The organism is Aeromonas sp. 84A, from assembly GCF_051919345.1.
GTDB classification, from domain to species: Bacteria; Pseudomonadota; Gammaproteobacteria; order Enterobacterales; family Aeromonadaceae; genus Aeromonas; species Aeromonas veronii.
Window position 1 is genome coordinate 3,902,203 of record NZ_JBQBEW010000001.1, and the last position, 56,649, is coordinate 3,958,851.

Annotated in this window: 55 protein-coding genes and 1 pseudogene (2 of these 56 cut by a window edge); 27 read left to right on the plus strand and 29 right to left on the minus strand. The window is 57.3% G+C overall.

Annotated elements, in window-relative coordinates:
- The 9 genes from bamA to rpsB form a co-directional block, all read right to left on the minus strand.
- Positions 1-1,503: the 5' portion of an outer membrane protein assembly factor BamA gene (gene bamA, locus ACTG20_RS17550; protein ID WP_021229212.1), read on the minus strand. Its footprint begins 1,029 nt before the window's first position; 1,503 of the gene's 2,532 nt are visible here — the first part of the coding sequence; the start codon lies at positions 1,501-1,503; its stop codon lies beyond the left edge, outside the window.
- A gap of 34 nt (positions 1,504-1,537) precedes the next feature.
- Complete coding sequence (rseP, locus tag ACTG20_RS17555; protein ID WP_194496542.1) at positions 1,538-2,890, minus strand: sigma E protease regulator RseP; 1,353 nt, start codon at positions 2,888-2,890, stop codon at positions 1,538-1,540.
- Positions 2,890-4,086: a 1-deoxy-D-xylulose-5-phosphate reductoisomerase gene (gene ispC / locus ACTG20_RS17560; protein ID WP_042081107.1), complete on the minus strand. Its 1,197-nt coding sequence runs from the start codon at positions 4,084-4,086 to the stop codon at positions 2,890-2,892. The genes rseP and ispC overlap by 1 nt, the downstream gene beginning before the upstream one ends.
- Entirely contained in the window at positions 4,086-4,943 is an 858-nt protein-coding gene (locus ACTG20_RS17565) for a phosphatidate cytidylyltransferase (RefSeq protein WP_026034918.1), read from the minus strand. Before ACTG20_RS17565 ends, ispC begins: the two co-directional genes overlap by 1 nt.
- Before the next feature lie 27 nt (positions 4,944-4,970).
- Positions 4,971-5,747 carry a polyprenyl diphosphate synthase gene (gene uppS / locus ACTG20_RS17570; RefSeq protein ID WP_005338574.1) on the minus strand — a complete coding sequence of 259 codons (777 nt, stop codon included), beginning with the start codon at positions 5,745-5,747 and terminating at the stop codon, positions 4,971-4,973.
- A gap of 72 nt (positions 5,748-5,819) precedes the next feature.
- A complete protein-coding gene (frr, locus tag ACTG20_RS17575; RefSeq protein ID WP_005338576.1) occupies positions 5,820-6,377 on the minus strand; it encodes a ribosome recycling factor in 558 nt (185 codons plus the stop codon).
- A gap of 101 nt (positions 6,378-6,478) precedes the next feature.
- A complete protein-coding gene (pyrH, locus tag ACTG20_RS17580) occupies positions 6,479-7,213 on the minus strand; it encodes a UMP kinase (protein ID WP_005338577.1) in 735 nt (244 codons plus the stop codon).
- 71 nt (positions 7,214-7,284) lie between these two features.
- Complete coding sequence (gene tsf / locus ACTG20_RS17585; protein WP_005338578.1) at positions 7,285-8,166, minus strand: translation elongation factor Ts; 882 nt, start codon at positions 8,164-8,166, stop codon at positions 7,285-7,287.
- Positions 8,167-8,270: 104 nt separating this feature from the next.
- Positions 8,271-8,999, minus strand: a complete 729-nt coding sequence (gene rpsB, locus ACTG20_RS17590) for a 30S ribosomal protein S2 (protein WP_134320722.1) — start codon at positions 8,997-8,999, stop codon at positions 8,271-8,273.
- Positions 9,000-9,370: 371 nt separating this feature from the next.
- Between rpsB and map the strand changes: the two genes are divergently transcribed.
- From map to ACTG20_RS17610, 4 genes and pseudogenes are all read left to right on the plus strand, one after another.
- Positions 9,371-10,159 carry a type I methionyl aminopeptidase gene (gene map / locus ACTG20_RS17595; RefSeq protein ID WP_005338579.1) on the plus strand — a complete coding sequence of 263 codons (789 nt, stop codon included), beginning with the start codon at positions 9,371-9,373 and terminating at the stop codon, positions 10,157-10,159.
- Positions 10,160-10,244: 85 nt separating this feature from the next.
- Positions 10,245-12,881 carry a bifunctional uridylyltransferase/uridylyl-removing protein GlnD gene (glnD, locus tag ACTG20_RS17600; RefSeq protein ID WP_115521377.1) on the plus strand — a complete coding sequence of 879 codons (2,637 nt, stop codon included), beginning with the start codon at positions 10,245-10,247 and terminating at the stop codon, positions 12,879-12,881.
- 174 nt (positions 12,882-13,055) lie between these two features.
- Positions 13,056-13,881, plus strand: a pseudogene (gene dapD, locus ACTG20_RS17605) (2,3,4,5-tetrahydropyridine-2,6-dicarboxylate N-succinyltransferase).
- 127 nt (positions 13,882-14,008) lie between these two features.
- Positions 14,009-14,392, plus strand: coding sequence for a DUF3461 family protein (locus ACTG20_RS17610; RefSeq protein ID WP_005338583.1), 384 nt, complete (start codon positions 14,009-14,011; stop codon positions 14,390-14,392).
- Positions 14,393-14,662: 270 nt separating this feature from the next.
- Here ACTG20_RS17610 and ptsG read toward each other — a convergent pair whose 3' ends face one another.
- From ptsG to ACTG20_RS17640, 6 genes are all read right to left on the minus strand, one after another.
- A complete protein-coding gene (gene ptsG, locus ACTG20_RS17615) occupies positions 14,663-16,093 on the minus strand; it encodes a PTS glucose transporter subunit IIBC (RefSeq protein ID WP_005338586.1) in 1,431 nt (476 codons plus the stop codon).
- A gap of 423 nt (positions 16,094-16,516) precedes the next feature.
- Positions 16,517-17,488: a MalM family protein gene (locus tag ACTG20_RS17620; RefSeq protein ID WP_194496544.1), complete on the minus strand. Its 972-nt coding sequence runs from the start codon at positions 17,486-17,488 to the stop codon at positions 16,517-16,519.
- A gap of 91 nt (positions 17,489-17,579) precedes the next feature.
- Positions 17,580-18,893 carry a maltoporin gene (locus tag ACTG20_RS17625; RefSeq protein WP_005349751.1) on the minus strand — a complete coding sequence of 438 codons (1,314 nt, stop codon included), beginning with the start codon at positions 18,891-18,893 and terminating at the stop codon, positions 17,580-17,582.
- A 542-nt stretch (positions 18,894-19,435) separates the two neighbouring features.
- The gene (locus ACTG20_RS17630) at positions 19,436-19,876 is read right to left on the minus strand and encodes a flavodoxin (protein WP_194496545.1); all 441 of its coding nucleotides are present in this window, start codon (positions 19,874-19,876) and stop codon (positions 19,436-19,438) included.
- A 90-nt stretch (positions 19,877-19,966) separates the two neighbouring features.
- Complete coding sequence (truC, locus tag ACTG20_RS17635) at positions 19,967-20,740, minus strand: tRNA pseudouridine(65) synthase TruC (protein WP_194496546.1); 774 nt, start codon at positions 20,738-20,740, stop codon at positions 19,967-19,969.
- Complete coding sequence (locus ACTG20_RS17640) at positions 20,737-21,072, minus strand: YqcC family protein (RefSeq protein WP_005338596.1); 336 nt, start codon at positions 21,070-21,072, stop codon at positions 20,737-20,739. Before ACTG20_RS17640 ends, truC begins: the two co-directional genes overlap by 4 nt.
- A 276-nt stretch (positions 21,073-21,348) precedes the next feature.
- On the opposite strand from ACTG20_RS17640, the gene ACTG20_RS17645 reads away from it, so the two are divergent.
- The 5 genes from ACTG20_RS17645 (at position 21,349) to ACTG20_RS17665 (ending at position 24,281) form a co-directional block, all read left to right on the plus strand.
- Positions 21,349-22,389, plus strand: coding sequence for a DUF3549 family protein (locus ACTG20_RS17645; RefSeq protein WP_040067970.1), 1,041 nt, complete (start codon positions 21,349-21,351; stop codon positions 22,387-22,389).
- Between the two features lie 111 nt (positions 22,390-22,500).
- Positions 22,501-22,800, plus strand: coding sequence for a DUF3301 domain-containing protein (locus ACTG20_RS17650; RefSeq protein WP_005349738.1), 300 nt, complete (start codon positions 22,501-22,503; stop codon positions 22,798-22,800).
- Positions 22,801-22,874: 74 nt separating this feature from the next.
- Positions 22,875-23,111, plus strand: coding sequence for a DUF2789 family protein (locus tag ACTG20_RS17655; RefSeq protein ID WP_005338602.1), 237 nt, complete (start codon positions 22,875-22,877; stop codon positions 23,109-23,111).
- 84 nt (positions 23,112-23,195) lie between these two features.
- A complete protein-coding gene (locus ACTG20_RS17660; RefSeq protein ID WP_194496547.1) occupies positions 23,196-23,492 on the plus strand; it encodes a hypothetical protein in 297 nt (98 codons plus the stop codon).
- 3 nt (positions 23,493-23,495) lie between these two features.
- A complete protein-coding gene (locus tag ACTG20_RS17665; RefSeq protein ID WP_194496548.1) occupies positions 23,496-24,281 on the plus strand; it encodes a Zn-ribbon-containing protein in 786 nt (261 codons plus the stop codon).
- Between the two features lie 92 nt (positions 24,282-24,373).
- Here ACTG20_RS17665 and syd read toward each other — a convergent pair whose 3' ends face one another.
- Positions 24,374-24,922, minus strand: coding sequence for a SecY-interacting protein (gene syd, locus ACTG20_RS17670; protein ID WP_110303304.1), 549 nt, complete (start codon positions 24,920-24,922; stop codon positions 24,374-24,376).
- A 204-nt stretch (positions 24,923-25,126) separates the two neighbouring features.
- Between syd and queF the strand changes: the two genes are divergently transcribed.
- The 7 genes from queF (at position 25,127) to ACTG20_RS17705 (ending at position 34,363) form a co-directional block, all read left to right on the plus strand.
- The gene (gene queF / locus ACTG20_RS17675; RefSeq protein ID WP_368173696.1) at positions 25,127-25,975 is read left to right on the plus strand and encodes an NADPH-dependent 7-cyano-7-deazaguanine reductase QueF; all 849 of its coding nucleotides are present in this window, start codon (positions 25,127-25,129) and stop codon (positions 25,973-25,975) included.
- 210 nt (positions 25,976-26,185) lie between these two features.
- The gene (locus ACTG20_RS17680; RefSeq protein ID WP_439987854.1) at positions 26,186-28,468 is read left to right on the plus strand and encodes a tetratricopeptide repeat protein; all 2,283 of its coding nucleotides are present in this window, start codon (positions 26,186-26,188) and stop codon (positions 28,466-28,468) included.
- A gap of 83 nt (positions 28,469-28,551) precedes the next feature.
- Positions 28,552-30,168, plus strand: coding sequence for a GGDEF domain-containing protein (locus tag ACTG20_RS17685; protein WP_194496551.1), 1,617 nt, complete (start codon positions 28,552-28,554; stop codon positions 30,166-30,168).
- A gap of 148 nt (positions 30,169-30,316) precedes the next feature.
- Complete coding sequence (ppnN, locus tag ACTG20_RS17690; RefSeq protein WP_005338611.1) at positions 30,317-31,672, plus strand: nucleotide 5'-monophosphate nucleosidase PpnN; 1,356 nt, start codon at positions 30,317-30,319, stop codon at positions 31,670-31,672.
- A 135-nt stretch (positions 31,673-31,807) separates the two neighbouring features.
- A complete protein-coding gene (gene xni / locus ACTG20_RS17695; protein WP_194496552.1) occupies positions 31,808-32,620 on the plus strand; it encodes a flap endonuclease Xni in 813 nt (270 codons plus the stop codon).
- 159 nt (positions 32,621-32,779) lie between these two features.
- The gene (locus ACTG20_RS17700) at positions 32,780-33,787 is read left to right on the plus strand and encodes an isocitrate dehydrogenase (protein WP_005349723.1); all 1,008 of its coding nucleotides are present in this window, start codon (positions 32,780-32,782) and stop codon (positions 33,785-33,787) included.
- A 117-nt stretch (positions 33,788-33,904) separates the two neighbouring features.
- Positions 33,905-34,363, plus strand: coding sequence for a hypothetical protein (locus ACTG20_RS17705; protein WP_005349721.1), 459 nt, complete (start codon positions 33,905-33,907; stop codon positions 34,361-34,363).
- An 82-nt stretch (positions 34,364-34,445) separates the two neighbouring features.
- On the opposite strand, the gene rlmM is transcribed toward ACTG20_RS17705, so the two are convergent.
- From rlmM to dinB, 6 genes are all read right to left on the minus strand, one after another.
- Positions 34,446-35,540: a 23S rRNA (cytidine(2498)-2'-O)-methyltransferase RlmM gene (rlmM, locus tag ACTG20_RS17710; protein WP_005338617.1), complete on the minus strand. Its 1,095-nt coding sequence runs from the start codon at positions 35,538-35,540 to the stop codon at positions 34,446-34,448.
- Positions 35,533-35,919: a DUF423 domain-containing protein gene (locus ACTG20_RS17715; protein ID WP_194496553.1), complete on the minus strand. Its 387-nt coding sequence runs from the start codon at positions 35,917-35,919 to the stop codon at positions 35,533-35,535. The genes rlmM and ACTG20_RS17715 overlap by 8 nt, the downstream gene beginning before the upstream one ends.
- 51 nt (positions 35,920-35,970) lie before the next feature.
- Complete coding sequence (locus ACTG20_RS17720; protein ID WP_194496554.1) at positions 35,971-36,600, minus strand: alpha/beta family hydrolase; 630 nt, start codon at positions 36,598-36,600, stop codon at positions 35,971-35,973.
- Positions 36,593-37,513 (minus strand): transcriptional regulator GcvA, encoded by a 921-nt coding sequence (locus ACTG20_RS17725; RefSeq protein WP_005338622.1) that lies wholly within the window; start codon positions 37,511-37,513, stop codon positions 36,593-36,595. Before ACTG20_RS17725 ends, ACTG20_RS17720 begins: the two co-directional genes overlap by 8 nt.
- Before the next feature lie 284 nt (positions 37,514-37,797).
- Positions 37,798-39,939, minus strand: coding sequence for a methyl-accepting chemotaxis protein (locus ACTG20_RS17730; protein WP_194496555.1), 2,142 nt, complete (start codon positions 39,937-39,939; stop codon positions 37,798-37,800).
- A gap of 66 nt (positions 39,940-40,005) precedes the next feature.
- Positions 40,006-41,061 carry a DNA polymerase IV gene (gene dinB, locus ACTG20_RS17735; protein ID WP_194496766.1) on the minus strand — a complete coding sequence of 352 codons (1,056 nt, stop codon included), beginning with the start codon at positions 41,059-41,061 and terminating at the stop codon, positions 40,006-40,008.
- Between the two features lie 131 nt (positions 41,062-41,192).
- Here dinB and ACTG20_RS17740 point away from each other — a divergent pair, with 131 nt between their 5' ends.
- Positions 41,193-41,399: a hypothetical protein gene (locus ACTG20_RS17740; protein WP_019445898.1), complete on the plus strand. Its 207-nt coding sequence runs from the start codon at positions 41,193-41,195 to the stop codon at positions 41,397-41,399.
- 111 nt (positions 41,400-41,510) lie between these two features.
- On the opposite strand, the gene ACTG20_RS17745 is transcribed toward ACTG20_RS17740, so the two are convergent.
- Together ACTG20_RS17745 and ACTG20_RS17750 are read right to left on the minus strand one after the other, a co-directional pair.
- A complete protein-coding gene (locus ACTG20_RS17745) occupies positions 41,511-42,071 on the minus strand; it encodes a DJ-1 family glyoxalase III (protein ID WP_194496556.1) in 561 nt (186 codons plus the stop codon).
- A gap of 37 nt (positions 42,072-42,108) precedes the next feature.
- A complete protein-coding gene (locus ACTG20_RS17750) occupies positions 42,109-43,062 on the minus strand; it encodes a ketopantoate reductase family protein (protein ID WP_194496557.1) in 954 nt (317 codons plus the stop codon).
- A gap of 200 nt (positions 43,063-43,262) precedes the next feature.
- Here ACTG20_RS17750 and ACTG20_RS17755 point away from each other — a divergent pair, with 200 nt between their 5' ends.
- A complete protein-coding gene (locus tag ACTG20_RS17755; RefSeq protein WP_005338634.1) occupies positions 43,263-43,745 on the plus strand; it encodes a YajQ family cyclic di-GMP-binding protein in 483 nt (160 codons plus the stop codon).
- Positions 43,746-43,852: 107 nt separating this feature from the next.
- Here ACTG20_RS17755 and ACTG20_RS17760 read toward each other — a convergent pair whose 3' ends face one another.
- From ACTG20_RS17760 to ACTG20_RS17780, 5 genes are all read right to left on the minus strand, one after another.
- Positions 43,853-44,695, minus strand: coding sequence for a nucleoside-specific channel-forming Tsx family protein (locus ACTG20_RS17760; protein ID WP_069554294.1), 843 nt, complete (start codon positions 44,693-44,695; stop codon positions 43,853-43,855).
- Between the two features lie 156 nt (positions 44,696-44,851).
- Positions 44,852-46,231, minus strand: coding sequence for an AmpG family muropeptide MFS transporter (locus tag ACTG20_RS17765; protein ID WP_040068511.1), 1,380 nt, complete (start codon positions 46,229-46,231; stop codon positions 44,852-44,854).
- A 173-nt stretch (positions 46,232-46,404) separates the two neighbouring features.
- Positions 46,405-46,992 (minus strand): peptidylprolyl isomerase, encoded by a 588-nt coding sequence (locus tag ACTG20_RS17770; protein WP_069529625.1) that lies wholly within the window; start codon positions 46,990-46,992, stop codon positions 46,405-46,407.
- 2 nt (positions 46,993-46,994) lie between these two features.
- The gene (locus ACTG20_RS17775) at positions 46,995-47,579 is read right to left on the minus strand and encodes a YajG family lipoprotein (RefSeq protein WP_005349692.1); all 585 of its coding nucleotides are present in this window, start codon (positions 47,577-47,579) and stop codon (positions 46,995-46,997) included.
- A 17-nt stretch (positions 47,580-47,596) separates the two neighbouring features.
- Entirely contained in the window at positions 47,597-48,730 is a 1,134-nt protein-coding gene (locus tag ACTG20_RS17780) for a methyltransferase (protein WP_194496558.1), read from the minus strand.
- A 203-nt stretch (positions 48,731-48,933) separates the two neighbouring features.
- On the opposite strand from ACTG20_RS17780, the gene ACTG20_RS17785 reads away from it, so the two are divergent.
- The 9 genes from ACTG20_RS17785 to nqrM form a co-directional block, all read left to right on the plus strand.
- Positions 48,934-49,248 carry a BolA family protein gene (locus tag ACTG20_RS17785; protein ID WP_042053239.1) on the plus strand — a complete coding sequence of 105 codons (315 nt, stop codon included), beginning with the start codon at positions 48,934-48,936 and terminating at the stop codon, positions 49,246-49,248.
- Positions 49,249-49,682: 434 nt separating this feature from the next.
- Positions 49,683-51,026, plus strand: a complete 1,344-nt coding sequence (locus ACTG20_RS17790; protein WP_005349684.1) for a Na(+)-translocating NADH-quinone reductase subunit A — start codon at positions 49,683-49,685, stop codon at positions 51,024-51,026.
- 3 nt (positions 51,027-51,029) lie between these two features.
- The gene (locus ACTG20_RS17795) at positions 51,030-52,259 is read left to right on the plus strand and encodes an NADH:ubiquinone reductase (Na(+)-transporting) subunit B (RefSeq protein WP_005338642.1); all 1,230 of its coding nucleotides are present in this window, start codon (positions 51,030-51,032) and stop codon (positions 52,257-52,259) included.
- Positions 52,249-53,037, plus strand: a complete 789-nt coding sequence (locus ACTG20_RS17800) for a Na(+)-translocating NADH-quinone reductase subunit C (protein ID WP_005338643.1) — start codon at positions 52,249-52,251, stop codon at positions 53,035-53,037. Before ACTG20_RS17795 ends, ACTG20_RS17800 begins: the two co-directional genes overlap by 11 nt.
- On the plus strand, positions 53,030-53,662 hold the full coding sequence (locus tag ACTG20_RS17805; RefSeq protein ID WP_005338644.1) for an NADH:ubiquinone reductase (Na(+)-transporting) subunit D: 633 nt from the start codon (positions 53,030-53,032) through the stop codon (positions 53,660-53,662). Before ACTG20_RS17800 ends, ACTG20_RS17805 begins: the two co-directional genes overlap by 8 nt.
- Positions 53,663-53,665: 3 nt before the next feature.
- Complete coding sequence (gene nqrE / locus ACTG20_RS17810; RefSeq protein WP_005338645.1) at positions 53,666-54,262, plus strand: NADH:ubiquinone reductase (Na(+)-transporting) subunit E; 597 nt, start codon at positions 53,666-53,668, stop codon at positions 54,260-54,262.
- A 32-nt stretch (positions 54,263-54,294) separates the two neighbouring features.
- On the plus strand, positions 54,295-55,518 hold the full coding sequence (nqrF, locus tag ACTG20_RS17815; RefSeq protein ID WP_005338656.1) for an NADH:ubiquinone reductase (Na(+)-transporting) subunit F: 1,224 nt from the start codon (positions 54,295-54,297) through the stop codon (positions 55,516-55,518).
- 3 nt (positions 55,519-55,521) lie between these two features.
- Positions 55,522-56,559, plus strand: coding sequence for an FAD:protein FMN transferase (locus tag ACTG20_RS17820; protein WP_158110979.1), 1,038 nt, complete (start codon positions 55,522-55,524; stop codon positions 56,557-56,559).
- Between the two features lie 9 nt (positions 56,560-56,568).
- On the plus strand, positions 56,569-56,649 hold the 5' end (the start) of the coding sequence (gene nqrM / locus ACTG20_RS17825; RefSeq protein ID WP_005338668.1) for a (Na+)-NQR maturation NqrM. 144 nt of this gene lie beyond the right edge of the window; the window shows 81 of its 225 coding nt (coding positions 1-81); the start codon lies at positions 56,569-56,571; the stop codon falls past the right edge of the window.

Below are 56,649 nucleotides of genomic sequence, written 5' to 3' on the forward strand. Positions count from 1 at the left end.
GGCATCATCGGCGCGGAACTGGTTGTAGTAAACCCGACCACCCAGGCTGACACCATCCACGGTGAAGTAGGGATCGTTGTAGCTCAGGTCAACGTTCTTGGAGTAGTCGTTGGTGCTGGCGTTGATGGAGACCTTTTTACCGGTACCCATAAAGTTGTCCTGGGAGATCCCCGCCTGCAGGCTCAGACCCGATTCGGTACCGTAACCGATACCGGCGTTGATGGAGCCTGCTGGCTGCTCCTTGACCTTGAAGTCGAGGTCAACCAGGTCATCGTTGCCCGGCACCCGCTTGGTGTCCACTTCGACGCTCTCGAAGTAGCCAAGGCGGTTGAGACGGCTCTTGGACTGCTCGATGTTGTCGGAGGAGAGCCAGGTGCCCTCCATCTGGCGCATTTCGCGACGCAGTACCTGATCTTCGGTGGTGGCGTTACCGCTGAAGTTGATATTGCGCACATAGACACGGGGGCCCGGTTCAACGTTGACGATCAGCTCCACTTCCTTGGTCTTGTCATTGATCTGCGGGAAGGTGACTACTTTCGGATAGGCATAACCGTAACGACCGAGGAACTTGGAGAGCACCTCTTCGGTATGAGTCACCTGACTGGCAGAGTAGGTGCTGCCGGCAGCGATCGGGATCAACCCCTTCATCTCGCCACCGCGATCGATCAGGTCACCCTTGAGCTGGACACCGGAGACCTTGTACTGATCCCCTTCCTTGATGTTGAGGGTGACATAGACGCCCTTCTTGTCGGGGGTCATGGAGACCTGGGTAGACTCTTGCTGGAAGCGGATATAGCCGCGGTCCATGTAGTAAGAGCGCAGGGTCTCGATATCACCGGCCAGTTTCTGCTTCTGATAGCGCTGATCGGCGGTGAAGTTCCACCAGGGCACTTCGTCGCGCAGGGAGAGCTGGGCAATCAGCTTCTCTTCAGGGAAAACGCTGTTGCCGACGATGTTGATCTGCTGGATCTTGGCCGCTTCCCCTTCCACGAAGGTGAACTTGAGGTCGACCCGGTTGCGCGGCAACGGGGTGACGATGGCCTTGACCTTGGCGGAGTATTTACCCACGCCATAGTAGAAATCTTCCAGTCCCTTCTCGAGGGAAGTGAGTACGGTGCGATCCAGCGGATCGCCCACACGGATACCGGAGGACTCCAAACTCTGGGTCAGTTGCTCCTCTTTGATATCCTTGTTGCCGGCAAACTCGATGCTGGAGATGGTTGGACGCTCCTTGACCATCACCTGCAGCACCTGGCCATCACGGTAAACCTTCACATCCTCGAAGTTACCCGAGGCATAGAGCTTTTTGATGGCGCTGGCCAGAGCCACGGAGTCGACGGTATCACCGACCCGGATCGGCAGGTTCAACAGTGCGGCACCCAGGGTCACCCGTTGCAGACCTTCGACCTGGATATCTTGCACCACAAAAGAGGCAGGGGCCGCCTGGGCCAGGAAACTGGCACCCAGCAGGCAACTCAACACCAATGCTTTTTTAACAGCCATTTTGTTCTTATGTGTCCTTGTTGATGCTCTGGCCTCAGAGGCGAGCGAAATCGTTAAACAGCGCAATGCCCATCAATAACATCAGAATGGCGGCGCCGATCCTGAAACCCACTTCCTGTATTTTCTCTGATACCGGCTTGCCGGTGACCGCTTCGATCAGGAAATAGACCAGATGGCCACCATCGAGCACCGGCAGGGGGAACAGATTGATAATCCCCAGGTTGACGCTGATCAGCGCCAGAAAACTCAAGAAATAGACCAGACCATAGTCGGCACTGCTGCCGGCGCCCTTGGCAATGGAGATGGGGCCGCTCAGGTTGTCCAGCGACACGATGCCACCGATCAACTTGCCAATCATGTCAAAGGTGAGCGTGATCAGGCTCCAGGTCTTGTCCGCGCCATGCCACAGCGCCTGCAAAGGCCCATACTGTAACAGAATTCGATATTCATCCGGTAATGGAACCAGTTGCGGCGAGAGACCGACAAATCCTACCAGCTTGCCCTGCACCTTGCGGCTATCCGGGGTCAGGGTCACGTTGAGATCACTGTTGTTGCGCTCAACCACCATTTGCAGGGGCTCGCCCGGAGCCTGCTGCACCAGTTCGACAAACTGGGCCCACGCGGTAATAGGCTGATCGCCGACCTGTTTGATACGGTCACCGACCTGTAACCCCGCCTTTTCACTGGCACTCTTGGCCACCACGGCAGCCACGACTGGCAGCACTTTGCCACTCAGGGGGATAATTCCCAAGCTGCCGATGGGCGACTCTTTATCCGGATCGAAGGTCCAGCCGGTCAGCGACAAGGTTTTGTCGGTGGCATAGCTGGTATTGGGTGCCTGCACCTTGAGAGTCACAGCATCGTCACCCAGATGGCTGATAAGGGCGTAAGTGACGCTCTCCCAGTCACCGGTCTGCTCATCGCCGACCCCGACAATCTCCATCCCCGGCAGCACACCCGCCTCGGCTACGATGGATGCCGGACGCACTTCACCGATCACCGGCTTGACGCTCGGCACCCCGATGATAAACATCAGCCAGAGGGCAAACAGGGCAAACACGAAGTTGGCCATGGGACCTGCGGCAACAATCGCCATCCGCGCCCAGACACTCTTGTGGTTGAAGGCATACTGCTCGTCACCGGGCTTGAGTTCATCGACCCGGCCATCGAGCATCTTGACGTAACCACCGAGCGGGATCAGCGCCAGCACATATTCGGTGCCATCCTTACCCATCCGACGCCAGATCGCCTTGCCAAAACCGATGGAGAAGCGTTCGACCTTGACGCCACAGCGACGAGCCACCCAGAAGTGACCAAATTCATGAACCGCAACCAGCAACCCGAGGGCAACGATAAAGGCACCGATGTTCCACAACACACCGCCCATCAGCCAAGCTCCTCAATCAAAGTGTGTGCACGGGCTCTTGCCGCACCGTCCAGGGCAAACAGATCATCGAGCGAGCCGACGGCGCTGCTCTCCAGCGCCAGCATCACTGCCTCGTTGATCCGGGCAATATCCATAAAACCGATGCGCCCGGCCAGGAAGGCGGCAACCGCCTCCTCGTTGGCTGCATTCAGCGCAGTGGTCGCCGCTTGTCCCTTCTGGCAGGCATTGATGGCCAACGCCAGACAGGGGTAGCGATCATAATCAGGCCGGATAAAGCTGAACTCTCCGACACTGAAGAAATCCAAAGGTTCCACACTGGAGGGGATGCGATTGGGATAAGCCAGCGCATGGGCGATGGGGGTACACATATCCGGATTGCCCAGCTGAGCCAGCACGGAGCCATCCTTGTACTGCACCATGGAGTGGATCACCGACTGCGGGTGGATCACCACCTGGATCTGCTCTGGCGCCGCATTGAACAACCAGCGCGCCTCTATGTACTCCAGCCCCTTGTTGATCATGGTGGCGGAGTCGACCGAAATCTTGGCCCCCATCGACCAGTTGGGATGCGCGATGGCCTGCGACGGCGTCACCTTCGCCAGCTCGCTGATCTCGGTGTAACGGAACGGGCCGCCAGAACCGGTCAGCAAAATCTTGCTGATCCCCGCCGCCGCCAGATCGCAAAAACCGGGCTGGCGCTGCACGGCAGTCGGCAGACACTGGAAGATGGCATTGTGTTCACTGTCGATGGGCAGCAGCTCGGCGCCATGTTCGCGCACGGCTTCCATGAAGAAAGCACCGGACATCACCAGCGCCTCCTTGTTGGCCAGCAAAATACGCTTGCCGGCACGTACCGCGGCCATGGTCGGGGCCAGTCCGGCCGCACCGACAATGGCGGCCATCACACTATGGGTGTCGGGGTGAGCGGCAACCTCGCAAAGGGCGGCTGCACCAGACATAACCCGGGTCGCACTGCCGTGCGCTTTCAGACGGGCAGCCAGTTCACGGGCGGCATCCTCATCGACCATCACGGCAAAACGGGGGGAGAATTCGAGGCAGTCCCGCAACATGGCATCCACGTTGCGGGCGGCGGTCAACGCCAACACTTGCCAACTGCCCGGGTTATGGCGCAGCACTTTCAAGGTACTCTGACCAATGGAGCCGGAGGCTCCCAGAATAACCAGTGACTTGTGCATCAAAACTCCTGACTGAGTAGCAGATAACTGAGCAGAAACACCGGCAGAGCGGCGGTCAGGCTGTCAATCCGGTCGAGAATGCCGCCATGACCAGGCAGCAGGGTGCCGGAGTCCTTGATGCCTGCTTCGCGCTTGAACATGCTCTCGGTCAGATCACCGAGTACGGAAGCAAGCACCGCCAGCAGAGAGCAAAACAGCACGGTGATCATCTTGGCAGGAACAAATCCCATCGACCAGGTAACGCCGATGGCCAGCAGGCTGGCGGTAAAGAGGCCGCCACACATTCCTTCGATGGTTTTGCCCGGACTCACAGCAGGTGCCAGCTTGTGCTTACCGAACGCCTTGCCGAAAAAATACGCGCCAGAATCTGCCGCCCAGACCAGCCCCATCACGAACAACAGGATCCAGGCGCCCATCATGGGGTCATGGTAAAAGTTGTAACCACGGATGGCGACCAGCGACCAGAAGAAGGGAACCAGGGTCACCAGACCAAACAGCGACTTGAGCCAGATAGACTCTTTCCACAGCTTGGCGCTTTGGGGATAGCGCAGCACCAGCAGCAGACCCAGCAGCCACCAGCTTACCGCGGTCCAGAGCACGCCCATCACGAGGGGGTGCAGGTGGGGCGTCCAGAGTTGCTCCACCGGCAGCCAAAAGAGGCTGGCACCGAGCAACAGACAAAATACGATGGGCAGCCATTGCTGCGGAGCAGCAGAGACAAACCCACTCCATTCGCGACTGGCCAACAAAAACACCAGCGCAGCCAACAGGGCAAAAAATTTCAATGGCAGAAAGAAGAGCGCCCCCAACACCAGGGGGATCAACATCAAAGCAGTAATAATTCGTTGTTTTAGCAAAAGAAACCTCTCTCTTGGGAGCGGGGTTTAGCCGGTCTGCTGCTCGGCGATCAATTCCCGTATCTGTTCACCCGTGCAACCGAAGCGACGCTCGCGGGCAACGAAAGAGGCGACCGCCTCACTGAACTCGGCCTCGTTGAAATCGGGCCACAATACCGGGGTAAAATAGAGCTCGGCATAGGCGAGCTGCCATAACACAAAGTTGCTGATGCGATGATCGCCACCGGTGCGGATCAACAGGTCCACGGGTGGCAGATCGGCCATGCAAACCTCACGGGTCAACATGGATTCATCAATGTCGTCAGCGGCCAGTTCACCGGCCGCCACTGCTTTAGCCAGCTTGCGGGCCGCCTGGGCGATATCCCACTGACCGCCATAGTTGGCCGCAATGTTCAGGGTCAACCCCTTGTTATTGGCGGTCAAGGCCTCCGCCTTGGCGATTTTGGCCTGCAACCGCTCACTAAAGCGAGCAGTATCGCCAATCACCTTGAGCCGGATCCCGTTGTTGTGCAGTTTCTGCACCTCACGACCCAGCACTGTGATGAACAGTTCCATCAAGGCACTGACCTCCCCTTCCGGGCGGCGCCAGTTCTCGCTGGAGAATGCAAACAGGGTCAATGCCTCGATCTTGGCACGCGCAGCAAAGGTAACGGCCTCGCGCACTGACTTGACGCCCGCCTTGTGGCCATAAACCCGCATCTTGCCTCGGTTCTGGGCCCAGCGACCGTTACCATCCATGATGATGGCGACGTGACGGGGTAAAGACGAGTTGGCACAATCACCCAACGCAGCCAAAAGCGACATGTAATTCTCCCACAAAGACAAAAGCGCCGTGCAGGGGCACTACACGGCGCTCGTAATATACCTTTCAGACGGTTAGATTTCCATTAGCTCCTTCTCCTTTACGGCAAGGGCCTCATCGACCAGCTTGATGTAGGAGTCGGTCAGTTTCTGGATCTCTTCCTGGGCGCGACGGTCATCGTCTTCGGAGATCTCTTTGTCCTTCAGCAGCGCTTTCAGATCAGCGTTGGCGTCACGACGGATGTTGCGCACGGCAACACGAGCGTTTTCCGCTTCGGCACGGACGATCTTGGTCAGGTCGCGACGACGCTCTTCGGTCAGCGGCGGCAGCGGTACGCGCAGGGTCTGGCCATTGCTGGACGGGTTCAGGCCCAGATCGGAGGTCAGAATCGCCTTCTCTACCGCCTGGATCATGGAGCGGTCAAAAATGGAGATGGAGAGGGTGCGAGCATCTTCTGCCACGACGTTGGCCAACTGTTTCAGCGGAGTGGCAGCACCGTAATACTCAACCTGGATGCCGTCGAGCAGGCTCGGGTGAGCACGGCCGGTACGGATCTTGGACATTTGGGTCTTGAGCGCTTCTACGCTCTTGCCCATACGGTCCTTGGCGTCGTTTTTAATCTCGTTGATCACAGTGGTTTTCCTTTTGGCGAACGAGCCGCTACACGGCCCGTGTCTATCTTATTTACTGACGTGATGGATAGGATAAGAGCGCCAGGTGGCTCACTTTTATCTTATTTACCAACGTGGTGGATCAGAGTGCCTTCCGGTTCACCCATGACAACCCGGCGCAGGGCACCCGGTTTGTTCATGTTGAACACGCGGATCGGCAGATCATGGTCACGTGCCAGGGTAAAGGCAGCAAGATCCATCACCTTGAGCTCTTTTTCAAGAACTTCATCATAACTCAGTTCATGATACAGCACGGCATCCGGATTCTTGACCGGATCTTCGTTGTATACACCATCAACCTTGGTGGCTTTGAGCACCACGTCGGCTTCGATCTCGATCCCGCGCAGGCAAGCCGCAGAATCGGTAGTGAAGAAGGGGTTGCCGGTACCGGCAGAGAAGATAACGACTTTACCAGCACGCAGCTGGCTGATTGCCTCGGCCCAGCTGTAGGAGTCACAGACACCCTGCAGGGAGATGGCAGACATCAGACGGGCATTCACATAAGCACGATGCAAGGCATCACGCATGGCCAGACCGTTCATCACGGTTGCCAGCATACCCATGTGGTCGCCCACCACGCGGTTCATGCCCGCTTTGGCAAGACCGGCACCACGGAACAGGTTGCCGCCACCGATGACCAGACCGACCTGAACACCCAACTCAACCAGCTCCTTGATCTCTTGGGCCATACGCTCCAGCACCGCGGGATCAATGCCGAAACCCTCGGATCCTTGCAGGGCTTCACCACTCAACTTCAGAAGAACACGTCTGTATGCAGGTTTGGGATTGGTACTCATGTCACTGATTCCTGGTCATATAAAGACCGCGACATAAGTCGCGGTCTGGGGAAACGGAAAAACCGGTTCGATTAGGCCTTTTGAGCGGCCGCGATTTGGGCTGCAACTTCAGCAGCGAAATCGGTCTCTTGCTTCTCGATGCCTTCGCCCACTTCGAAACGGGTGAAGGAAACAACGTCAGCGCCTTCTTTCTTCAGCAGCTCGGCAACGGTCATGGAAGGATCTTTCACGAACGGTTGGCCAGTCAGGGAAACCTCACCGGTGAACTTCTTCATGCGGCCTTCAACCATCTTCTCGGCGATCTCTTTCGGCTTGCCGGAGTTGATGGCGATGTCGATCTGGATTTCGCGCTCTTTGGCAACGACTTCAGCAGACACGTCTTCAGGCTTGACGAATTGCGGGCTGTTGGCAGCAACGTGCATGGCCAGATCTTTGGCCAGCTCGGCAGAACCACCGGTCAGCTTGGTGATAACACCAATGCGGGAACCGTGAACGTAGGTACCCAGGTTGTCACCTTCAACCAGCATCACGCGACGCAGGTTCATGTTCTCACCGATCTTGGCGATCAGGTTGGTGATGGTCAGCTCGACGGATTCGCCGTTACCGAAGTCAGCGGCTTTCAGCGCGTCAACGTCAGCAATTTTCTGGGTCGCAGCGATGTCAGCGATCTTCTGGCCCATTGCCATGAAGCTGGCATCTTTGGCGACGAAGTCGGTTTCGCTGTTCAGCTCGATCATGACGGCAACGTTGCCTTCGGTGCGAGCAAAGATAACGCCTTCAGCGGCGATACGGCCAGCTTTCTTGGCGGCTTTGGCCTGACCGGATTTGCGCATGTTCTCAATTGCCAGCTCGATATCACCAGCAGCTTCTTCCAGTGCTTTTTTGCAATCCATCATGCCAGCGGCAGTGCGCTCGCGCAGTTCTTTTACCAGGGCGGCAGTAACGTTAGCCATGTCCAGTATCCTCGGTCTTGAATTGACAAGAAACAGGGGCCACAAGGGCCCCTGCTAACCAATTACATCAGCTTGGTTAATAAGGGCTTTACAGTCCTTATCAATTACTCAGCTTCAACGAAGCCATCTTGTTCGGCTTGAACAACGATGTCCTGAGCGCGAGCTTCCAGTACGGTGTCAGCAGCAGCATTCAGGTACAGCTGTACGGCACGGATAGCGTCGTCGTTACCCGGGATGACATAGTCAACGCCGTCCGGGTTGGAGTTGGTATCAACGATGGAAACTACCGGGATACCCAGGTTATTGGCTTCTTTGATAGCGATATGCTCGTGGTCGGCATCGACAACGAACAGAACGTCAGGCAGGCCGCCCATGTTCTTGATACCACCCAGGCTCTTCTCCAGCTTTTCCATTTCGCGAGTACGCATCAGCGCCTCTTTCTTGGTCAGCTTGTCGAAGGTACCGTCTTGGCTCTGGGTTTCCAGATCTTTCAGGCGCTTGATAGACTGACGAACGGTTTTCCAGTTGGTCAGCATACCGCCCAGCCAGCGGTGGTTTACATAGAACTGCTCGCAACGCTCAGCGGCTTCTTTTACGGCTTCAGACGCGGCACGCTTGGTACCAACGAACAGTACCTTGCCTTTCTTGGCAGCTACGGAGCTGATGAAGTTCATGGCATCGTCAAACATCGGAACGGTTTTTTCCAGGTTGATGATGTGAACTTTGCTGCGGGCACCGAAGATGTAGGATTTCATTTTCGGGTTCCAGTAACGAGTCTGGTGACCGAAGTGAACGCCGGCTTGCAGCATGTCGCGCATAGAAACTTTAGCCATTTTATACCTCTGTATTGGGGTTAGGCCTCCACACATCCCATATAACCGACCCGTTAAGGCACCCCGGCATATGTGTCGATGTGTGTGTGTTGTTTAAGTAAGGGTGATGAAATCGGGACGCAAGTTCCCCATTCCGGCGCGCTTTATACCATAACTTTGTTCAGGACACCACCGGCCGACACCCTAAACAGGTGTAAATATGGATCCCGCCAGAGGATGCTGCGACGCCGATTTGACGTTGTGATGACAATCACACTGGAAGTACGCGGGGGTTGCGGATAAAATTTTGCCCTGATTGCAAACGCATCTATTTTTCATTACCTGTCCTGTCTGCCCTCGCAGGCCTAGCGGCAGGCCGCAAGAGAGATCCCATGTCCATTAAAATCAAGACACCGGAAGAGATTGAAAAGATGCGCGTTGCCGGCCAATTGGCCGCCGATGTGCTGGTCATGATTGCGCCCCATGTCAAAGCTGGCGTCACCACTGACGAACTGAACACCCTCTGCCACGACTATATTGTCGACGTACAACAGGCGGTTCCAGCTCCGCTCAACTACCACGGCTTCCCCAAATCCATCTGCACCTCGGTGAACGATGTGATCTGCCACGGTATCCCGAATCACAAGAAGCTGCGCGATGGCGACATCATCAACCTGGATATCACCGTCATCAAGGATGGCTACCACGGTGATACCTCGGCCATGTTCATCGTGGGCGAGACCACCCCGCTGCGCCGCCAGCTCTGCAAGGTTGCGCAAGAGAGCCTCTACGCTGCCATCAAGAAGGTGCGCCCGGGTGCCTGCATCACCGAGATTGGGGCCGTCATCCAGCCCATCGTCGAGAAGGCCGGTTTCTCCGTGGTGCGTGACTACTGCGGTCACGGTATCGGTGCCGAGTTCCACGAAGAGCCGCAGATCCTCCACTACCGCAACAGTGGCAAGCTGGAGCTGAAAGCGGGCATGTGCTTCACCATCGAGCCGATGGTCAACAGCAAGAAGTATCACTGCAAGGTCAATCCGAAGGATGGCTGGACCGTAACCACAAAGGATGGCGGCGACTCCGCCCAGTGGGAACACACCCTGCTGGTGACCGAGGATGGCTGCGAGGTGCTCACCCTGCGCCCCGATGACACTATCGACCGCTTCATCAAACACAGCTAACATCGAACCCCGGCCCTGAACTTCCAAAGCGCCGGGGTTTTTACTTCTGTTTCAGCCATTTGCCTGCCACTGTGTGTGAGATGCCATGGACGCCAGCCTGCTTTCCCCCCATTTGTTACCCGATGATCAGCTCACTCGCGACAACTGCAAAGAGTACCTGAGCCGCTTTCTCGGCTGGCTGCACGCCCGTTTTGATGCCGGCGACAACATCATAGAGCTGGTCGCCACCCGCTCCGAGTACATGGATCAGTTGCTCTGCCGGTTGTGGCAGAAGTTCGGCTTTGACAAGAGCGATCTGACCCTGATCGCTGTGGGGGGGTATGGTCGCGGCGAGCTGCACCCACACTCCGATATCGACCTGCTGATCCTCTATGACGGCGACGAACTGGACGAGGTGTTGGGACTGCGCATCGGCGAGTTCATCACCTTGCTGTGGGACCTCAAGCTTGAGGTGGGTCAGGCGGTGCGCAACGTGGCGGAGTGCCTTGAGCAGGGGCGCGCCGATATCACTGTCGCCACCAACCTCATTGAGGCCCGCTACATCACAGGTCGCCAGGAGGGCTTCCGGCAACTGAAAGAGGCCACCGGCCCCCAGCACTTCTGGCCGAGCGAAGCCTTCTTTCGCGCCAAACGGCAAGAGCAGGCGGAGCGCCATCAGCAGTTTCTCGGTACCGCCTACAAGCTGGAGCCGGATCTCAAGAGCAATCCGGGTGGCCTGCGGGATATTCAAACTCTCGCCTGGGTCGCCCGCCGCCACTTTGGCGCCACCACCTTGTTCGAGATGACCAGCCACGGCTTTCTCAATCGCGCCGAGTACCGCGAGCTGCTCGACTGCCAGAATTTTCTCTGGAAGGTGCGCTTCGCCCTGCACATGGCCATAAACAAGGGAGATAACCGCCTGCTGTTCGATCGCCAGCGCACCGTGGCCCAGATGTTGGGGTTCGAGGGGGAAGGCAACACTCCGGTCGAGCAGATGATGAAACGCTTCTATCAGACGGTACGGCGGGTCTCCGAGCTCAACGAGATGCTGCTGCAGCTGTTTGACGAAGCCATCCTCGGCAACACAGCCATGGATGTGCGCCGCCTCTCCGACGAGTTCCAGCTCCGTGGCCGCCTCATCGATGCGGTGGATGCGGAGTTGTTTAGCCGTGAACCGGCCGCCATCCTGCGCCTCTTCTATCAGATGGCTCAGCATCCCGAGATTGCGGGCATCCACTCGGCCACCTTGCGCCAACTGCGCGAGGCGCGCCGCAAACTCAACTGCTGGTTGCAGGACTTGCCTGACTGCCGCCGCCTCTTTATGGCGCTGCTGCGCCACCCCAACGGCATCGGCCTGCCGCTCACCCTGATGCACAAATACGGCATCCTCGCCGCCTATCTGCCGCAATGGAACCTGATCGTCGGCCAGATGCAGTTCGACATGTTCCACGCCTACACGGTGGATGAGCACACCCATCGGCTGCTCAAGAACATTCACCAGTTCCCCAATCCGGCCAGTCGCCAGAGCCACCCGCTCTGCCACGAGGTCTTCACCCGGCTGCGCAAACCGGAGCTGCTCAGCATCGCCGCCCTGTTCCACGATATCGCCAAGGGGCGGCGCGGCGATCACTCGGAACTCGGCGCCGTCGATGCGCTGGAGTTCTGCCAGCTGCACGGTCTGGATCGCTACGAGAGCCGACTGGTCGCCTGGCTGGTGCGCCACCATCTACTGATGTCGGTCACCGCCCAGCGCCGCGATATCTACGATCCCGACGTGGTCACCGACTTTGCCCAGAAGGTGCGCGACGAGCAGCATCTCGACCTGCTCTACTGCCTTACCGTGGCCGATATCTGCGCCACCAATGACACCCTGTGGAACGACTGGAAGGGCACCCTGCTGCGGGAGCTCTACTTCGCCACCCAGAAGGCGCTGCGCCAGGGGTTGGAGAACCCGCCCGACATGCGGCTGCGCATTCGCGAAAACCAGCGTCAGGCCAAGCAACTGCTGGCGCAACGGGATGTATCGGAAGAGGCAATCAACCAGCTCTGGGGCGACTTCAAGGCCGATTACTTCCTGCGTCACAGCCCGGAACAGATCGCCTGGCACTGCCGCCACATCATCGAGCATGGCGACAATCCGGCTCCGCTGGTGATCATCGGCAAACACCCGACCCGCGGCGGCAGCGAGGTATTTATCTACTGCCGCGATACCCCGAATCTGTTTGCCACCGTCGCCTCGGCGCTGGATCAGAAGAACCTCAACATCCACGATGCCCAGATCATGAACTCGCGCAGCAACTATGTGCTCGATACCTTCGTGGTGCTGGAGCCGAGCGGCGAACCCATCAGCCCCAACCGCACCGCCACCATCAAGAAGGCGTTGGAGAAGGCGCTGCAGGAGCCTGGCAAGCTGGTGCTGCGCAATAAGCCGCTGTCGCGGCGCCACCGCCAGTTCAGCGTACCGACCCGGGTAGTCTTCCTGCCTCATAAAGGGGAGAGCCGTCACACCCTGATGGAGCTGACGGCCCTCGATACCCCCGGCCTGCTGGCGCGGATCGGTGCCGTTTTCCAGCAGTGCGGGCTGTCGCTGCACGCCGCCAAAATCGCCACTTTCGGTGAGAGGGTCGAGGATTTTTTCAGCCTGACCAGCCTCGATGGCGAACCATTGACCGCCGAGCAGCAAAAACAGCTGGAAGAGCGACTAGTACACCAGCTCAATCCCCAGCAGTCGGTACTGGATTAAGCGAAGAGTGATTCGAAAGAGGCTGATTGTCGGGCGTTTTTTGCCATACCAAACAACTGGTTGGCGCACATCGGATGAAGAAATGGTCGCTGGCCGGAAGAATTCCGGTCACCCCCTTAAAAACAGTCGGAAAAGTGTGATACAACAAACAGAATTTTTTAAAGGAAACCTGTCATGACCGAGTTGCAACAGATCATTGAAGCGGCCTTCGAGCGCCGCGACACCATTACTCCGGGCTCCGTGGATAGCGCCACCAAGTCCGCCATCCTGCAAGTCATCGAGCTGCTGGACTCTGGCAAGGCACGGGTTGCCGAAGATCGCCGGTGAGTGGGTTGTCCATCAGTGGTTGAAGAAAGCGGTACTGCTCTACTTCCGCATAAACGACAACGGCATCATCAAGGGCGACGATGCCCAGTACTACGACAAGGTTCCCCTCAAGTTCTCCAACTACACCGCCGAGCAGTTCAAGGAAGCGGGTGTGCGCGTGGTGCCGCCGGCAACAGCCCGCAAAGGCTCCTTTATCGCCCCCAATACCGTGCTGATGCCCTCCTATGTCAACATCGGCGCCTTCGTTGACGAAGGTACCATGGTCGATACCTGGGCCACTGTCGGCTCTTGCGCCCAGATCGGTAAGAACGTTCACCTCTCCGGCGGCGTCGGCATCGGCGGCGTACTGGAACCGCTGCAGGCCAACCCGACCATCATCGAAGACAACTGCTTTATCGGTGCCCGCTCCGAAGTGGTTGAAGGGGTCATCGTCGAGGAAGGTTCCGTCATCTCCATGGGCGTCTTCATCGGCCAGTCCACCCGCATCTATGACCGTGAAACCGGCGAGATCCACTACGGCCGCGTACCGGCTGGCTCCGTGGTCGTCTCCGGCTCCCTGCCCTCCAAGTGCGGCAAGTACAGCCTCTACGCGGCGGTGATCGTCAAGAAGGTGGATGCCAAGACTCGCGCCAAAGTCGGCATCAACGCTCTGCTGCGCTCCATCGACGAGTAATCAGCATTGCTGTGATGAAAAGGGCGCCTTATGGCGCCCTTTTGATTTTGGCGCCCCTGTCACAGGCAAGCCATGAGGCATCGGTTAAGATGGATGGGACAGGATCGTTTCAAACCGAGGAAGCCTGATGTACGAGAATCTGAAGAGCCTGGGGATCCAGGATCCCGCCTCCGTCGACAGCTATACCCTGCGCCAGGAGGCCAACCACGACATCCTCAAGATCTACTTCAAGAAGCAGAAAGGCGAGTTCTTCGCCAAGAGTGTCAAATTCAAGTATCCCCGCCAGCGCAAAACCATGCTGGTCGATTCCGGTACCCATGAGTACAAGGATGTCACCGAGATCAACGCCAACCTCAAATATGTGGTGGATGAGCTGGACAACCTGACCCAGGGCGTCCATCAGCAAGCCGACCCGGACATCAAGCAAAAGATCCTGCGCGACCTGCGCCATCTGGAAAAAGTGGTACAAAACAAGATCAGCGAAATCGAACGGGATCTGGAGAAACTCTAATCCCCTCGACTCGACAAAAGAGCGCCCTGGTGGCGCTCTTTTTATTGGCTGGCTTTATGGGGCTATGGAGTTATCTGGCAATGCCGTGCGATAAGGTGAGCGGAGCACACCACCTTGTGCTGTTGGGCCACCATTGGGCAACCCGTTACATATCGCCCCTTGGAAAACACAACCCCTGCCAAGCCCCGAGACACGCTACAAGCAACCACAAATAGCAAGAGGGAGGCTTTCGCCTCCCTCTTCAAACACGCTGATATTCAGGCAACAGAATTAGTTACTCTTCATCCAGATGTCCATGTCGGTTTTCAGGTTGTCGGACTTGGTACCGAAGATGGCTTGAACGCCGGAACCAGCCACTACCACACCGGCAGCACCCAGTTTCTTCAGACCAGCCTGGTCAACCTTGGCCACATCTTTCACACCAACACGCAGACGGGTGATGCAGGCATCCAGAGAAGCGATGTTCTCTTTACCACCGAAGGCGGCAACCAGAGCAGCAGACATTTCGTCTTTGCCTTGGCCAACGGCCTCTTCAGCAGTCTCGTCTTCACGACCCGGGGTTTTCAGGTTCATGGCACGGATAACGAAGCTGAATACCACGTAGTAGATGGCCGCGTAAACCAGACCCAGACCAACCAGCAGCAGCATGTTGTCGGCACGCGGTGATTGCACCACGAAGTCGATGAAGCCGTTGGAGAAGGTGTGACCGTGTACGATACCCAGAGAGTTGGTCAGCACATAAGCCAGACCAGCCAGTACAGCGTGGATTGCGTACAGAACCGGAGCGATGAACAGGAAGGAGAATTCAATCGGCTCGGTGATACCGGTCAGGAAAGAGGTCAGGGCAGCAGAGGCCATGATACCAACGATCTTGGCGCGGTTTTCCGGCTTGGCAGCGTGAGCGATGGCGAACGCAGCAGCAGGCAGACCGAACATTTTGAACAGGTAGCCACCAGCCAGCTGACCGAAGCCGTTACCGGCAGCGCGGGACGCGTCATCAGCAGTCAGGAAGCAGGTCATGATACCGTGAACAGTTTCACCGGCACCGTTGACGCAGGTACCAGCCTGATAGAAGAACGGTACGTTCCAGATGTGGTGCAGACCGAACGGGATCAGGGAGCGCTCAACCACGCCGTAGATACCGAAGGCCAGTACCGGGTTCTGGTTGGCAGCCCAGTCAGAGAAGGCACCGATGGCGCCACCCACTGGCGGCCAAATCACGGACAGGATCACACCCAGACCGATGGAGAGGAAACCGGTGATGATGGGTACGGCACGTTTGCCCGCGAAGAAGCCCAAGTACTCTGGCAGCTGGATCTTGTAGAAACGGTTGAACGCCCAGGCAGCGATACCACCGGCCAGGATACCACCCAGCACGCCGGTTTCGATGGTTTCAACACCCATCACAGGTGCCATGACCTTCAGGGTTGCGACCATGATGCCGTAGCCAACGATGGCTGACAGACCGGATACACCGTCGTTATTGGTAAAGCCCAGAGCAACACCCACTGCGAACAGCAGGGCCATCTGGCCAAATACAGAACCACCGGCTTGCTCCATCAATTGGGAGACAATTTCCGGCATCCAGCTGAAGTGGGCAGCACCCACCCCCAGCAGAATACCTGCGACTGGCAAGACTGATACTGGCAGCATCAGCGCCTTACCAACCTTTTGCAGATTAGAGAAAGCATTTTTGAACATTGTGTGCGCTCCTGAATGGATTGTCGTCCCTGAACGATCTATCTGGATGAAATAAGCACTGATTCATTCAGATATCTTCGAGTCGGGCTTGTTTATTTTGACCATCAGAATATAACCCAGCGGGTCATAAATTGCTGCTTTCGAAGGCGGGGGAATATTGAATTTGGAGGGAAGATCACAACTTGTTTAGCGGCTAAAAAACGCGTCTAATATAAGTTAATAATCCGCACTATCACTCTATTACAAAGACATATAAATAGCAGTTTCACTTTGTATTTTAATAATGCCGTTTACATCAAACGGCAACCAATTGTAACTCAATGTAACGGCGTGGTTTTTATTTATTACAGTCTACCGATTAAAAAGGCCTCCAACAAGGGAGGCCTCAATAAATATATCTGACCAGCAAAGGGGCGTATTATTCTATTTTTGCGAGCGCTTGACCGCATCAATAAACACGCTTTTTGCCTTGGTTGAACCAGCACGCTCGGCCTCGTTCACCAGCTTCATCGCCTTGTCGATATCCCCCGCCTTGACAGCTTTTTCGATCTGGCTCTGATAGAAGGCTTCTGTTTCACTCAGCATAGCAGGAGCAGGTTTGGCTGCGACCGCAGCTGTTGCAGTTGTGGTAACCGCTGCGGTAGTCGCTATCGCGGCAACCTGCTGACCCTGGCTCATAGCCACCTTGTCGGCATATTCTGGTTTGAATACCGCTTCAAGACCACTTCCACGGGCCATATCTTTGACTTTGATCTGCACCAAGCCCCACGGGGAGTGCGGGATCACCGGATCCTTGATATCAGGCTCAACGGTACCATTAGCGCGAGCAAATGCTTTTGATGGATGCAGGATCGTTGTGCTGCCTGAGAGCTTATCCGCGGGCGCATAAACGATCATGTATGTTTCGCTGGCCGGGTTGCCAGGTATGCTGCGGTCAACAAAAACACGTCCTTCGATACGGTCGTTATCGAGCAAGTGAGCAGGCTGATAGCTGAATACTGACTCACCCAGGACCCGAGTCACCTTGAACTCGGCATCCAGCATAATGACCTTGGGCACCATCACGGTTTTACTCACCTGTGATGCCAGGCTGATCGCCAGATTGCCGGTGTTGGTCGGCAGGCGATAAGCAGCAAAGTAACTCATCCCCTCATCAAACTGAAAAGTGGGTTGCTTGCCATCAATGGCCAGCAAGGTCTCACCTTCAGGCAAGGGGGCATAACTGAAATCTTTAAACGCCACACAGCAGCTTGAGGCTTTGGCCAACGCTTGCTTGGCTTGATCTGCATCGCTCAAGATCGAGCCATGTTCTTGCAGAGGAACAACCATGTTTCCGGCACAACCGGTTAATAGCGCAGTGATTACGGCTGCAATAGACATCTTTACCCGTTTCATTTTTCTTATCTCCATAATCCGGTGGCCGTGATCCGGCGAAACAAAACTGCCCCCATAAGGGGGCAGTCACTAACTTAACTTAAACTTTTGCTTACCACCAAGCTTCTGCTTGAACACCAAACTGGTAGGTGTCTTTGGAGGTATTGCCTTCGAAGACTTTCTTGTCTTCGTCGTTAGCCAGATAGGAGGCGAACACACGGATTTCCGGACGGGCCCAGAAGCTGGAACCGGCAGACCAGGCTTGTGCCAGAGTCAGCTTGTAGCCAGCATCTTTGTCTTCACTGCCATTGGTAGACTTATTGTTGTCCTTGAAGTAGCCGCCTTCAAAGATGGTCTTGTTGAAGTCATCCCACTTGTACATCGGGCGGATAACAGCGGACATGGTTTCGTACTTGTCGTTGCCATCCCACATTTCGTTGCCTACACCGTAAACCAGCTGGTGACCCATCTCCCAGGAGTTGCCCATCGGAACAACGCCCCAGTTGATGATACGGAAACCATCAGCACCGTCTTTGGCTTCAGCGCCGTACCAGGAACCATCGCCATAGAAAGCCATAGTCTTGGAGTAACCTTCGGTACCGTATTGCAGCACGGTTTTGTTGAAACCACCGAGGATGCCTGCGGTCAGTTCAGCAGTCAGCATAACGCCATCTTGCGGATCTTTCTTCAGTGCTTTCTGATCATTGGTTTCATTTACCAGAGCGTAATCCACGCCCAGTTCCAGAGAGGCATCGGTCCACAGCGGGATGCCGGCATAACGCAGATCCAGAGTATTTACGTTCAGATCTTCGTTCTTCACGTAGTTTGGAGCTGCACTGGTTCCGGTATTGGTGTACTCGCCGAACACGTCTTTTGCGCTACGGTCGTTACGTACCCATGCGAAAGAGACTTTACCCGGACCAGCCTGGATGCCTTCGATACCAGCACCAGCACCGGAGATGTTCCAGTAGTAGAAGTCGGAGATGTGGATGTCATGGCGTTGATAGTAACGCTTACCAGCCCACAGGGTTGCTTCAGGAGCAAAGTTCAGCAAGCCTTTGGCTTGTACGTTGAACTGACGCAGAGCGAAGTCAGAATCACCATTGCACTGTTTGGCATCGAAGTTACAAACAGTACCGGTACCTTCCCAGTCGTTTGAACCGTTGGAAGCCATGGCAAACATGGAATCAACATAGAAAGTCTTGCCATCTTTGTTGAATACTTCCTGACCCAGTTGCACTTCACCGTAGGTATCATTTTCGTTACCCAGACGGCCAACTTTATTGACGTTGTATTTAACCATGTCGCCGTCGCCGGAAACACCGACACCGGAACGGAAGTAACCGTGGAAATCTACGGCAAAGGCGGCTTGGGAAGCCAGGGCGGCAGTAACAGCTGCTGCAATCGGGAGCCACTTCATTTTCATTGTCATATTCCTTATTTCCCGCAGTGAGGAGTGTGATCCTGAATATTCAACTTCTTATCACCATGTAATCCTGTTGGTGATAACCGAGGTTGATTATAGGGAGCGTATTTCACGACAAATATGAAGCGACTCACAAAATGGCGACAAATCGCTCGGCAAACGATCGCCACAACACAAGCAGGTAAAAAACCGACAAAAAAGGCAATGTATGACCAACAAAACAACAAAACAAGCAATTAAAGCAAACCTGAAAGCGTTACCAGCAATTAATTCGCGACTGAACCAAAGTCGTTATTTTACGATCGAATGACAAAAACATGACTGAGATCGCTTTCAAGATTGAACTTTTATTTGGACGACGGGTCTGCGGTGCGTTTGAAACCATTACGCCGATGGAATGCCAAAAGGGGAAAATATCCCTCCGCCACTATCGACAATAAGCGTGGGAAATAAGCTTGCTGAGTGAGATGACATTTGTGCAAATAACAATCCCCTGTCGGTTAAGGATCAGGGGATTGATATGGCTCTATTTCAGAGAATATTCAGGGCTGAATATCCCACTTTTTCAGCCAGGTGAGTGCCACCTGTTCGGGTTCATCGTGCACGGTGGCATCCAGCTCCAGCGGGGGGATCACTCGCGTGGCGCCCAGCTCTTGCAGCAACCCGTCCAGCCGACGGCCCGCGCCACAAAAATGGTCATAGCTGCTGTCCCCCATGGCAATCAGGGCATACCGCAGCCCCTTGAGCCAGGGCGCCTTGTCAGCCAGCTCGCTGGCAAAGGGCTGCAGATTGGGAGGAATGTCCCCCTGTCCTGTAGTGGCACTGACCAGCAATAAAAAACGGCCGGGGTCTATGTCCGCCAGCCGTGCTTCTTCGTGCAGAGAACAGTGATGCCCCTTGCGTTCCAGCTCATCTGCCAAGGTCTCGGCCACCAGCATGGCTGCGCCGTAGACAGTTCCTACCACGATATCGATCTGCGCCATTCTCCTCTCCCTGCTTGAGTCACTCTTTTGAACAACTCTATCAGCAAGCTGGCGTCAGATGCCACCGGTTCAGGGCTGAGGATCAGGCGCTTAGTAGTCGCTCTCGCTGGCGGGCCAGCCCAGCTCGGCAAACAGGCGCAGCACATCCTGACCGAGCGGCGCCTGGATCCGCATCGGCACCTTGAGCACAGGATGGGTAAAGCTCAGGGTGCGGGCCACCAGCAGCAGCCGTTCGCAGCCAAAGTGCTCGCGAAAGAAACGATTGTGGCGGCCATCCCCGTGGGTGGTATCCCCGACGATGGGGTGGAACAGGTGATCCATATGACGGCGCAGCTGATGCTTGCGGCCGGTCTTCGGGAACAATCTGACCAGACTGTAGCGACTGGTGGGGTGCTTCTTGGAGACCGCGTGGGGCAGCTCGACCTGATGCAGGCGCCGGAAGGTGGTGACGGCATCCTGCGCCGGACGATCCGGGTTGCTCATGGCATCGGCAATCTTGTCCAGCTGCTCCTTGAGGGGATAGTCGATCACCCCCTGCTCGGGCGCCCAGCCCCGCACTAGAGCCAGATATTCCTTGTGTACCTGACGTTGGGTGAAGGCTTCGGTGAGTGCGCGGGCAGTCACCGGATCGAGCGCAAACAGCAGCACGCCTGAGGTGGGACGGTCGAGGCGATGCACCGGATAGACATGGCGACCACCGATGAGATCCCGGGTCATCTGCATGGCAAAACGGGTCTCACCCTTGTCGAGCCAGCTGCGGTGCACCAGTAGACCAGACGGTTTGTTGACCGCCACCAGCCACTCATCCTGATAGAGCAGGGTCAGCTTCAAGTCACTCTCTTCTCGGGTTTGATCTGGCATCATTGTTCGATCACTTTGCCGGAAAGCAGCAGATCGAAGCGGGCGATCAGGCGCAGCAGCGCTTCTGCTTCGGCCAGATCCTCTTTGTAGACTTCGCTGGCCATGGGATAAAGTGAGACGCTGGTCGGCAGCGGCGCCTGCAACATCACCAGCTGCTCCATGCGCGGGATCAGCACGAACTGCAGCCACTGATCAAAGCTCAGGGTATCGACACAAAAAGGCAGGGTGCTTGCCAGGGCTTCGTCACCGGGATGGTCAGCTTGCCAGCGCTCAAGGCGCTGCAACTCGGCGGTGAGTTCCCCCAACAGGCCAGCTACCAGCAAATATTGATTCATCTCGCTCTCTTCCTCATAACCACAAATTGATCCGCTGACCCGACAGGGTCAGCCAGGATGCAAATAAATTCGGTCGCACAGCACCGGCGGTTCAGCCGGGTCATCGACATACACGGCAGCCAGCGCGGCCTGCCGCCGTTAAAAAAGGGCGATACTATACACCTCCCCCCGCATGGCTGCCATGTTGATATCTGCCGCAACGCGCGTCTGCTGCCACTGGCTATCCTCGGCAAGGGCCTTATAATCGGCCCGCATCACCATTAGCCGGATCTCACCATGTCTGCGACGCCTACTGCCATCAATACCTTGACCGAATTTCTGACTCAGGCTGGCACCCAGTTCCAGCTGTTTGACATGGGCCGCCAGGTGCGGCCACTGGCAAGCGATACTTTTGTGCGCATCGAACAGCAGCAAGAGCCCTATCCCTGGCCGCTGCAACAGCACGCTTGGCTGGGTGTGCACTTCTTCCAGCCGAGCGAGTCTCGCCACTACCTCTGGTTCCTCAAGTTTGCCCTCGATGAGCGCGGCCTGCTGATGTCAAATGGCCCCAAGCTGTTCATGGATCAGGTGGTGGAGACCCTGGGCTACAAGCTCACCGGCGATCTGGATGAAGAGAAAGCCCAGCGCTTGGCCGACAATCCCTACACCTTCCGCCCGGCGGAGGCCAAGATGGCCAGTCTGCATGCCAAGCTGGCGCGACAACTGGAGCAGGCCCCTTCTGCCTATTACGATGCCCTCTGCCACTATCTGGCCGCCCCCAACGACACCGGTTGGCAGACGCTGGGGCTGCAGGGCTTTGCCGACCTTGCGGAGCGGCTGCATGATGAGCGCAATCTGGCGCTGATCTGCAAGGCGCTGCCCAAACTGCCGCAAGAGCCGCTCTATGCCCTCTGCCAGAGCCTTGAAAACGCCCCGCTGCCGCCAGCAGTACAAGGCGCCCTGCTCGAGCGGATCGGCAAGGAGCAGGAGTGCGCCGCCCCCAACCCGGAGACCCTGGCCTACCTCTGCCGCGCCATGGCCTCCTGCCCCGGCAGCACTTTGCGCACCAACAAGCTGCTGACCCTGCTGCAAACCCAGCCGAGCCCTGCGCTGCTGCTCGCCATCGCCGGCCGGCTCTGGCCCGATCTGAAAGATGCCAATCTGCTCAGCCACTATCTGGAACAACTGGCACTGCAACCGACCCAGTTCTTCAATCAGGTTTTTGCCGAGTTGGTCACTTTACCGGCCCTGCGCAATGATATGCTGGCCAGACTGCGTGACCCCGAGCGCAGCGATGCGCTGGGCAAGGCCATCGGCCGTCTGTTCGCCTCGGCCTGACCCCTCGCCTCACCCTCACGCCACGAGGCAACACGGCGGGAAATAGAAAAGGAGATCGGGAGTACCGAGCAGGACTCCCGGTTATCGACATCACGATAAGGAAGCCCGCCTATGGGAGAGATGCTCGGAATTTTGTTGCTGATTGCGATTGCCGGCCTGTTCTGGCTGCAACGCCAACAGGCAGAAGTGGCCTGGCAATACATGCGCCGCTACTGCCAGCACCATGACCTGCAACTGCTGTCACTGGCTCGCCATCGGCGGGAGCTGGCACATAATCCCCTGCGGCTGCTGACCCACTATCAGTTTGAATTCTCCAGCGATGGCGAGAGCCACTATCAGGGCACCCTCAAGATGCAGGGGCTGCACGTCGTCGGCGTTGATCTGCCCCCCCATCGCATCCCCTCTGCCTGATCTCCAATCTCGTCTCTGCGCCCGATGGCTGTGCCTGTCTATAATCTCAGGGATTAAACAAAGGGAGAGACGAGATGGAACCCCTTGTCCACGATCTGCCAGCCCTGTTTGCCCAGCTCGGAATGGCCAACGACGAGCTGAGCCTGCACCGCTTTGTGCACGACCATCACCTCGACAATGAAACCCTGTTGCCGGAGGCCGGTTTCTGGAACGCCGCCCAGGCCAGCTTTCTGCGCGATGCCCTGTGGAACGACTCCGACTGGTGTGAAGCGATCGACCAGCTCGATGTGATGCTGCGCCAGCCCCGCTAAGCCGCCCGCCCCTTTCCTCCCCTGCCGGCTTTGGTTAAGATCCCGCCCCGATATCGATCCCTCCTTCTCACCCAGAGCATGCTTATGTCCGCCCACGAGATCATCCGAATTGCCAACGAGCTGGCCGCCAAGGGCCTGACGCCCACCACCGCCATGATCAAGGCCCGCCTCACCCAGCCCGTGCCGATGGCCGAGCTGCTGAAAGTGCTGAGCCAGTGGAAGCAGCAGCCCGTCACGGCCGCCGAGAGCGAGATCCAGCAAGAGGCAGCCCCTCAGCCAGCACCGGAGCTCACCCTGCAGCAACTCGCCAAACAGCTCGCGCGCATCGAACAGAAGGTGGATCGCCTGACCGACCTGCTCCTCCAGCAGGGGCAAGGCTGAACCATGTATATCGTCGAACTCTGCTTTGAGTGTTACCGCGATACCTCCCTTGGCGAAGCCGAGCGGGCCATCGTCAACTACCTCGACATGTTGCGTTATCAGGGTCAGATCCTCGGGCGGGAGTTCCCCACCAGCATGCACGACGGCTATTTCGTCAGTCGGGTGGTCTGCCCGGAGCAGGATAGTTTGCATCCGGACAACCAGAGCGATCAGGTCAAGCTGGCCGAACAGCAGCTCAATCAGGCCGGGCTGCTGGCGCCCAAACTCCATTTGCAAGGGGCGGATCTGCTCTCCGACAGCACCGACCCTTGTGGCACACAGGGCGAGCGGCCGAGCTGGATGATGCTCTACACCAGCTTCCTACACACCTGCTCGCCGCTGCGCTGTGGCGACCACTTCGCCCCCATTCCACTCTACCAACTGCCCGCAGTCGCCAACGGCGATCAGAAGCAGATCATCAAGTGGCAGGAGGATTGGGAGGCGTGCGATCAGTTGCAGATGAACGGCTCCATCGCCGAACATGCGGCGCTGCACGAAATCGGCGAAGTGGGCAGCCGCCTCTACCGGCGCGGCAGCGATCTGGCCAAACGGCTGGAAGTGCTGAGCGGCATCCCCACCTACTACTACCTCTATCGGGTGGGCGGGCTGAGCGCCGCCGAGGAGAAGGCGCGCCCCTGTCCCAGCTGTGGCGGTCAGTGGGCGCTGGCAGCGCCACTGCACGAGATCTTCGACTTCAAGTGCGACAGCTGCCGTCTGGTCTCCAACCTCTCCTGGGATTTCAAGGATTAAGCGCGTTCCCTGTACGCGATGCCATAAAAAAGAGCCTTGCCGCATGGCAAGGCTCTTTTCGTTCCGATGGGTAACCTTGGCTCGAGCAGGTGCTATTGCGGCAACGTCTCAAGCCGTTCCAGAAACGCCGGTAAGGAGGGCGCCAACGTCAGACGGCGGCCGGAATCGAGCCACTCCAGCCACACCTGACCACTCTCGTTATCCAGCGAGATGAGCGTCATCTCGTTGCGGGTGGTGGCAATAAAGATGGAGGGGGTTCGTTTTAGCTTGCGCAACATCAGCAGGTGGCCGATGAGGTTCTCCTTGAGCAGGTCGAGATCCGCGTCGTTCCACGGCAGGATCAGTTCAAGGCGCAGCCCCTTGAAAAGGCAGGGGATGGGGCGGCTGAACCAGTGCCCGAACAGGGCGATAGCGCTGGGATGAATTATCAGCTCGAGGGCATCGGCCATGGCCGTAAAATCGGCGGGCTCGGAGCGCTGGTGAGGGCGCCAGGCCACCCGACCATCGGCGGGCTCACCAAGCTGGCAGGGGGAACGCCAGTCCGCCTCCCACTCGCACAGGGGCAGGCCTCGTCTGGCCTCGCCATCCCGTTGCCAGCGGGCAAAAAAGTGCTCCAGGGCAGACAAAACTTGATCCGACATCGAAAATCCCCACAATTGCTGGCAAAGTCCGCTATTGCACCACCAAACCCGGTAACAGACAAGGTTGCCAGCCGACCTTGCGACCCGGGAAACAGAACACGGGATACAGAGAGGCCGACGCCCAAGCCAAACGGCTGCAACCATCCGGCCCTGCAATGGCCCGTTTCATTCAACTCATCATGAGCACATTACGTGAGCAACCCTGTGAGCAAACAAGATAGATACGCCGGGGCCAGCGCCCTGACCGGCCTGAGCCTGGGCCAGCAATCCGATTACATCAGCCAGTACTCCCCCTCCCTGCTGCAGCCGGTTCCACGTAGCCTGAACCGGGATGATCTCAAGCTGGGCGATGATCTCCCCTTTAGCGGTTGCGATGTCTGGACCCTCTATGAGCTCTCCTGGCTCAACGCCAAGGGCAAGCCGATGGTGGCGGTGGGTGAAGTAGCCATTCCGGCCACCAGTGCGAACCTGATCGAATCCAAATCCTTCAAGCTCTACCTCAACTCCTTCAACCAGACCCGTTGCGACTCTATCGAGGCAGTCGCCGCCATGCTGACCAAGGATCTGAGCGCCTGTGCGGGTGAGATCGTCAAGGTGACCCTGTTCCCCCTCGACAAGGCGCCGCACCAGATTGCCCAGCTGCCCGGCGAGTGCATCGATGAGCAGGATATCGAGGTAGACAATTACGAGTTTGATGCGTCCCTGCTGCAAGGGGCAGCCGGTAGCGAGCTGGTCGAGGAGACCCTGCACAGCCACCTGCTCAAATCCAACTGTCTGGTCACCAGCCAACCGGACTGGGGCTCTGTGGTGATCCGCTACAAGGGGCCGAAACTCGATCGGGAGAAGCTGCTGCGCTATCTCATCTCGTTTCGCCAGCACAACGAATTCCACGAGCAGTGCATCGAGCGGATCTTTATCGACCTCAAGCACTATTGTCAGCCTGAGCAGTTGACCGTCTATGCCCGCTATACCCGCCGCGGCGGCCTCGACATCAACCCGTTCCGCTCCGATTTCGAAGCCGTGCCCGCCAACTTGCGTCTGATCCGCCAATAAAGTCGAGTTGCGACAGAGAGGGCAGTCGCACTGCCCTCCATGACTGGCAAAAAGGTTTCAATCGATGCTTTATGCAGCTGGAATAAGGGGGCTGGATAATAAAATCCAGACGAAACCCACTTGCCGGCCACCAGCAAACCACAGTAAACGCTGGACTCGCAGGGGGGGGCTTGGATAACATGCCAACACCTCTGCGCCGTCCTTAATCCAATGAATCAACTGTTTTTTCTGGCCATGATGATGTCCTCCCTGTCAGCTCCGAATCTGGATCTGGACAAGGAGCAACTCTCTATCGATCTGCAACAAGCGCAATCGATGGTACTGACCGATCCTGCCAGATGCGTCCAGATCACCACCGCCTTCCTGACGCGCGCAGCCAATAATCCCCAGCAAATCATCAGCAATCGCCAGGAGTTCGGTTATCGCGAACCCATCCTGAGCTACAGCACGGCGGCCCAGACCATAGGCGCCCACTTGCTCAAAGGGGAGTGTCTGCTGCAACTGGGCCAATATCAGGCCACCCAGCAAGCGCTCGACAAGGCGATGGCGCTGGCAGACAAAGAGCGGCAACCGGAACTCAAGGCCCACGGCCTCTATCTCAAGATACGCAGTCAGGCCCTCAAACCGGATAACCAGAGCACCAGCCGCGCCCTGATGGATCAACTGGACGAACAGCTGGCCGTCCCCACGCTCAAGCAGAGCCAGCTCCAGATTTATGGCCGCCTGCAACGCACCAGCTACGACATCGAGAACCAGCACTTCGATGATGCCAAGGCCCACTTGGCAGATGCGCGGATCTGGGCCGCCAAGACCCCCAATCCTCTCGCCAGTGCCTGGGTCAGCGCCATCAGCGGCGATCTTTATCGCGCGCTGCAGCAGCCGCAACTGGCGCTGGGGGAATATATCGATGCCCAGCAACAGACCAAAAGCCTCAATGACCCGCTCTTTCTCGGCCTGCTGTCGAACCAGATAGTCAAACTCTACCAGCAGGAGCAGGAGCCCCAGAAAGCGCTGCAGTATGCCAATGAGGCGGCCAACTACTTCCACTCCATCGGCAACCCCTCCCTGCTGTGCGACTCCCTGATGGTGCTGGCGCGACTCAACCGCGAGCAGGGCGACCTCAATATGGCGCTGGTCTACTTCTTCAATGCGCTGGATCTGCTCGATGAAGGGAGCAACCGACCGCAGGCCTCCCTGCTCAAATACGAAATCGGCAAGACCTACCTGCAAAGCGGCAACCTCTCGCTGGCCAGCAACTACCTCAATGCGGCCCGTCAGTCCCATGAGCTGGGCGATGCCAAAGAGCCGCTGATCGATACCCTGTTGCTGCTCGGCGAGCTCTATCTGAAGAAGCAGGAGGCCGCCATCGCCATTCTGCAGTTGGAGAACGCCCGTGCGCTGGCCAATCAGCTCGGCGATACCCGCCGTCAGTACGAGGTATTCCGCCTGTTGTCGCTGGCCTATGAGCAGAAGGGGTATCTGCGTCAGGCTCTCGACAGCTACAAGCGCTTCCACCGTCTTGGCGAAGAGGTGCGCCAGCAGGAGCAAGCCATGGAGCAGGCGGCGATCCGAGACAACTATGTTCAGGTCGAGCGGGTACAACATATCAAGGAGCTGGAGCAGCGGCTTAACAACAGCCAACATCAGCAGGAGCGCTATCTCTGGTCGAGCATCACCACCAGCCTGCTGCTGGCGCTCTTTATCTACCTCTTCTTCACCCTCTGGCTCAAGCTGCGAACTGCCCGCCTGCAACTGAAACGGACCAATGAGGCCCTGCTGATCGAGCCACGCTCGGGGCTGGCCAACTGGCAGCGGCTGATGAACCGCTGGCCGCGGGAGATGGCAAAGCGCCAGCTGAAATCGGATCGCTGGTACCTCAGTGAACAACCCTCCAGCGAGTTCGATGACAAGCTGCACTATCTGCTGTTCCGTGTGCCTTTCCTGGTCAACACGCTGGAGCGCCACGGCTATCAGGCCAGCAGAGAAATCGAGCAGGCCTTTGGTGCCTATATGGACACCCTGACCCCGCAAGATGGCCGTATCTATGACTTGCGTGAAGGACACATGCTCTATGTGGTGCCACAACGCCACGTCACCAACCTGCATCAACTGGCGGGAGACCTGCTGACCGCCATCGCCGCCTTCCCTTGCAACTATCCGCTGGATCGCCAGATCAGCCTCGGGATTGTCAGTCACCCCTTCCTGCCGAAGGCGGCGACCGCGCTCGATCACAATGGCCTGTTTGACCTCTGCTATCTCGCCCTGTCGGGAGCCATTCAGCTCAGTGAAAAATGCCAGCAAAACGCCTGGTTGGAGCTCGCGGCGATCGATTGCCAACAAGCAGCATTTTTTAATGGAGATGTGTGGCAATGCGGCCTGATGGCAATTGACAAGGGACTAGTAAAAGTCAATTCTTCTCATGAAAAGCAATGGGTTAATTGGCCCAGCCTTGCAAGGAAGCCGGCAGCCGATAACCACCAGGAAATAATGTAGATAACAGGCGAGGATCGAAACCAGGTTCGACCACTGTTGCTATCCAACACCAAAAACAATAATGACAACAGGGCGACCTGATAATGAATGACATCGCTGCCGTAGCAGGACAATTGGCAAGACTCAGGGAATCCCTTCAGCAGAAACAGCTGGAACTCGACGGCGTGCTGTCGTTTTCCGATGCAGAGCGTGCTCGCGGCATCCAGTTTATCAACAAGTTGATGCTCTCCTGCCGTGGCTTCGACCGCGAGCTGGACAATCGCTTCGCCAAGCTCAAGCAGAAACTGGATAACAATCCCGCATTTACCTCGCTGGACGCCGACCTGCTGGCCATTGAAAAACTGCTGCAGCAGCACAGCAATGCGCTGGAAGAGTCGATCACCCTGACCCAGACCGCCATCGAGCTTGGTTCCAAACAGCTGAAAACCATCAAGGGCTTCCCGGAAGAGACCCGCAAGTCCCTCAAGGAATTTCTGGCAAGTCCGGTCGGTTACGGCATTGCCGATCACCAGAAGAAGGTGATCAAGCTGCTGGAGTTCTACCAGCAGGCGATCAAGATCCAGCTGCTGCCAAGCCAGCCCCTATTGACACCGTCAAGTGCAACTCAACAAGAAAGCGATACTGCCAGCAACGATGGCCAGCCCGATGTAGACCCGTTTGATCTAAAGGATCACGCTCGCATCGCCGATGAGCTGCAGCGGCTTATCACCGAACTCGACTTTGCCGGCGCCATCGGCGAGAGCCTGAGCGACATTCGCCGCCAGCTGCTGATCGGGATCAACCCTGCCCTGCTGGCGGAAACCTGCCTGCAGGTGATCGAGCTCATCATCGAAGGCACCCGTGAGGAGCGTAAAGCCTCCCGCGCCTTTCTCAGCTCCCTCAACGAGAGCCTGTCCGCGGTACATGTCGGCTTTACCGAATCCCTCGATGAGGGGCGTGCGCTGCAAAACGAAACCCGCGAGACCCGTGAGGCGCTGGTCAACGAGTTGCAGGCGATCGATCACTCCCTGGCCAGCCATAACTCCATCGATGCGCTCAAGCGCGCCATCTCCGGCCATATGGGCGCCATCAACCTGCTGCTTCAAGAACGGGAAAGTACCGCAGCACGGGAACGTCACCTGCTTACCCGCCTCTCCACCATGGAGTCCAAGCTGCGCTTGATGAAGGAGGAGACCGCCGAGTACAAGAAGCGGCTGACCATTCAAAAACACAAGCTGTTCCTAGACAGCCTGACCCAGGTACACAATCGGGCCGCCCTCGATGAACGGCTGGAGCAGGAGTACAAACGTTGGCTTCGTTACCGCACTCCGCTCTGCATGGCGATCATCGACATCGATCACTTCAAGAACATCAATGACAACTACGGCCATATGGCGGGTGACAAGGCGTTGAAAGTGGTCGCCAAAGCGCTGCAGAGCGCGCTGCGTGACACAGATTTCATCGCCCGTTTTGGTGGGGAAGAGTTCGTGGTGTTGCTGCCCAACATCAACCCGGACAAGTTCCAGAAGCCGCTGGAGACACTGCGCCAGACCATCAAGAGCATCCCGTTCCGTTTTCGCGATGCCAAGGTGGAGATCACCATCTCCATCGGCGCAACCCTGTTCAAGGATGGGGACAACCCGTCAGATGTGTTTGAACGGGCAGACAAGGCGCTCTACCACTCCAAGCACACCGGTCGGGATCAAGTGACACTGGCCTGACAAGCGGCTAAAAAAACAGCGAACAGTCGTCGCCCTATTTCCCTCCACCCTCTGTTACCACTACTATCGATCTCAGGGGATGCAACATAGCGTCCCCTTTTCTCCCCAGGGAAAAACACAACGATAACAAGTGAGTAAAGGGGAACCTATGATTACGCACATCAATCCCGTCGGCAGCATGGATTTGCTGTCACAGCTCGAGGTGGATCGCCTCAAGCAGACTGCCTCCAGCGATATCTATCAACTGTTTCGCAACTGCTCGCTGGCAGTGCTCAATTCAGGTAGCCATACCGACAGCTCCAAGGAGATCCTGGAGCGCTTCAAATCGTTCGATATTCATGTGATCCGGCGCGAGCGCGGGGTCAAGCTGGAACTGTTCAATGCCCCCGAGCACGCCTTTGTCGATGGCGAGATCATTCGCGGCATTCAGGAGCACCTCTTCTCGGTGCTGCGCGACATTCTCTATGTCTCCAATCAGCTCGAGTCCAACCGCCAGGTCAATCTGACCAACTCCACTCACATCTCCAACGTGGTGTTCGCCATTCTGCGCAACGCCAAGGTGATCCTGCCCGGCGCCGATCCCAACCTGATCGTCTGCTGGGGTGGCCACTCCATCAACGAGATCGAATACCAGTACACCCGTGCCGTGGGTAGCGAGCTGGGCTTGCGTGAGCTGAACATCTGTACCGGCTGTGGCCCTGGCGCCATGGAGGGCCCGATGAAGGGAGCCGCCGTCGGCCATGCCAAACAGCGGGTGCGCAACGGGCGCTACATCGGCCTGACCGAGCCCTCCATCATCGCGGCCGAACCGCCCAACCCCATCGTCAACGAGCTGGTGATCCTGCCGGATATCGAGAAACGGCTGGAAGCCTTCGTACGCCTCGGCCACGGCATCATCATCTTCCCGGGGGGGGTCGGCACCGCCGAAGAGCTGCTCTATCTGCTCGGCATCATGATGCATCCGGCCAACGAGCGGCAGCCGATGCCCATCATCCTGACCGGCCCGAAAGAGAGTGCCGACTACTTCCGTGCCATCGACGACTTCATCAAGGCGACCCTCGGTGAACCGGCGACCAAGCTCTACCGGATCATTGTCGGCGATGCGCCGGAAGTAGCCCGGGTGATGAAGGAGGCGATGCCAAAAATCCGCGAATACCGCAAATCGGTCGGCGATGCCTACTCCTTCAACTGGTCCCTCAAGATTGAACCGGAGTTCCAGCTCCCCTTCGAGCCGGATCACGCCAGCATGGCCAGTCTGGATCTGCACCGCAACCAGCCCCCCCAGCTGCTGGCGGCCAACCTGCGTCGTGCCTTCTCCGGCATCGTCGCCGGCAACGTCAAGGAAGGGGGCATTCGCGCCATCGAGAAGAAAGGCCCCTTCAAGTTGCACGGCGACAAGGAGCTGATGCACCTGATGGACAAACTGCTGGAGAGCTTCGTCAAGCAGCAGCGGATGAAGCTGCCGGGCAGCCAATATGTGCCCTGCTACGAAATCGTCCGCTAGGGTACAGATACATCATCGACAGAGGGGCGCATCGGCGCCCCTCTTTATTGGCGCTATGCCTTCCCGACCGCCATCAATCCCCCATAAGGCGAGTGGTTTGTTACAATGGGGCGTCCCGACCGCCAAGAGTGCCCCATGTCAACTATCCGGCCACACCTGCTCATCATCGATGCCCTCAACCTCATTCGCCGTCTGCACGCGGTACAGGCCCAGCAGGCACTGACCCCTGCCCAGGCGCTGGTTGCCACCCGCGCCAACCTTATCAATACCTGCCGCAAGCTGCTGGCCAATAGCGAGCCAACCCATGTCATTGCGATCTTTGACGGAGAGAGCGATGGCGAGGTGCATAGCTGGCGCAAAGAGGTCTATCCGGCCTACAAGGAGGGGCGAACTCCCATGCCCCCCGAACTGCGTGAAGGGCTGGCGACCCTGCAGGATGCCTTTTGGGAGTGCGGGGTCGATGCCCTGCTCTCCGAGACCGATGAAGCAGATGACCTTATCGCCACTCTCGCCTGCGGCATCGCCAGCCATGGCCATCAGGCGACCATCATCTCCACCGACAAGGGCTTCTGCCAACTGATCTGCCAGCAGATCCGGGTGCGCGACTACTTCAACAAGCGCTGGCTGGATGCGGCCTTCGTCCAGCAGCAATATGGGGTAGCCCCTGCTCAGCTGGTCGACTTCTGGGCCCTGACCGGTATCAGCGGTTCCAATATCAAGGGGGTTCCGGGGATCGGCCCCAAGACCGCCACCCAGCTGTTGCAGCAATATGGCAATCTGGCAGCCATGCTCGAAGCCTGTCAGCAAGAGGATGCCGCCAAGCCCCTGATCAAGCTGCGCCAACATCAGGATGAGGCCCTGCTGGCCCAGCGGCTGGTACGCTTGCAGCAGGATATTCCGCTGGGATTCAACCTGCGGGACATTCGCTACCCGCCCCAGCCAGACTAAAGTGCCGAACAAAAATGCAGGCAAGGGCGTGAACCATGACGAGACTCACCCTCGCTGTTGATAAAAGTGAGTAGAATGTAAAGGAATGTGGTTGGTTTGCTGAGTAAATGCTATAAAGCAGCCCCATCCTCCCCTATACCCTGGAAGTGGAACCCTCTCATGTCCAAAAGAAAAATTACAGTGATCCCCGGCGACGGCATCGGCCCCAGCATCATTGAATCAGCCATCCAGATCCTGACCCATGCGGGCTGTGACTTTGAGTACGAATACGCTGATGCGGGTCTGGTTGCCCTCGAGAAGCATGGCGAGTTGCTGCCCCAGGCTACCCTGGATCTGATTGAGAAGAACAAGGTGAGCCTGAAAGGGCCATTGACCACGCCGGTCGGCGGCGGTTTTACCTCCATCAACGTCTCCCTGCGCAAGAAGTTCAACCTCTACGCCAACGTGCGTCCGGTCATCTCCTTCAAGGGCACCAGAAGCCGTTACGACAACATCGACATCATCACAGTGCGTGAAAACACCGAAGGGATGTACTCGGGTGCAGGTCAGAAGCGCAGTGATGACAACAAGAGTGCCGAGGCGATGAGCATCATCACCCGCGAAGGGGCCGAGCGCATCGTCAAGTTCGCCTTCGAGCTGGCTCGTCAGGAAGGGCGCAAGAAGGTCACCATCATCCACAAGGCGAACATCCTCAAGTCGACCTCCGGCCTGTTCCTCGAAGTAGCCCGTGAAATCGCCAGCCACTACCCGGATATCCAGAGCGAAGAGATGATCGTCGATGCCGCCTGCATGAACCTGGTGATGTACCCGGAGCGTTTCGATGTCATGGTCACCACCAACCTGTTCGGCGACATCCTCTCGGATCTTTGCGCCGGTCTGGTTGGCGGCCTTGGCATGGCGCCCGGCGCCAACATCGGCGATGGCGCGGCCATCTTCGAAGCGGTCCACGGCTCTGCCCCCGACATTGCAGGCAAGAACATTGCCAACCCGACCTCGGTGATCCTCGCCTCCATCCAGATGCTGGAGTACCTCGGCATGCAGGATAAAGCAGAGCGGATACGCGAAGCAGTACGAGCCACCATCGAATCCGGTGATCGGGTCACTCGCGATCTGGGTGGAACGGCTTCCACCAGCGAATTCACCCAAGCTATCATCGATCGCCTGTGAGTTAATTCATTGATTTTAAAAGGGAGCTTCGGCTCCCTTTTTTATATTTCCGAATCCTTTTCCACTCCCTAAACAGCAACTATGTTCAATAGAGAAAAAGAACAGGGAGTGTTTTTCATGAAGGGATACGGGTGCTATCTGGTGTCGGGCCTGATGCTAGTGTGTGGTACTGCCAGTGCTTTCGAGCAGGATCAACAGACCCAAACCGCCAAACTGCCACAGCAGGAAAAACGGACTGCCACCGAGGTATGGCGCTCGAGCCTGAATACCAACGACCTGCTAAAAGCGCCCAAACCCCTGTCGTTTGGTATTGAAGTCTCCACCGACAACTTTGGTAATCAAAAGATCACCTCCTACCCGCAGCTCAATCTGACCCCGGAAAAGAGCGTCAGTCTGTCGGTTGAACGCTTCAGACCCAAGGTCAAGTTCAAGGCTGGCGGAATGAACACCGCCCTCAGGCTGAGAGGAGACGGGATAAAGATGCAATTCAATCCGGTCGACAAAACCATCCCGCTGCAGATAGAGATCAAGGTGACCGACGACGAATCCTCCCTGCGCCTCGATTACCGTTTCTGATATTTTCCGGCAGCCGAATAGCAAAAGGCCGACAGGTTTCCCTGTCGGCCTTGGTATTTATCGTACGGGCAGAACTGCTACATCACGCCTTGGGCTCGAGTTTGGAGACCCAGTACTTGTTGTAAACATGCACGGTAATCTCTTCTCGATCGTGATAGAGCTGCTTGGCCTGGATCACGAACGCATTGTCGATCTCCTTGAGCATCTCGCGCAATACCTCGATATTGTGCACCGACTCGGCATAACGCTTCTTCATCGGCAGCTTGAGGTTGAACATCGCCTCCTGGCAGTCGCCCTCACGGAACCAGTCCGCAATCATGTGAACGACCCGAGCCGGTTTATCGACCATGTCGCACACCAGCCAGTAGGTGTTCTTCTTGCTCGGACGCCAGACGAAACCGTCATCCCGGATATGCTTGACCTGACCGGTATCCATCAGGGATTGGGCCATCATGCCGTTGTCAACCGCCGTCACCATCATGCCACGACGCACCAGCTGATAGGTCCAGCCACCCGGGCAGGCGCCCAGATCGACCGCCTTCATGCCTGAGCAGAGACGCACATCCCACTCTTCCCGCGGCACGAACACGTAAAACGCCTCCTCCAGCTTGAGGCTGGAGCGGCTCGGTGCATCGGCCGGGAAGCGCAGGCGCGGGATCCCCATGTGGAATCCGGAGTTGTTGAACGAGTAGGAGTAACCCAGCAACACATGATCATTGGCCATGAAGAAGGCGTGGAACACCGGACGGTTTGGCGTCTCCTTCTTGGTCAGGATCTCGTTGCTGCGCAGCGCCTGACGAAGCGGCACGGTGAACTTGCGGCAGAAGGCCGACAGCTCTTTCGCTTCGTTGGTATCCGCGGTTTCGACCCGCAGATCGCCGCAAATGGTGTAGTCACTCACCGCCTCAAGGATCGGGGAGATCCTGTCCGCGACATCCAGATCCTTCAGCTCATGGGTGACCACCAGCATCTGGCGGATGAAGATGAGCTCCCGGAACGGCAGCTTGCGAGCCAGCAGGTCCGCCTGCTCCTCGTCATACAGTTCGAAGATCACATAACCGCTGTCGTCCTTGACCCGGGCGAAACCGTAGCACTGCATGTTACCGGCACGCTCGGTGATCTCTGCAGCCGCCTCTTTCTCAAAACCGGGGCGGCAATAAAGCAGCAGATTATTCATTTTTTCCTCCAAGACGACAGCCGGCCCAGATCAGGGCCGCCCATCCCAACATAAAACAGAGGCCACCGGCCGGGGTAATCAACCCCAGCCCCTTGCTGCCAAGCAGCACCATGGCGTAAATACTGCCGGAGAATCCGATTATCCCCAGCACAAAAGCGGTGCCAGCCAGGTGGATCACCCTGCTGCGCACACCACACCAGCCCAGAACCAGCAGGGTCAATGCGTGAAAAAACTGATATTGCACGGCGGTATTGAACGCCGCCAGACGCTCGGGCGTAATGCCGGTCGCCGCCAATCCATGGGCGCCATAAGCCCCCAGCATGGTGGCCGTCAACCCGAAGAGACCGGCCAGTATCAGCCAATGTCGATGGATCTGCATCCTCACTCTCCCTCTCTCATCGAGGCTGGCAATAAAGCCAACCCTCTCGTGCTATCCATGCCGAGCCACAAAATGGCTGATGGCCGCCGCTGCATGCTGCATATTCTCCTGCTCACTCACGCCACTGGCTTTACGCGGTTTGAAACCATGATCACCATCGGTCAACCAATGGACCGATACGGCGGGTGAGAAGGGGAAATCGGCCAGTTCGGCGCGACTACCGAAGGTATCGCGCTCCCCCTGCAACAGCAGGGTTGGCACTGCAATATGCTTGAGTACCTCGCCTCGCCAGCTGTCGGGCTTGGCCGGAGGGTGGAAAGGATACCCGAGAATGAGCAATCCTGCAGCATTCATCTCACCCTCGCCTTCACGATACAGTTCCGCCGCCATCCGCCCGCCCATCGACTTGCCCGCCAGAAACAGCCGTGGATGGGCAAACTCGCGGATCATGTCGCGCCAATGGGCGAGCAGCACAGGCGCCCTGTCCGGCGGGCGGCGTTTGCCATCCTGTGCACGCTTTGTCATGTAGGGAAAGTTGAAGCGCACCACTTCGATGTCGGGGCCAGCCAGCAGACGTGACAACTCGGTAAGAAAGGCATGATCCATCCCCGCGCCTGCCCCGTGGGCCAGCAAAATGCGAACGGGGGCATCAATTGCCCCCTCGCGGATCACCTCACGCATCGGCGAGCCTTGCCCTGCGACGCGCCTCTTCCTGCTCCACCAGCTCCAGCATCCAGTCGCGGAAGGCCACGATCTTGCCCTGATCCGACTGTTGTTCCTGGCACACCAGATAGAAGGCATTTTTGCTCACCAGCACCTGCTCGAACGGGCAGATAAGGCGGCCGGCCTCAATCTCGGGTTGTGCCAGCACGCTGTGGCCAAGCGCCACCCCCTGGCCGTGGATCGCCGCCTGGATCACCATGGTGGAGTGGCTGAAGATGGGCCCCTGATTGACGTTGGGTGCATCGATATCGAGCTGGCGGAACCAAGCCTTCCAGTCGCGGCGGGAGGTATCATGCAGCAGGGTATGAAGAGTCAAATCTTGCGGCGTACGCAGCGGTTTGGGCCCGGTCAGCAGCAAGGGGGAACAGACCGGAATCAGGTATTCGGTATGCAGCTTGTCCGAGCGCAGACCCGGCCAGTTTCCGCGCCCGTAGTAGATGGCGACATCCACATCGTCGGTGAGCGACCCTTCGTCGAGATCGACCGCCTTGATCCTCACGTCGATATCGGGGTGGCGCTCGCTGAACTTGACCAGCCGCGGCACCAGCCACTGGATGGCGAAACTCGGCTGCAAACTGACAGTCAACGCCCCCTTGGCACTGCGGGCCAGCAGCTTGTCGGTCGCCTCAGAGATGGAGGCAAAGATGTCCTTGATATCCAGGAAATAGCCCTGTCCCTCTTCGGTCAGCAACAAGGAGCGATTTTTGCGGCGGAACAGCTTGATGCCAAGATACTCCTCCAGCGCCTTGATCTGGTGACTGATGGCCGCCTGAGTCACAAACAACTCTTCTGCTGCGCGGGTAAAGCTTAAGTGACGAGCCGCTGCTTCAAAGGCCTTGAGGGCATTGAGCGGGGGTAAACGACGAGACATGACACCAGCCGACGATGAGTTTTTCTAATGGGGCGCATTATAATTTGTCGGTTGCGGGTCGACCAGTGAATAAACATAATTCGCCCAGCAATCAGTCGTCATATGGCTCACATTTTCTACTACGTGTTGGTTTACATGTGTTTTTAGTGAGTCTTTCGACTGCGATTGTGGTGTTGTGTTTCTTCCTCTGCGGGAAGAGGGGCTCAAATCTCACCGGTTTGACCCAGTCTGTCATCTGAATGTGTTTGGCGCCTCCAGCTGGATGGCGCCTTTTTTCATCCCTTCTATACCTTGAACTGCCCCACCAGCTGCTGCTGCTTGTCCGCCAGCGCAGAGAGCTCGCGACCATTTTCGGCGGAGGTCGCCGCCTCGGCCCGAATGGTGTGGCTCACATCGCGAATGTTGCTGACGTTGCGGTTGATCTCGTCCGCCACCCGGCTCTGCTCCTGTGCCGCCCGGGCAATCTGCTCGTTCATCTGATGGATGGTGGAGACCGACTGGATAATCTGCTCCAGCACCTGCACCGAGAGATCCACCTTGGCGAGCGTCTCGTCAGCCTGTCCATGACCATCGCGGATCGCCTTGACCACGGCGCCGGTACCGGATTGCAGTTGGCTGATCAGGGTCTGGATCTCGACGATGGCATTCTGGGTGCGACCGGCCAGATTGCGCACCTCATCGGCCACCACGGCAAAGCCACGGCCCTGCTCACCGGCACGCGCCGCTTCAATAGCCGCATTCAGCGCCAGCAAGTTGGTCTGCTCGGCAATTCCCTGGATCACGGTGAGAATATCGTTGATGTTGTCGCTGTTGGCGGAGAGTCGCTCCACCACCGGCTGGGCATCGTTGATGATGGTCATCAGCTTGCGCATCGCCTCCTGGGTGTCGGCAACGACATATTTGCCCTCTTGCGCCGCGGCATCAGTGGTGTTGGCGGCTGCCACCGCCGAGCCGGCATTACCGGAGACCTGCAACGCCGTGGCGCTCAGCTCTTCAAATGCCGTCGCCACCAGATCGATCTCCTGATACTGGGCCTGCATGCCACTGCTGGTGCGCTCGGCTACTTGCGCGGCTCGCTCGGCACTGTTACGCGTACCGGAGACGGTATCAATCACCTGACTGATGGTGGATTGCAACTTGTTGAGGAAGCTGTTGAACCACTTGGCCAGCTCGCCGATCTCGTCTTGCCGCTGGATCTCGATACGCTGGGTCAAATCCCCCTCGCCGCTGGCGATATCCTTGAGACGGGCAACTACGGCGCGGATGGGTGCCACAATCTGGCGCGCCATCAACCAGATAAAACTCAGGGCCACCAGCGAGATCAGCACTCCGATCGACAGCTGCGAGACCACGCTGCGATTGGCCTCACTGGCCAGCTCATCTTGCAGTTGCTGGGCCGAGGCCAGTACTACGGCCCGTGGCAATTCAATGTAGATACCCCATTTACGGTCGGTGCCACGCATGGATACCGGGACAAAGGTCTGCAACAGGGTGCCATCGCTGCTCCAACGAGTCAGCTCCTGACCCTGACTGAGCCAGCTTTTCAGCTCGCTGGCCAGCCCCTGATACTTCTGATCCAGCCCGCGCCCCATGGTCACATCGAACTCATCGGCTCCCGCCACGCGCCCTTCGTGACTGACCAGCAAGATTCTGCCCTTGCCCTCATAGAGCTCCTTGTCCATGGTGCTGACCAGACTCTGCAAGGTGGCCAGCGAGATATCGACCCCGACCATCCCCAGCAAGGTCTCCTGCTCCAGTAGCGGGACCGTCACCGAGGTCATCAATATCTGTTTATCGCCCACATCGTCCAGATAGGGCTCCAGCAGGCAGAGGGCACGGGTGCGAATACTGCAGCGATACCACTCGTTTTCGATGCCACCAGCCTCGGTCGGGCTTTCATCGGCCAGTACATCCTCATTCTGCACTTCCGGTTCTATCTTGCCGTTGTCATAGGCCCAGTAACTGGAAAAACGCCCCTTGTCGTTGGAACCCAGCGCCGTTGAGCCCTGATAGTTGCTGTCTTCCCCATCCAGCTGGTCAGGCTCGAACACCGCATAGACACCAAGCAGATTGGTCGATGAGGCAACGGCATCGTGCAGTTGCTGATTGACGGCGCTGCGCAGCGCCTCCGAATGGACAAAGTTCTCGGCCGCATTCTTGCGCTGGAACAACACGCTCTCCGCCAGCAAACTGGCGCGGAAATAGGCTTCATCGAGATAGCTGGTCACCTTGGCCGCCTGCTCCGAGCCCATCGCCTTCATCCAGTTCTCGGCAGACTGCTGCGCCTCGTGCATGGTGGCTTGCCGAACCTGCTGTTGCATCTTGTTCGCGTTGTAAATCGAAGAGGCAACCAGAGCGGCGGCTGTCACCAACAGACAGCAACCGGCGATCAGGGTAATCCGACCCTGGACAGAAAGAGCGCTCATGCCAATATTCCTACGTCATACAGATATGGATAGATTATCGACTTTATAAACAAAAACTTAACTCTCTCACAGCAAATCCAGCGAGAGTTGATTAACTTCACCCTCTTTTGGCAAACCCACCACCAAGCCCAGCAGGCGAACCGAACGCCCTTGCGCCCGCTGTAGCCCCTCTTTGAGCAGGGGAACGAACAAGGCTGGCTGATAGCCACCCTGACTGCGATAGACGGTGGTCTGGTGGAAATCGGAAAACTTGAGCTTAATCCCCTGCCCCATCACCTGCTCGGCAGGGCACGCCAGCTGAAATCGCCGCTCAAGCTCCGGCAGCAGTTGCTGCAATACCGTCAAACAGGCCTCTTCGTCACAGAGATCGCTCGCCAAGGTGGTCTCCACCCCGATGGTTTTGCGGATCCGGTGCGCCTGCACCGGCAGTTCATCCAGCCCCCAGATCCGGGTCGTCAACATCTCCCCCAGCTTGCCAAAACGACTGCACAGCTCTTGTGCCGACAAAGCCCGCGCATCCTCACAGGTGTAGAGCCCTTGCGCCTCCAGCCGCTCGGCGGTCTTGCGCCCCACCCCGGGCAGTTTGCCGAGGGGCAGCTGACAGACAAATTCGGCCACTTCGTCGGGACGAATGACAAACAGACCATCAGGCTTGCGCTGCTCCGAGGCGAGCTTGGCGAGAAACTTGTTGGGGGCCACTCCGGCCGAGGCAGTCAATCCCAGTTCGGTGACGATGGCTTGCCGGATCTCTTGCGCCATCAGGGTGGCGCTGCCGCCACAGCATCGGCTGTGGGTCACATCGAGGTAAGCCTCGTCCAGTGACAGCGGTTCAACCTGATCGGTATAACGGAGGAAAATTGCTCTGAGCTGACGAGAGATATCCTTGTACACCGCCATTCGCCCAGGGATCAGTACCAGCGGCGGGCAAAGTTTTTTCGCCAGGGCGCTCGGCATGGCGGAGCGCACACCGAATCGGCGCGCCACATAGTTGCAGGTCGAGATGACACCGCGCCGCTCGGAGGACCCACCGATGGCAAGCGGCACCTCCCGTAATGCCGGATTGTCCCGCATCTCCACCGCGGCAAAAAAGCAGTCCATGTCGATATGGATGATTTTGCGCATACCACTGTATAAATAAACAGACATGACATCATCTTACCCCAAGGATAACCGCAGCTCTATCTCTCTCGTTGCGGCTAAAGTAGTAGACTCTAAGGAGACCTTTACTACCACAATGACAAGGAGCGTTCGGGATGAAATATCTTTGGCTGGGACTCTGTTTGTTGCCGTTGACCGGCATCGGCAAGAACAACCCGACGGCAGAGTGCCGCTGGTTGTACGACCGGATTGAGATACTGGAACAGGCCATCAAGAAAGGAGACACGCTCGGCACAGAACAAGAGTTGTCACGCTGGCGTGAAGAGTTTCGCAAGAAGAAGTGCAAACAGTATGACTACTGAGCCGGACAAAATGGCGTGACCGACAACGGCAGATAACAAACGGGCCCCGCTCAAGATGACCGGGGCCCATTTTTCAAAGCATGACCAGCTTGATTCTGCAGCAGAGTGCGCTCAAGGCAGCACCATAGGGCCAGCGACAGTGGCCGCCACCTCATCCCCACGCAGCATCCGGATCAGTTCAAGCGCAAACTCGATTGCACTGCCCGGCCCCTGACTGGTGATAAGGCGATGAGCCTCATCCCTGACTACCCGCTCACTTGACAACTGCGATGTCGGTAGTCGGGACTGAAAGCCGGGATGACAGGTGACGATGGCATCACCCAGCAGAGCATGATGTTGCAACACAACCACAGGGGCGGCGCAGATGGCAGCGCGCCAGCGACCAAGAGCGGCCTGCTCTTTGAGCAGATCAATGGCCAGCGGGGTATCGCGGATCACTTCGCTGCCGGGCAGACCACCGGGTACCACGATGGCTTCAAAGTCCCGACGGGTCAGTTCGTCGATATGACAATCGGCCACCAGCTGTACCCCGCGCGATGCCTTCACCTGCCGGGATCCGGCTGGGCAACAAGAGGCCAGCACCACCTCGATGCTGGCGCGCACCAAGGTATCGACAATCGCAACCGTCTCTATCTCTTCCGACCCGGGCGCCACCAGCACCAGTACACTCACGTTCGCCTCCTTGCTGCTTGCTCTGCCATGTAAAAGGTCAGGCGGCCTGACTCTTCTCTTTGATCGCCTGATAGAGACCCTGATTGACCGGTACGGCAATGCCATACCGGGCAGCCTTGGCCAACAGGAAGCCGGTGATGGCCTCAATCTCGGTCTCGCGTCCCAGCTCCATATCCTGATGCATGGAGGAGTAATTGTCAGCGGTCAGCTCCACCACTGTCATCACCCGGCGTTGCAACTCCTCTGCCGTGGTTGCAATCCCTTCGGCACACATCACATCCGCCACTTCCACGCAGATCTGCTGCAGGGCATCGGCAAAACGGGGGCCAGCCAGCTCGCCATTTTTCAGCTTGTAGAGGGCCGTCAGGGGATTGATGGCACAGTTGATGGCCAGCTTTTGCCACTGGCGCGTCAATACCTGCTCATCCCAACCAGCCTGGCCCAGTGCCAGCGCCAGCTCGTCCGCGAGCGCAGCATGGGCCTTGGCGGCGTCGTTGATCGGGCCAAGCCAGGTTTCACCCTTGCCAGTATGACGGAAGACAAAATGGCCGCACTGCATGGCGCCATGGCTGGTGACACCGGCAATCACCGGATTGTGCGGGAACATCTCGACCACCTGCTCGGCAATGCCCATCCCGTTGTGCAGCAGCACGATCGGCACGCCGGCATCCAGCCTACCCACCAGGGGTGTCAGTGCGGCAATCACCTGACTGGCCTTGGTCATCACCAGCAGACGCTGGATCTTGCCGGGTTTGCTGACAAATCCGCGCTCGATATTGAGCAACTGAACATGCCCCTCCAGCGAGGTGAAGTCGATCCCGGGATGGAGCGTGGACTTATGATGTTCGCGCAACAAGACACGGGTAGATTGACCACTCAGGGTCAGCAGGGAGGCAAAAACGCCGCCGAGGGCGCCACAACCCAACATTGACCACTTCGGAGTAACGGGTGGAATAACGGGCTGTCGGGAATTTTTTAATCCGCTTGGCATGGTGTGACTCTGTCAGGGTAAGGGTTGCAATCCTCTCAACCTGTTACCGGGGATAAGTGAAGATGTCGTTGGTGGACACTAACGGGTCCACCCGTCCTGTGCGCAGGGGATTCTAGCAGAGCAACCCCATCAAAATCAGCAAATTTGCCCGTTTTCTGGTAGATTTGCCCCCCGATAACGCAACATGAGGAGCTCCGGCTATGCCGTCATTCGATATTGTCTCTGAAGTCAAAATGAACGAGGTGTTGAACGCTGTCGACAACGCCAATCGTGAACTGGCCACCCGTTTCGATTTTCGTGGGGTAGAAGCCAGCTTCGAGTTGAACAAGGAAGAGGTAAAACTGGAAGCCGATGCCGATTTCCAGCTCAAGCAGATGGTCGAAATCCTGCGCGGCGCCCTGCTCAAGCGCAACATCGAAAACAGCTCCATGGAAGTGGGTGACTCCGTTCACTCCGGCAAACGCTTCCACCTGACCGTCAAGTTCAAACAGGGGATCGAGAAAGAGATCGCCAAGAAGCTGGTCAAGCTGATCAAGGACTCCAAGATCAAGGTACAGGTCGCTATCCAGGGTGATGAAGTACGTGTCACCGGCAAGAAGCGTGACGATCTGCAAGAGACCATGGCACTGGTCCGTGGCGCCGAACTGGGTCAACCGATGCAGTTCCAGAACTTCCGCGACTGATTTATCCACTCAGCCGTGGCGCACTTGATGACTCGTGCCACGCTATCTAAATCGCGGCCATAAAAAAACCGGAGCAGATGCTCCGGTTTTTTGTACCCCAAGTTTTATTAGAACTTGTAGGTAACAGAGAAGTAGTGGCTGAAGCCGGTGCTCTTCCAAGGAGTACCATCGTATGCAGTGGAACCATCTTTGGTACCATAAGCATCCATAAAGTACTTCAGACCGTAACCAACGGCATAACGATCGGAGTGCCAGTAGATACCGTGGAAAGTAGCCAGGTTGTCGCTGGTACGGTCAGCACGGTCATGGGTATCCAGACCGAACTGATAATCCAGATAGCCTTGGTAGGAGACAAAGCTGCCATTGCCGAAGGTGTAGAAGGGCTTGAACCAGTTCATGGAGAACTGATAACCGTTCCAGTCGCCTTCTTCTTCAGTAAAGAACTGGTTCTCAGTGGAATGACGGGCATACAGGTTCATGCCTACCTTGCCAAACCAAGGAACCATCACATCGGCGCCCAGACCAATCTGATTTTCCATCTGCTTGTCGCCAACGTTGTTCAGGTTGGCAATGTAGAGCTCTTGCACAGGACCAAAGGAGAGATCTTTACCAGTCAGAGCATCCAGAGACATGCGCGGCGCAAACTTCATGAACAGGTTCTGACCATGGTGTTTGTTGCTGTGGCGGGAGTCGAAAATATCGAATACGTCGACATAGCCGTACAGATCAAACAGACCGGAGCGACCACCGAATTCCATTTCAAAATAGGTATCGTTGTAGTCCTCTTCACCGGTGGTGAAAGGGCGCTGGTCGATGGTGTGCATTACGTTGAACTGCATCCACTTGTAGTCATTCTTGTGGATATCACCGCTGTAGTCAGCAGCGAAGGCCGGGGTAGCGGCAGCAGCCAGCAGACCGGCAGCGATCAGAGTCTTGGTAAATTTGGCCATTTTATTGGTCTCTTGTGCGTTAGTTGAGGTTTTCCGTAGCCTGCCCACAAGGAGCGAGAGGGATTCTAATCAAATAAAATTGGGGGTGAAACAACTTCTCGGGAACTTTATCCGGAAGTGTGAATCTAATCACCCCCGATTCTACGCAAACGCTTGCTATTTGTCAGCCGTTGAGAGCAACTCACTCCCTTTTCTGGCGACAAGCACAATCAACAACAACACGGGCAAGCCCAATAAACTGGTTCCGACAAAGAAGGCACTGTAGCCAATCTGCTCCACAACCTGTCCGGAAAAACCGGCCAGCAACTTGGGCAGTAGCAACATTACCGAGCTGAAAAGGGCGTACTGAGTGGCCGAAAATGCCACATTGGTCAGGCTGGAGAGATAGGTCACGAAGGCCGCGGTCGCGATACCGGCACTGAGGTTGTCGAGGGAAATGATCAGCGTCAGCAGTTCCAGATTGTGACCAACCTGATTGAGCAGGGCAAACAGCAGGTTGGTGCTGGCGGTGAGCAGCGCCCCCAAGAACAGGATGCGCAGCGTGCCGAAGCGCATCACCAGCACGCCCCCCAGCGCCGCTCCCACTAACGTCATGATGACGCCAAACACCTTGGTAATAGTCGCAACCTCGGTCTTGCTGAACTGCATATCCACATAGAAGCTGTTGGACATCACCCCCATCACCACATCGGCAACCCGATAGCAGGCGATCAGGGCCAGGATCAGCAGCGCCGAGCTGCCATAGCGACGAAAGAAGTCGGCAAACGGACACCAGACCGCCTCATAGCCCCAGGCCCCCGCACTCGCCAGCAGCGCAGGCCACCCTTTTTCCAGGAGCTGCGCCTTGCGTTCGGCCTGTTGTTTGCCCTGCTCGGCCAGATCGATTTCCGGCTCGTGGCAAAACAGCGTGGTGATGACCCCGAGTGACATCAGACCCGCCATCACCAGATAGGTAATCTGCCAGCCACGATAGTCATAGCCACTATTGCTGCCAAACCAGGCTGCCAGCGCCAGCGCACCGGCGCCCGCCATGATCATCGCCAGCCGGTAACCGGTCATGTAGGAGGCAGCCATCGCCGCCTGCAGCCGCTCGGGGGCGGATTCGATGCGATAGGCATCGATGACGATATCCTGCGTGGCCGAGGCAAAGGCCACCAGCAGGGCAAACATCGCCAACTGAGCCAGCTCGGTCTTGGGATCGCAGAACGCCATGCCGACCAGCGCGGCGGCAATCAACAGCTGGGAGAAGAACATCCAGCTGCGGCGACGCCCCAGCAGCGTGGAGAGCAACGGCAGCGGCATGCGATCCACCAGCGGTGACCACAGCCATTTAAAGCCATAGGCGAGCGCCACCCAGCTCATATAGCCGATATCGGTCAGGCTGACATCGGCCTCGCGCAACCAGAATGAGAGGGTACCGAACACCAGCAGCAGCGGCAGACCCGATGAAAAACCCATGGCAAAGAGAATAAACACCCGAAATTCGAGATAGACGGCGAGGGACTCTCTCCAGCTTGGTTTGCGGATCATGTTCAACTACCTGACAACTTTGGAAAAGTGCGTCATTTTGGCAGGTTGATGGCAGATAGCCAAGGCGAGCAAAGAGATAGGTCAAAGAAGCCCGGATAGAGAAAAGGCCCATCCCGAACGGGATGAGCCTTGTATTGTGGCATGGCGAGGGGAAGGTGACGAACCGCGTCCGGCGAGAGTTACTTGCTCGCTTTCTTGTCGACTTTCTTGTCTGCCGGAGTTTCTGCCAGCAAGACCACCTTCTTCAGAATGATGGGACTGGTCGGCACATCGTTGGCGCGCAGAATGGGGCTGTAACCGGTCTGTACCTGAGCCAGCTTGTCCAACACCTCCATCCCCTGAACCACCTGACCGAACACGGTATAACCCGCAGAGCCACCGGCGTTGAGGTTATTGTTGTCGACCAGATTGAAGTAGAACTGGCGAGTAGCGCTGTCGACCGCCTGGGTGCGAGCCATAGCTATGGAGCCACGCTTGTTGGGCAGACCGCCACGCGACTCGTTGACTACAGGCTCATAAGTCGGCAATTGCTGGAACTGCTGGTTGTAGCCCCCACCCTGCACCACGAAATCCTGGATCACCCGGTGGAAGATACTGCCGTCATAGCTGCCATCAGCCACGTAACGCAGGAAGTTCTTTACCGTCTGGGGCGCCTGTTTGGACGCCAGCTCCACCACGATATTGCCGTGGTTGGTCTCCATTCTGACTTTCGGGCCTGCGAACGCCAGCGGGGCGATCAGCATGGCCAGCAACCAGAGTTTTTTCATCATCAGACCCCTGCACCGTTCGGTTGACCTTTCAGGTAACCGCGCAGCGCATCATCCGCCATGATCTGCTGCAGCACGCTACCCAGTTGCAGGTTCAGTGTAGACTCCAGGTCGGCCATGCTTGGCTCGCTCGGGCTCTCCTTGCTGGAGGACATATTGAACTGCTTGGTCAGACGGTTGCCCTGGAAATCGGCGATCACCTGCAGGCTGACGCGGGACTTAGTGACATAGGTAAAGGTCTTCTCTTCCACATTGACTGCGGCGTTGGAGATCACCAGCGTCAGGTTGGTGGTGCCACTGTTGCCCACTTCGAGACCCTGGCTGCGCAGCCCTTCGGCCAGCCGCTCGGCCATCAGCAGATTGAGCGGACGCTCGCTGTTGACCAACACGGGCGCTTTCTCTTTATGTTTAATGGAGAAGACGTAGGCAGCCTCACGCTTGTCTACCCCTTCCATGGTGATGCGATTGCCAGAGTAGTATTGCTGGTTGGCGGGGATCACCTGCGGATTGAGCAACGCCGTCTCCGGCCAATGAGTGGCACACCCGCCCAGCATCAGGGCGGCCAGCAGCAAGAGTGACTTTTTCATCATGGTTTCCTTTGGCTTTAGCGTTTGATGGCTTTCAAAATAACGAATTTGCTGTTCGACGCAACGACTTGTGCGTTGGCAAACAAGCGCTTGAGTTTGTTGTGATAGTCCAGATGACGGTTGCCTACTATCCAGAGTTCACCCCCTTGAGGCAACACCCGGTGCGCATCGCTGAACATCTGCCAGGCGATATGATCGGTGATCGCCTGCAGCTGATGGAAAGGAGGGTTGCAGAGGATCCGATCCGCCGAGCCGACCGCCACGCCATCGAGACAGTTATTGACCATAAAACGGGCGCGCGGCAGTGCATCGGGCAGATTGTGCTCGACGTTGAGCTGTGCCGAGGCGACCGCCATATAGGATTCATCGATAAAGGTCACCTCCACCTCGCTGTCTTTGGCGAGCAGCGACAGACCCAGCACCCCGTTGCCACAGCCCAGATCGATCACCTTGCGGGCACTGTGGATGGGCAGGTTGTCCAGCATAAAGCGGGCACCGATATCGAGACTGGTGCGCGAGAAGACGTTGGCATGGTTGTGGATGAGCATGCCACTCCCCTCCAGCGGCCAGACAGTCGGGAAGGGGTTGGCCAGCGCGGGACGTTCTGCCTGCGGCTCGCAGTGAATGAGGCGCGCCTTCTTCCAGGCCAGCGAGGTACGGGTAGGCCCCAGATACTTCTCGAACAACTTGAGGGTGGAGGTATGAATATCCTTCGCCTTGCCAGCAGCGATAACGCGGGTTGCCGGTGTCACCACCGCACGCAATGCCAGCAGTTGCTGCTCCAGCAGTGCCTGATATTTGGAGACCTTGATCACCACCAGCGCAGGGGCATCGGGCAGCGGCGCCAGCGCATCCTGCAAGCGGATACTACCCGCATCCAGTCCGTTTTCGGCCAGATTGGCCTGGGTCGCCCGCTCACTGATGTAGGAGTCGGTGACGCAGCAGGGGGAGTACGGATGCAGATAGGCAGCCAGCGCGCCAAAACCGTCATTCATGATGATGACGGGGCCCGCCTGCTCGAGGGGAGACTCCGCCAGGGTGTTGATCAGGTATTCGTCAGCCGCATCCCAGGCTTGCAGGGTCTCCTGACTCTGGCGCGGATAGCGGTAGAGCGTGAGCTGGCAATGGGGAGTGTCGAGAAGGGTTTGCATAGGAAGAGTCCAACCTCGGCTTGATTCGTGTATACAGGCGCCAGGGGCGACGCAAAGTGGCGCTATTCTAGCGAGGAGCAGGAATTTCACCAGTTCGATGCGCATCAAGGGGCAACTGACGGGTGATTTCCCTCTTCCGGGGGCTTATTCCATCCCGCGACTGCCGATAGAATGGCCCGACATTCACTCTGGAAGCCGATCCGATGACCATCCAACAACTGATTGAAGCCAAGCTGACCGCCGCCCTCTCCCCCACCGTGCTGGAAGTGATCAACGAGAGCCACATGCACCGTGTGGAACCGGGATCTGAGAGCCACTTCAAGGTGGTGATCGTCAGCGAGCAATTTGCAGGGCAGCGGCTGCTGGCACGCCATCGTCAGGTCAATTCGGTGCTGGCCGACGAGCTGGCCGGTGCCGTTCATGCACTGGCACTGCATACCTACACCGAGACCGAGTGGCAGGAAAAAGGCCATGCCCCGCGCACCCCGAGCTGCGTTGGCAAACCGTCACTCTCCTGAAACCGGTTGTACCACAGGATTTCCCTCGAGAACCTGCCAACAAAAATTAAACATATTTCCCCCATTGGCCCCGAAAAGGCTACATCCAAGGGGGTATATTTCGGCATCAAGGCTTTTTGCTGATAGTGGAGACAACGGCAAATACCCCCATCGAGGTATCGAAATAAAAAAACCTTTAAAACCACTACTTACAAGGTGTCAGGGGCTTATTCATTGCAGGTTAATTTTGTGATGGCACGGGGATTTTGCCCATTTGGCATGGCAGAAAATGCACCTTAAGTGGTAAACTCAAGCGCTTTTGAGTGAGCCTGCATGTTGAATAATTGTTGAGCCTGCCCACCTGGCACAACCACAACATCGACTCATTCAACCACCCGTCGTGATGTATTTCTCGGCGCTAACCAACCTCTCCCGTAACGGTAGTGCAAGTAAGTATGATTACAATCAAAAGAGGACTGGACATCCCCGTGCTGGGTGCGCCAGAGCAAGTAATCTACGATGGCCCCGCCATCACCCGTGTTGCGACACTGGGCGAGGAGTTTGTGGGGATGCGACCTACTATGTTCGTCAAAGTAGGTGATCGCGTCATCAAAGGTCAGGATCTTTTTGAAGACAAGAAGAATCCGGGCGTTAAATTCACAGCTCCTGCCACCGGTGTGGTTTCAGAGATCAACCGTGGTGCCAAACGTGTTCTCCAGTCTGTGGTCATCGACCTCGACGGTTCCGATGAACAGGTGACGTTTGAGCATTTTGCCTCTGCCGAGCTGGCCAAGCTCGAGCGCAGCAAGGTGCAAGAGATCCTGGTCGCATCAGGTCAGTGGACTGCGTTGCGTACCCGTCCGTTCAGCAAAGTCCCCGCGGTAGCGTCTGCCCCGCGCGCCATCTTTGTGACTGCAATGGACACCAACCCGCTGGCAGCCGATGCCGAGCTGATTATCAAGGAACAGCCGCAGGCCTTCCTCGATGGTCTGGCCGTACTGACCCGCCTGACCGATGGCGCCGTCTACGTCTGTAAAGGCGAAGGCAGTCTGCCCCACTCTCCGCTGGCTCAGGTCAAGGAAGAGATCTTCGTTGGTCCGCACCCTGCCGGTCTGCCGGGTACCCATATCCACTTCCTGGATCCGGTCAGCAGCACCAAGGTGCAGTGGCACATCAACTATCAGGATGTGATTGCATTCGGCAAGCTGTTCACCACAGGTCAGATCTTCACTGACAAGGTGATCGCCCTGGCTGGCCCGAACGTGCTCAAGCCGCGTCTGCTGCGTACCCGTCTGGGCGCCTGCATCAGCCAGCTCACCAACAATGAGCTGCGTGCCGACGAAAACCGTATCATCTCCGGTTCTATCCTGAGTGGTGCCAAAGCCGAAGGTGTTCACGACTACCTGGGCCGCTACCACAATCAGGTTTGCGTGCTGGGTGAAGGTCGCGAGAAAGAGTTCCTGGGCTGGATCAACCCCAGCGCCAACAAGTTCTCTATCACCCGTACCACCCTCTCTCATCTGATGAAGGGCAAGCTGATCAACTTCACCACCACTACCAACGGTAGTGACCGTTCCATGGTGCCTATCGGCAACTATGAGCGGGTGATGCCACTCGACATCCTGCCGACCCTGCTGCTGCGGGACATGGTCTCCGGCGATACCGACGGTGCGCAAGCACTGGGTTGCCTGGAGCTGGATGAGGAAGATTTGGCGCTCTGTACCTTTGTCTGCCCCGGCAAGACAGAGTACGGCCCGATCTTGCGTGAGTGCCTGACCAAGATTGAACTGGAAGGTTAAGCGATGAGTTTCAAGCAACTTCTTGAAAATATGGAACACCACTTCGAACCGGGTGGAAAGTACGCCAAGTACTATGCCCTGTTCGAAGCGGCGTACACCCTGTTCTACACCCCGGGTAGCGTTACCCGCAACGCCTCCCACGTTCGTGATGCGCTCGATCTGAAGCGCATGATGATCATGGTGTGGCTGGCCGTGTTCCCGGCCATGTTCTGGGGCATGTACAACGTTGGTAACCAGGCGATTGCCGCCATTGCCCACATGGGCTCGGCTGCTGGTGCCAGCAGTTGGCAATATGCCCTGGCTACCATGCTGGGCGCCTCCCTCGATCCGGCTGTTGCCGGTATCGGCAGCAAGATGCTGATTGGCGCCACCCACTTCTTCCCAATCTATATCACCGTCTTCTTTGTCGGTGGTTTCTGGGAAGTGCTGTTCGCCATGGTGCGCAAACACGAGATCAACGAAGGCTTCTTCGTAACCTCCATCCTGTTTGCCCTGATCGTGCCGCCCGAGCTGCCCCTGTGGCAAGCTGCGCTGGGTATCACCTTCGGTGTGGTGATGGCCAAAGAGGTGTTCGGTGGTACCGGCAAGAACTTCCTGAACCCGGCGCTGGCTGGTCGTGCGTTCCTGTTCTTCGCCTACCCGGGCCAGATCTCCGGTGACGCCGTGTGGGTTGCCGTTGACGGCTTCTCCGGCGCGACTGCCCTGAGCCAGTGGGCCCAAGGCGGCCAAATGGCGCTGATCAACGGTGCAACCGGCCAGGCTATCAGCTGGATGGACGCTTTCCTGGGTAACCTGCCGGGTTCCATCGGTGAAGTCTCTACCCTGATGATCCTGCTGGGTGCCGCCATGATCGTCTACATGCGCATCGCCTCCTGGCGCATCATCGCCGGCGTGATGATCGGTATGATCGCCACCTCCCTGCTGTTCAACGTCATCGGTTCCGATACCAACCCCATGTTCAACATGCCGTGGCACTGGCATCTGGTACTGGGTGGCTTCGCCTTCGGTATGGCCTTCATGGCGACCGACCCTGTCTCCGCCGCCTTTACCAACAAAGGCAAGTGGTGGTATGGCGCCCTGATCGGCGTAATGGTCGTGCTGGTTCGCGTGGTCAACCCTGCGTTCCCGGAAGGTATGATGCTGGCCATTCTGTTTGCGAACCTGTTTGCTCCCCTGTTTGACCACTTCGTCGCTCAGGCAAACATCAAGCGGAGGATTGCTCGTGGCGTTTAATAAAGATTCAACCCTCGGCACCGTCAGCGTGGTCACCGGCCTCTGTCTGGCCTGTTCCATCGTGGTATCCGTTGCCGCTGTGGGCCTGCGTTCTACCCAGCAGGAAAACAAGGCGCTGGACAAGCAGAGCAACATTCTCGCCGTAGCCGGTGTGGATGTGAGCGAAGTGGCCAAGCGCGACCTGGCCAAACTGTATGGCGAGAAGATCGAAGCGCGTCTGGTGGATCTGGCGACCGGTGACTTTGTTGACGGCGATGCCGACAACTTCGACACCAAGCAGGCAGCCAAAGATCCGGCCCGCAGCATCCGTCTTGCCGCCGCTGACGACAAGGCCAGCCTGCGTCAGATCTCCAAGCAGATCCCGGTATTCTTCGCCAAGGATGCCGAAGGCAAGATCGACAGCATCATCCTGCCCATCTACGGTCAGGGTCTGTGGTCGACCATGTATGCCTTCGTCGCCGTTGCCGCTGATGGCCAGACCATCAAGGGCATCACCTACTATGACCACGGTGAAACACCGGGTCTGGGTGGCGAGATCGAAAACCCGGCCTGGCAGGCGCTGTTCAAGGACAAGAAACTGTTCGACCAGAATGGCATGCCGGCGCTGCGCGTCATCAAGGGCCATGCTCCGGCGGGCTCCGAGCACGAGATCGATGGTCTCTCCGGTGCCACTCTGACCGGTAACGGCGTACAGCATACCTTCGACTTCTGGATGGGTCCCAAGGGCTTCGGTCCTTTCCTGGCCAAGGTTCGTGCAGGAGAAATCAACAATGGCTGACAAGAGCGAAATGAAGAAGTTGCTGTTGACGCCTGTGCTGGGCAACAACCCCATCGCCTTGCAGGTGCTGGGTGTCTGTTCTGCACTGGCGGTTACCAGCCAGATGAAAACTGCGTTTGTAATGACCCTCGCGGTCATGGCGGTCACCGCCTTCTCAAACCTGTTCATCTCCCTGATCCGCAACCAGATCCCGAACAGCGTCCGGATCATCGTACAGATGGCGATCATCGCCTCACTGGTTATCGTGGTTGACCAGGTGCTCAAGGCGTACGCCTATGACATCTCCAAGCAACTGTCGGTCTTCGTGGGTCTGATCATCACCAACTGTATCGTAATGGGCCGCGCTGAAGCGTACGCCATGAAGAGTGCCCCGCTGCCCTCCTTCCTGGATGGTATCGGCAACGGTCTGGGCTATGGTGCCATTCTGCTGAGTGTCGCGACCGTGCGTGAACTGCTGGGCTCCGGCACCTGGTTCGGCATCGAGCTGCTGCCGCTGGTGAACAACGGTGGCTGGTATGTGCCCAACGGCCTGCTGCTGCTGCCGCCGAGTGCATTCTTCATCATTGGTCTGATCATTTGGGGCGTTCGCACCAAGGATCCCAAGCAGGTGGAGGCGAAGGATTAAGGTATGGAACACTATCTGAGTCTGTTGATTAAATCGATCTTCATCGAAAACCTGGCACTCTCCTTCTTCCTGGGGATGTGTACCTTCCTGGCGGTGTCCAAGAAGGTAAAGACCTCCATGGGTCTGGGTATTGCCGTTATTGTGGTGCAGACCATCGCGGTTCCTGCCAACAACCTGATCTACAACTACGTGCTTAAAGATGGCGCTCTGGTATCCGGTCTGGATCTGAGCTTCCTGAGCTTCATCACCTTCATCGGTGTGATTGCAGCACTGGTACAGATCCTGGAGATGGCGCTGGACAAGTACTTCCCGGCACTCTACAACGCGCTGGGTATCTTCCTGCCGCTCATCACCGTGAACTGCGCCATCTTCGGTGGCGTCTCTTTCATGGTGCAGCGTGACTACAACTTCATGGAGTCTGTGGTCTACGGTGTGGGTTCAGGGGCAGGCTGGATGCTGGCGATCGTTGCGCTGGCTGGTATCCGCGAGAAGATGAAGTATTCCGATGTTCCGGAAGGCCTGCGCGGTCTGGGCATCACCTTCATCACCGCCGGTCTGATGGCGCTGGGCTTCATGTCCTTCTCTGGTATCTCCCTGTAATCGGCTTTCCTGCAATCAGAAAGGAACGATAGATGGAAATTATTTTGGGTGTGGTCATGTTTACCGTGATCCTGCTGGCACTGGTGGCAGTCATTCTGTTCGCCAAGTCCAAGCTGGTGACCGCGGGCGACGTGACAATCAGCATCAATGGTGACCCGGCCAAGGCTGTGACCAGCCCGGCCGGTGGCAAGCTGCTCGGCGTGCTGGCTGGCAGCGGTATCTTCGTCTCCTCCGCCTGTGGCGGCGGTGGCTCCTGCGGCCAGTGCAAGGTACGGGTGAAATCCGGTGGCGGCGACATTCTGCCGACCGAACTGGATCACATCAGCAAGGGCGAAGCCCGTCATGGCGAGCGTCTGGCCTGTCAGGTTACCGTTCGCTCCGACATGGATATCGAACTGCCGGAAGAGATCTTCGGGGTGAAGAAGTGGGAATGTACTGTTATCTCCAACGATAACAAGGCCACCTTCATCAAGGAGCTCAAGCTGCAGATCCCCGATGGCGAGAGCGTACCGTTCCGCGCCGGTGGTTATATCCAGATTGAAGCCCCGGCTCACCACGTGCACTACAAGAACTTCGATATTCCCGAGGAGTATCGCGGTGACTGGGATCGCTTCAAGATCTTTGAGCTGGAGTCCAAGGTCGATGAGCCCATCATCCGTGCCTACTCCATGGCCAACTATCCGGAAGAGTTCGGCATCATCATGCTGAACGTACGTATCGCGACCCCGCCGCCCAGCAACTGGACTGCCCCTCCGGGACAGATGTCCTCCTACATCTTCAGCCTGAAGGCTGGCGACAAGGTGACTATCTCCGGTCCGTTCGGTGAGTTCTTCGCCAAAGACACCGATGCCGAAATGGTATTCATCGGTGGTGGTGCAGGTATGGCGCCGATGCGTTCCCATATCTTCGACCAGCTGCGTCGCCTGAAGTCCAAGCGCAAGATGAGCTTCTGGTACGGTGCCCGTTCCAAGCGCGAAATGTTCTATGTCGAAGACTTTGACATGCTCGCCGCCGAGAACGAGAACTTCACCTGGAACGTCGCCCTGTCTGATCCGCAACCGGAAGACAACTGGGACGGCTACACCGGCTTCATCCACAACGTGCTCTACGAGAACTATCTCAAGAACCACGAAGCACCGGAAGATTGCGAGTTCTACATGTGTGGACCTCCGGTGATGAACGCTGCCGTCATCAACATGCTCAAAGACTTGGGCGTTGAAGACGAAAACATCCTGTTGGATGACTTTGGTGGTTAATCCATGCACAGTGTTGTAAAGACCTGGCTAGCCTTCGGGCTAGCCTTTTTCTTGACTGGGTGCGGTCAGGAGACGGTCCAATCCAAACCGGAGATCCACATCACCGGTAGCACCATGGGCACTTACTACTCCATCAAGGTGGCGGACAGCGCCATCAGCGATCCGGCCAAGCTTCAAGCTGAGGTGGATGTCTTGCTGGAGCGGGTCAACGACCAGATGTCGACCTATCGCCCCGATTCCGAACTATCGCGCTTCAACCAGAGCCGTGACAACAAACCGGTTGTGGTCTCCCGCGATACCGCACGGGTCGTCACAGAGGCCATTCACATTGGCCGTGAGAGCCAGGGGGCGCTGGACGTCACCGTTGGCCCCTTGGTCAATCTGTGGGGCTTTGGCCCGGACAAGAAGCCGACCAAGGTCCCCTCCGACGAGCTGATCACCCAGACTCGCCAGAAGACCGGTCTGGGCAACCTGCACGTCATCACCTCGGTGGATGCCGATACCCTGCAAAAAGATATTCCGGACCTCTACGTCGATCTCTCCGCCATCGCCAAGGGCTTTGGTGTGGACAAGGTAGCCGAGTATCTGGAGTCACTGGGTGCGCGCAACTATCTGGTGGAGATTGGCGGCGAGCTGCGGATCAATGGCGTCAACGGCAAGGGTCACCCCTGGCGCGTGGCCATCGAGAAGCCCACCGCAGGCACCGGCACGGTGCAAGAGGTGATCGTGCCCAGTGACAACGGGGTGGCCACCTCCGGCGATTACCGCAACTACTATGAACTGGATGGTCAGCGCTTCTCCCACACCATAGATCCGCGCAGCGGCAAGCCGATCCAGCACCGTCTGGTGTCGGTCACCGTGATCCACCCCTCCTGCATGACCGCAGACGGGTTGGCCACCGTGTTTATGGTGATGGGGACCGAGAAAAGCCTGGCCTATGCCAACGAGCGCGGCCTGGCGATCTTCGTGATCACCAAGACGGACAATGGCTTTGAAGAGGCTTACTCCGATGCCTTCAAGCCCTATCTGGTCAAGAAGTAAGAGGTAGAGATGCAGATTTTTCTGATCACCTTCGGGGTATTCATGCTGGTGATAGCCGCCATGGCTATCGGTTACATCTTCCAGAAGAAG

What these genes read in the sequence shown, in the direction of transcription:
- rseP (WP_194496542.1), bottom strand. Translation starts at nt 2,890, where the DNA reads ATGGGCGGTGTGTTGTGGAACATCGGTGCCTTTATCGTTGCCCTCGGG.
- ispC (WP_042081107.1), bottom strand. Translation starts at nt 4,086, where the DNA reads ATGCACAAGTCACTGGTTATTCTGGGAGCCTCCGGCTCCATTGGTCAG.
- uppS (WP_005338574.1), bottom strand. Translation starts at nt 5,747, where the DNA reads ATGTCGCTTTTGGCTGCGTTGGGTGATTGTGCCAACTCGTCTTTACCC.
- pyrH (WP_005338577.1), bottom strand. Translation starts at nt 7,213, where the DNA reads ATGAGTACCAATCCCAAACCTGCATACAGACGTGTTCTTCTGAAGTTG.
- tsf (WP_005338578.1), bottom strand. Translation starts at nt 8,166, where the DNA reads ATGGCTAACGTTACTGCCGCCCTGGTAAAAGAACTGCGCGAGCGCACT.
- rpsB (WP_134320722.1), bottom strand. Translation starts at nt 8,999, where the DNA reads ATGGCTAAAGTTTCTATGCGCGACATGCTGCAAGCCGGCGTTCACTTC.
- map (WP_005338579.1), top strand. Translation starts at nt 9,371, where the DNA reads ATGTCCATTAAAATCAAGACACCGGAAGAGATTGAAAAGATGCGCGTT.
- glnD (WP_115521377.1), top strand. Translation starts at nt 10,245, where the DNA reads ATGGACGCCAGCCTGCTTTCCCCCCATTTGTTACCCGATGATCAGCTC.
- ACTG20_RS17610 (WP_005338583.1), top strand. Translation starts at nt 14,009, where the DNA reads ATGTACGAGAATCTGAAGAGCCTGGGGATCCAGGATCCCGCCTCCGTC.
- ptsG (WP_005338586.1), bottom strand. Translation starts at nt 16,093, where the DNA reads ATGTTCAAAAATGCTTTCTCTAATCTGCAAAAGGTTGGTAAGGCGCTG.
- ACTG20_RS17620 (WP_194496544.1), bottom strand. Translation starts at nt 17,488, where the DNA reads ATGAAACGGGTAAAGATGTCTATTGCAGCCGTAATCACTGCGCTATTA.
- ACTG20_RS17625 (WP_005349751.1), bottom strand. Translation starts at nt 18,893, where the DNA reads ATGAAAATGAAGTGGCTCCCGATTGCAGCAGCTGTTACTGCCGCCCTG.
- ACTG20_RS17630 (WP_194496545.1), bottom strand. Translation starts at nt 19,876, where the DNA reads ATGGCGCAGATCGATATCGTGGTAGGAACTGTCTACGGCGCAGCCATG.
- truC (WP_194496546.1), bottom strand. Translation starts at nt 20,740, where the DNA reads ATGATGCCAGATCAAACCCGAGAAGAGAGTGACTTGAAGCTGACCCTG.
- ACTG20_RS17640 (WP_005338596.1), bottom strand. Translation starts at nt 21,072, where the DNA reads ATGAATCAATATTTGCTGGTAGCTGGCCTGTTGGGGGAACTCACCGCC.
- ACTG20_RS17645 (WP_040067970.1), top strand. Translation starts at nt 21,349, where the DNA reads ATGTCTGCGACGCCTACTGCCATCAATACCTTGACCGAATTTCTGACT.
- ACTG20_RS17650 (WP_005349738.1), top strand. Translation starts at nt 22,501, where the DNA reads ATGGGAGAGATGCTCGGAATTTTGTTGCTGATTGCGATTGCCGGCCTG.
- ACTG20_RS17655 (WP_005338602.1), top strand. Translation starts at nt 22,875, where the DNA reads ATGGAACCCCTTGTCCACGATCTGCCAGCCCTGTTTGCCCAGCTCGGA.
- ACTG20_RS17660 (WP_194496547.1), top strand. Translation starts at nt 23,196, where the DNA reads ATGTCCGCCCACGAGATCATCCGAATTGCCAACGAGCTGGCCGCCAAG.
- ACTG20_RS17665 (WP_194496548.1), top strand. Translation starts at nt 23,496, where the DNA reads ATGTATATCGTCGAACTCTGCTTTGAGTGTTACCGCGATACCTCCCTT.
- syd (WP_110303304.1), bottom strand. Translation starts at nt 24,922, where the DNA reads ATGTCGGATCAAGTTTTGTCTGCCCTGGAGCACTTTTTTGCCCGCTGG.
- ACTG20_RS17680 (WP_439987854.1), top strand. Translation starts at nt 26,186, where the DNA reads ATGAATCAACTGTTTTTTCTGGCCATGATGATGTCCTCCCTGTCAGCT.
- ACTG20_RS17685 (WP_194496551.1), top strand. Translation starts at nt 28,552, where the DNA reads ATGAATGACATCGCTGCCGTAGCAGGACAATTGGCAAGACTCAGGGAA.
- ppnN (WP_005338611.1), top strand. Translation starts at nt 30,317, where the DNA reads ATGATTACGCACATCAATCCCGTCGGCAGCATGGATTTGCTGTCACAG.
- xni (WP_194496552.1), top strand. Translation starts at nt 31,808, where the DNA reads ATGTCAACTATCCGGCCACACCTGCTCATCATCGATGCCCTCAACCTC.
- ACTG20_RS17700 (WP_005349723.1), top strand. Translation starts at nt 32,780, where the DNA reads ATGTCCAAAAGAAAAATTACAGTGATCCCCGGCGACGGCATCGGCCCC.
- ACTG20_RS17705 (WP_005349721.1), top strand. Translation starts at nt 33,905, where the DNA reads ATGAAGGGATACGGGTGCTATCTGGTGTCGGGCCTGATGCTAGTGTGT.
- rlmM (WP_005338617.1), bottom strand. Translation starts at nt 35,540, where the DNA reads ATGAATAATCTGCTGCTTTATTGCCGCCCCGGTTTTGAGAAAGAGGCG.
- ACTG20_RS17715 (WP_194496553.1), bottom strand. Translation starts at nt 35,919, where the DNA reads ATGCAGATCCATCGACATTGGCTGATACTGGCCGGTCTCTTCGGGTTG.
- ACTG20_RS17720 (WP_194496554.1), bottom strand. Translation starts at nt 36,600, where the DNA reads ATGCGTGAGGTGATCCGCGAGGGGGCAATTGATGCCCCCGTTCGCATT.
- ACTG20_RS17725 (WP_005338622.1), bottom strand. Translation starts at nt 37,513, where the DNA reads ATGTCTCGTCGTTTACCCCCGCTCAATGCCCTCAAGGCCTTTGAAGCA.
- ACTG20_RS17730 (WP_194496555.1), bottom strand. Translation starts at nt 39,939, where the DNA reads ATGAGCGCTCTTTCTGTCCAGGGTCGGATTACCCTGATCGCCGGTTGC.
- dinB (WP_194496766.1), bottom strand. Translation starts at nt 41,061, where the DNA reads ATGCGCAAAATCATCCATATCGACATGGACTGCTTTTTTGCCGCGGTG.
- ACTG20_RS17740 (WP_019445898.1), top strand. Translation starts at nt 41,193, where the DNA reads ATGAAATATCTTTGGCTGGGACTCTGTTTGTTGCCGTTGACCGGCATC.
- ACTG20_RS17750 (WP_194496557.1), bottom strand. Translation starts at nt 43,062, where the DNA reads ATGCCAAGCGGATTAAAAAATTCCCGACAGCCCGTTATTCCACCCGTT.
- ACTG20_RS17755 (WP_005338634.1), top strand. Translation starts at nt 43,263, where the DNA reads ATGCCGTCATTCGATATTGTCTCTGAAGTCAAAATGAACGAGGTGTTG.
- ACTG20_RS17760 (WP_069554294.1), bottom strand. Translation starts at nt 44,695, where the DNA reads ATGGCCAAATTTACCAAGACTCTGATCGCTGCCGGTCTGCTGGCTGCT.
- ACTG20_RS17770 (WP_069529625.1), bottom strand. Translation starts at nt 46,992, where the DNA reads ATGAAAAAACTCTGGTTGCTGGCCATGCTGATCGCCCCGCTGGCGTTC.
- ACTG20_RS17775 (WP_005349692.1), bottom strand. Translation starts at nt 47,579, where the DNA reads ATGAAAAAGTCACTCTTGCTGCTGGCCGCCCTGATGCTGGGCGGGTGT.
- ACTG20_RS17780 (WP_194496558.1), bottom strand. Translation starts at nt 48,730, where the DNA reads ATGCAAACCCTTCTCGACACTCCCCATTGCCAGCTCACGCTCTACCGC.
- ACTG20_RS17785 (WP_042053239.1), top strand. Translation starts at nt 48,934, where the DNA reads ATGACCATCCAACAACTGATTGAAGCCAAGCTGACCGCCGCCCTCTCC.
- ACTG20_RS17790 (WP_005349684.1), top strand. Translation starts at nt 49,683, where the DNA reads ATGATTACAATCAAAAGAGGACTGGACATCCCCGTGCTGGGTGCGCCA.
- ACTG20_RS17795 (WP_005338642.1), top strand. Translation starts at nt 51,030, where the DNA reads ATGAGTTTCAAGCAACTTCTTGAAAATATGGAACACCACTTCGAACCG.
- ACTG20_RS17805 (WP_005338644.1), top strand. Translation starts at nt 53,030, where the DNA reads ATGGCTGACAAGAGCGAAATGAAGAAGTTGCTGTTGACGCCTGTGCTG.
- nqrE (WP_005338645.1), top strand. Translation starts at nt 53,666, where the DNA reads ATGGAACACTATCTGAGTCTGTTGATTAAATCGATCTTCATCGAAAAC.
- nqrF (WP_005338656.1), top strand. Translation starts at nt 54,295, where the DNA reads ATGGAAATTATTTTGGGTGTGGTCATGTTTACCGTGATCCTGCTGGCA.
- ACTG20_RS17820 (WP_158110979.1), top strand. Translation starts at nt 55,522, where the DNA reads ATGCACAGTGTTGTAAAGACCTGGCTAGCCTTCGGGCTAGCCTTTTTC.